The organism is Candidimonas nitroreducens, from assembly GCF_002209565.1.
In the GTDB taxonomy this organism is placed as follows: domain Bacteria; phylum Pseudomonadota; class Gammaproteobacteria; order Burkholderiales; family Burkholderiaceae_B; genus Candidimonas; species Candidimonas nitroreducens.
Genome location: NZ_NJIH01000009.1, coordinates 287739 through 344141, shown reverse-complemented (window position 1 = coordinate 344141; position 56403 = coordinate 287739). Strand labels below are relative to the sequence as shown.

At 63.6% G+C, this 56403-nt stretch carries 53 protein-coding genes and 1 pseudogene (2 of these 54 running past the window's edge); 26 read left to right on the top strand and 28 right to left on the bottom strand.

Annotation, left to right across the window (positions count from 1 at the left end; all coding sequences use genetic code 11):
* A protein-coding gene (locus CEY11_RS17285) for a Bug family tripartite tricarboxylate transporter substrate binding protein (protein ID WP_088604643.1) crosses the window boundary here: on the top strand, window positions 1–967 show its 3' portion. Its footprint begins 14 nt before the window's first position; 967 of the gene's 981 nt are visible here — the last part of the coding sequence; its start codon lies beyond the left edge, outside the window; its stop codon occupies window positions 965–967.
* A 68-nt stretch (window positions 968–1035) separates the two neighbouring features.
* On the opposite strand, the gene CEY11_RS17280 is transcribed toward CEY11_RS17285, so the two are convergent.
* Window positions 1036–2442 (bottom strand): FAD-binding oxidoreductase, encoded by a 1407-nt coding sequence (locus tag CEY11_RS17280; protein WP_088604642.1) that lies wholly within the window; start codon window positions 2440–2442, stop codon window positions 1036–1038.
* A gap of 278 nt (window positions 2443–2720) precedes the next feature.
* Entirely contained in the window at window positions 2721–3476 is a 756-nt protein-coding gene (locus CEY11_RS17275) for a FadR/GntR family transcriptional regulator (protein WP_088604641.1), read from the bottom strand.
* A gap of 332 nt (window positions 3477–3808) precedes the next feature.
* On the opposite strand from CEY11_RS17275, the gene CEY11_RS25405 reads away from it, so the two are divergent.
* From CEY11_RS25405 to CEY11_RS17260, 4 genes are all read left to right on the top strand, one after another.
* A complete protein-coding gene (locus CEY11_RS25405) occupies window positions 3809–3967 on the top strand; it encodes a hypothetical protein (protein ID WP_158215355.1) in 159 nt (52 codons plus the stop codon).
* A 168-nt stretch (window positions 3968–4135) separates the two neighbouring features.
* Window positions 4136–5386 carry an HlyD family secretion protein gene (locus CEY11_RS17270; protein WP_088604640.1) on the top strand — a complete coding sequence of 417 codons (1251 nt, stop codon included), beginning with the start codon at window positions 4136–4138 and terminating at the stop codon, window positions 5384–5386.
* A 2-nt stretch (window positions 5387–5388) separates the two neighbouring features.
* Window positions 5389–7614 (top strand): peptidase domain-containing ABC transporter, encoded by a 2226-nt coding sequence (locus CEY11_RS17265; RefSeq protein ID WP_233154935.1) that lies wholly within the window; start codon window positions 5389–5391, stop codon window positions 7612–7614.
* Window positions 7611–9041: a TolC family protein gene (locus tag CEY11_RS17260; RefSeq protein WP_088604638.1), complete on the top strand. Its 1431-nt coding sequence runs from the start codon at window positions 7611–7613 to the stop codon at window positions 9039–9041. Before CEY11_RS17265 ends, CEY11_RS17260 begins: the two co-directional genes overlap by 4 nt.
* A gap of 8 nt (window positions 9042–9049) precedes the next feature.
* On the opposite strand, the gene CEY11_RS17255 is transcribed toward CEY11_RS17260, so the two are convergent.
* Complete coding sequence (locus CEY11_RS17255; protein WP_088604689.1) at window positions 9050–10213, bottom strand: M20 family metallopeptidase; 1164 nt, start codon at window positions 10211–10213, stop codon at window positions 9050–9052.
* 60 nt (window positions 10214–10273) lie between these two features.
* On the bottom strand, window positions 10274–11233 hold the full coding sequence (locus tag CEY11_RS17250; RefSeq protein WP_088604637.1) for a M14 family metallopeptidase: 960 nt from the start codon (window positions 11231–11233) through the stop codon (window positions 10274–10276).
* Between the two features lie 244 nt (window positions 11234–11477).
* Here CEY11_RS17250 and CEY11_RS17245 point away from each other — a divergent pair, with 244 nt between their 5' ends.
* From CEY11_RS17245 to CEY11_RS17230, 4 genes are all read left to right on the top strand, one after another.
* Window positions 11478–12374: a LysR family transcriptional regulator gene (locus CEY11_RS17245; RefSeq protein WP_158215354.1), complete on the top strand. Its 897-nt coding sequence runs from the start codon at window positions 11478–11480 to the stop codon at window positions 12372–12374.
* A 173-nt stretch (window positions 12375–12547) separates the two neighbouring features.
* Window positions 12548–13858: a 3-isopropylmalate dehydratase large subunit gene (locus CEY11_RS17240; protein WP_088604635.1), complete on the top strand. Its 1311-nt coding sequence runs from the start codon at window positions 12548–12550 to the stop codon at window positions 13856–13858.
* On the top strand, window positions 13851–14393 hold the full coding sequence (locus tag CEY11_RS17235) for a 3-isopropylmalate dehydratase small subunit (protein ID WP_088604634.1): 543 nt from the start codon (window positions 13851–13853) through the stop codon (window positions 14391–14393). The genes CEY11_RS17240 and CEY11_RS17235 overlap by 8 nt, the downstream gene beginning before the upstream one ends.
* Window positions 14394–14420: 27 nt before the next feature.
* Window positions 14421–15500, top strand: a complete 1080-nt coding sequence (locus CEY11_RS17230; RefSeq protein ID WP_088604633.1) for a Bug family tripartite tricarboxylate transporter substrate binding protein — start codon at window positions 14421–14423, stop codon at window positions 15498–15500.
* Window positions 15501–15549: 49 nt separating this feature from the next.
* Here the strand turns inward: CEY11_RS17230 and CEY11_RS17225 are convergent, their stop codons facing one another.
* Together CEY11_RS17225 and CEY11_RS17220 are read right to left on the bottom strand one after the other, a co-directional pair.
* Entirely contained in the window at window positions 15550–16071 is a 522-nt protein-coding gene (locus CEY11_RS17225) for a DUF2306 domain-containing protein (RefSeq protein WP_088604632.1), read from the bottom strand.
* 123 nt (window positions 16072–16194) lie between these two features.
* A complete protein-coding gene (locus CEY11_RS17220; protein WP_233154934.1) occupies window positions 16195–16686 on the bottom strand; it encodes a DUF3293 domain-containing protein in 492 nt (163 codons plus the stop codon).
* Between CEY11_RS17220 and CEY11_RS17215 the strand changes: the two genes are divergently transcribed.
* The 3 genes from CEY11_RS17215 to CEY11_RS17205 all read left to right on the top strand — a co-directional run bounded on the left by CEY11_RS17215 (window position 16687) and on the right by CEY11_RS17205 (window position 19631).
* A complete protein-coding gene (locus tag CEY11_RS17215; protein WP_088604631.1) occupies window positions 16687–17217 on the top strand; it encodes a C40 family peptidase in 531 nt (176 codons plus the stop codon).
* Between the two features lie 94 nt (window positions 17218–17311).
* A complete protein-coding gene (locus CEY11_RS17210; protein WP_088604630.1) occupies window positions 17312–18556 on the top strand; it encodes an ABC transporter substrate-binding protein in 1245 nt (414 codons plus the stop codon).
* Window positions 18557–18683: 127 nt separating this feature from the next.
* Window positions 18684–19631 (top strand): alpha/beta hydrolase family protein, encoded by a 948-nt coding sequence (locus tag CEY11_RS17205; protein WP_088604629.1) that lies wholly within the window; start codon window positions 18684–18686, stop codon window positions 19629–19631.
* Window positions 19632–19649: 18 nt separating this feature from the next.
* Here the strand turns inward: CEY11_RS17205 and CEY11_RS17200 are convergent, their stop codons facing one another.
* The 10 genes from CEY11_RS17200 to CEY11_RS17155 all read right to left on the bottom strand — a co-directional run bounded on the left by CEY11_RS17200 (window position 19650) and on the right by CEY11_RS17155 (window position 27997).
* A complete protein-coding gene (locus tag CEY11_RS17200; protein WP_088604628.1) occupies window positions 19650–20051 on the bottom strand; it encodes a type II toxin-antitoxin system MqsA family antitoxin in 402 nt (133 codons plus the stop codon).
* A gap of 2 nt (window positions 20052–20053) precedes the next feature.
* Window positions 20054–20350, bottom strand: a complete 297-nt coding sequence (locus CEY11_RS17195; protein WP_088604627.1) for a type II toxin-antitoxin system MqsR family toxin — start codon at window positions 20348–20350, stop codon at window positions 20054–20056.
* 326 nt (window positions 20351–20676) lie between these two features.
* Complete coding sequence (locus tag CEY11_RS17190; protein ID WP_088604626.1) at window positions 20677–21546, bottom strand: isocitrate lyase/PEP mutase family protein; 870 nt, start codon at window positions 21544–21546, stop codon at window positions 20677–20679.
* A 25-nt stretch (window positions 21547–21571) separates the two neighbouring features.
* Entirely contained in the window at window positions 21572–22915 is a 1344-nt protein-coding gene (locus CEY11_RS17185; RefSeq protein WP_233154933.1) for an MFS transporter, read from the bottom strand.
* Between the two features lie 79 nt (window positions 22916–22994).
* On the bottom strand, window positions 22995–23735 hold the full coding sequence (locus CEY11_RS17180; RefSeq protein ID WP_088604624.1) for a GntR family transcriptional regulator: 741 nt from the start codon (window positions 23733–23735) through the stop codon (window positions 22995–22997).
* Window positions 23736–23920: 185 nt separating this feature from the next.
* A complete protein-coding gene (locus CEY11_RS17175) occupies window positions 23921–24895 on the bottom strand; it encodes a Bug family tripartite tricarboxylate transporter substrate binding protein (protein ID WP_088604623.1) in 975 nt (324 codons plus the stop codon).
* A 44-nt stretch (window positions 24896–24939) separates the two neighbouring features.
* Entirely contained in the window at window positions 24940–25740 is an 801-nt protein-coding gene (locus tag CEY11_RS17170; protein WP_088604687.1) for an SDR family NAD(P)-dependent oxidoreductase, read from the bottom strand.
* A gap of 32 nt (window positions 25741–25772) precedes the next feature.
* Window positions 25773–26372 carry a carboxymuconolactone decarboxylase family protein gene (locus CEY11_RS17165; protein WP_198958927.1) on the bottom strand — a complete coding sequence of 200 codons (600 nt, stop codon included), beginning with the start codon at window positions 26370–26372 and terminating at the stop codon, window positions 25773–25775.
* 15 nt (window positions 26373–26387) lie between these two features.
* The gene (locus CEY11_RS25575; RefSeq protein WP_198958926.1) at window positions 26388–26984 is read right to left on the bottom strand and encodes a DUF4286 family protein; all 597 of its coding nucleotides are present in this window, start codon (window positions 26982–26984) and stop codon (window positions 26388–26390) included.
* Window positions 26985–27118: 134 nt separating this feature from the next.
* Window positions 27119–27997: an amidohydrolase family protein gene (locus CEY11_RS17155; RefSeq protein ID WP_088604622.1), complete on the bottom strand. Its 879-nt coding sequence runs from the start codon at window positions 27995–27997 to the stop codon at window positions 27119–27121.
* Window positions 27998–28101: 104 nt separating this feature from the next.
* On the opposite strand from CEY11_RS17155, the gene CEY11_RS17150 reads away from it, so the two are divergent.
* Window positions 28102–29001 (top strand): LysR family transcriptional regulator, encoded by a 900-nt coding sequence (locus CEY11_RS17150; protein WP_088604621.1) that lies wholly within the window; start codon window positions 28102–28104, stop codon window positions 28999–29001.
* Between the two features lie 11 nt (window positions 29002–29012).
* Window positions 29013–29326, top strand: a pseudogene (locus CEY11_RS17145) (helix-turn-helix domain-containing protein).
* 18 nt (window positions 29327–29344) lie between these two features.
* Here the strand turns inward: CEY11_RS17145 and CEY11_RS17140 are convergent.
* Window positions 29345–29755, bottom strand: coding sequence for a hemerythrin domain-containing protein (locus tag CEY11_RS17140; RefSeq protein WP_088604620.1), 411 nt, complete (start codon window positions 29753–29755; stop codon window positions 29345–29347).
* A 458-nt stretch (window positions 29756–30213) separates the two neighbouring features.
* Between CEY11_RS17140 and CEY11_RS17135 the strand changes: the two genes are divergently transcribed.
* From CEY11_RS17135 to CEY11_RS17110, 6 genes are all read left to right on the top strand, one after another.
* A complete protein-coding gene (locus CEY11_RS17135) occupies window positions 30214–30792 on the top strand; it encodes a DJ-1/PfpI family protein (RefSeq protein WP_088604685.1) in 579 nt (192 codons plus the stop codon).
* A gap of 17 nt (window positions 30793–30809) precedes the next feature.
* Window positions 30810–31208, top strand: a complete 399-nt coding sequence (locus CEY11_RS17130) for a VOC family protein (protein WP_088604619.1) — start codon at window positions 30810–30812, stop codon at window positions 31206–31208.
* Window positions 31209–31301: 93 nt separating this feature from the next.
* Window positions 31302–31916 carry a twin-arginine translocation signal domain-containing protein gene (locus tag CEY11_RS17125; RefSeq protein ID WP_088604618.1) on the top strand — a complete coding sequence of 205 codons (615 nt, stop codon included), beginning with the start codon at window positions 31302–31304 and terminating at the stop codon, window positions 31914–31916.
* Between the two features lie 18 nt (window positions 31917–31934).
* On the top strand, window positions 31935–33539 hold the full coding sequence (locus tag CEY11_RS17120; protein WP_088604617.1) for a GMC family oxidoreductase: 1605 nt from the start codon (window positions 31935–31937) through the stop codon (window positions 33537–33539).
* 130 nt (window positions 33540–33669) lie between these two features.
* Window positions 33670–34002, top strand: coding sequence for a ribbon-helix-helix domain-containing protein (locus tag CEY11_RS17115; protein WP_088604616.1), 333 nt, complete (start codon window positions 33670–33672; stop codon window positions 34000–34002).
* Between the two features lie 396 nt (window positions 34003–34398).
* On the top strand, window positions 34399–35283 hold the full coding sequence (locus CEY11_RS17110) for a LysR family transcriptional regulator (protein WP_088604615.1): 885 nt from the start codon (window positions 34399–34401) through the stop codon (window positions 35281–35283).
* A gap of 8 nt (window positions 35284–35291) precedes the next feature.
* Here CEY11_RS17110 and CEY11_RS17105 read toward each other — a convergent pair whose 3' ends face one another.
* From CEY11_RS17105 to CEY11_RS17085, 5 genes are all read right to left on the bottom strand, one after another.
* The gene (locus tag CEY11_RS17105; RefSeq protein WP_088604614.1) at window positions 35292–36278 is read right to left on the bottom strand and encodes a Bug family tripartite tricarboxylate transporter substrate binding protein; all 987 of its coding nucleotides are present in this window, start codon (window positions 36276–36278) and stop codon (window positions 35292–35294) included.
* A complete protein-coding gene (locus tag CEY11_RS17100; protein WP_158215353.1) occupies window positions 36251–36934 on the bottom strand; it encodes a cyclase family protein in 684 nt (227 codons plus the stop codon). The genes CEY11_RS17105 and CEY11_RS17100 overlap by 28 nt, the downstream gene beginning before the upstream one ends.
* A gap of 101 nt (window positions 36935–37035) precedes the next feature.
* Window positions 37036–38442, bottom strand: coding sequence for an MmgE/PrpD family protein (locus CEY11_RS17095; protein WP_158215352.1), 1407 nt, complete (start codon window positions 38440–38442; stop codon window positions 37036–37038).
* A 10-nt stretch (window positions 38443–38452) separates the two neighbouring features.
* Window positions 38453–39409, bottom strand: coding sequence for an NAD(P)-dependent oxidoreductase (locus CEY11_RS17090; RefSeq protein WP_088604611.1), 957 nt, complete (start codon window positions 39407–39409; stop codon window positions 38453–38455).
* A 570-nt stretch (window positions 39410–39979) separates the two neighbouring features.
* Window positions 39980–41575, bottom strand: coding sequence for a glycerol-3-phosphate dehydrogenase/oxidase (locus CEY11_RS17085; protein WP_088604610.1), 1596 nt, complete (start codon window positions 41573–41575; stop codon window positions 39980–39982).
* A gap of 251 nt (window positions 41576–41826) precedes the next feature.
* Between CEY11_RS17085 and glpK the strand changes: the two genes are divergently transcribed.
* Entirely contained in the window at window positions 41827–43320 is a 1494-nt protein-coding gene (gene glpK, locus CEY11_RS17080) for a glycerol kinase GlpK (protein WP_088604609.1), read from the top strand.
* A 26-nt stretch (window positions 43321–43346) separates the two neighbouring features.
* Here glpK and CEY11_RS17075 read toward each other — a convergent pair whose 3' ends face one another.
* From CEY11_RS17075 to CEY11_RS17065, 3 genes are read right to left on the bottom strand one after another with little or no spacing between them, the layout of a single operon-like run.
* Window positions 43347–44699, bottom strand: coding sequence for an MmgE/PrpD family protein (locus CEY11_RS17075; protein ID WP_158215351.1), 1353 nt, complete (start codon window positions 44697–44699; stop codon window positions 43347–43349).
* Window positions 44700–44725: 26 nt separating this feature from the next.
* The gene (locus CEY11_RS17070) at window positions 44726–45595 is read right to left on the bottom strand and encodes a TauD/TfdA dioxygenase family protein (RefSeq protein WP_088604607.1); all 870 of its coding nucleotides are present in this window, start codon (window positions 45593–45595) and stop codon (window positions 44726–44728) included.
* A 49-nt stretch (window positions 45596–45644) separates the two neighbouring features.
* A complete protein-coding gene (locus CEY11_RS17065; RefSeq protein WP_158215350.1) occupies window positions 45645–46637 on the bottom strand; it encodes a Bug family tripartite tricarboxylate transporter substrate binding protein in 993 nt (330 codons plus the stop codon).
* A gap of 208 nt (window positions 46638–46845) precedes the next feature.
* Here CEY11_RS17065 and CEY11_RS17060 point away from each other — a divergent pair, with 208 nt between their 5' ends.
* From CEY11_RS17060 to CEY11_RS17045, 4 genes are all read left to right on the top strand, one after another.
* Window positions 46846–47766: a LysR substrate-binding domain-containing protein gene (locus CEY11_RS17060; RefSeq protein ID WP_088604605.1), complete on the top strand. Its 921-nt coding sequence runs from the start codon at window positions 46846–46848 to the stop codon at window positions 47764–47766.
* 106 nt (window positions 47767–47872) lie between these two features.
* Complete coding sequence (locus CEY11_RS17055) at window positions 47873–49030, top strand: methyltransferase (protein ID WP_088604604.1); 1158 nt, start codon at window positions 47873–47875, stop codon at window positions 49028–49030.
* A 180-nt stretch (window positions 49031–49210) separates the two neighbouring features.
* On the top strand, window positions 49211–49678 hold the full coding sequence (locus tag CEY11_RS17050; RefSeq protein ID WP_088604603.1) for a TM2 domain-containing protein: 468 nt from the start codon (window positions 49211–49213) through the stop codon (window positions 49676–49678).
* The gene (locus CEY11_RS17045; RefSeq protein WP_088604602.1) at window positions 49650–50453 is read left to right on the top strand and encodes a lipoyl protein ligase domain-containing protein; all 804 of its coding nucleotides are present in this window, start codon (window positions 49650–49652) and stop codon (window positions 50451–50453) included. The genes CEY11_RS17050 and CEY11_RS17045 overlap by 29 nt, the downstream gene beginning before the upstream one ends.
* 229 nt (window positions 50454–50682) lie before the next feature.
* Here CEY11_RS17045 and kdgD read toward each other — a convergent pair whose 3' ends face one another.
* From kdgD to garD, 3 genes are all read right to left on the bottom strand, one after another.
* A complete protein-coding gene (gene kdgD, locus CEY11_RS17040) occupies window positions 50683–51597 on the bottom strand; it encodes a 5-dehydro-4-deoxyglucarate dehydratase (protein WP_088604601.1) in 915 nt (304 codons plus the stop codon).
* 584 nt (window positions 51598–52181) lie between these two features.
* On the bottom strand, window positions 52182–52931 hold the full coding sequence (locus CEY11_RS17035) for a FadR/GntR family transcriptional regulator (protein WP_088604600.1): 750 nt from the start codon (window positions 52929–52931) through the stop codon (window positions 52182–52184).
* Window positions 52932–53241: 310 nt separating this feature from the next.
* Window positions 53242–54804 carry a galactarate dehydratase gene (garD, locus tag CEY11_RS17030; protein WP_088604599.1) on the bottom strand — a complete coding sequence of 521 codons (1563 nt, stop codon included), beginning with the start codon at window positions 54802–54804 and terminating at the stop codon, window positions 53242–53244.
* 286 nt (window positions 54805–55090) lie between these two features.
* Here garD and CEY11_RS17025 point away from each other — a divergent pair, with 286 nt between their 5' ends.
* Window positions 55091–56403: the start of an ATP-binding cassette domain-containing protein gene (locus tag CEY11_RS17025; protein WP_158215349.1), read on the top strand. Its footprint extends 1513 nt past the window's final position; 1313 of the gene's 2826 nt are visible here — the first part of the coding sequence; it begins with the start codon at window positions 55091–55093; its stop codon lies off the right edge, out of view.

Genomic DNA, 56403 nt, shown 5'->3' with positions numbered 1-56403 from the left:
TTTGCTGAATTTGATCCTGGCTACCGCCTGCGCCTGTCTGGCGGGCGCGGCATCGCCGGCTGCCGCACAATACCCAGACAGAGCTATAAAAATGATCGTCGCCTTCCCCCCTGGTGGAGGCACTGACATGCTAGCTCGCCTAGTAGGAGCCGAACTCGGCCGTGAACTAGGCCAAAGCATAGTCATACTCAACCGAGGTGGTGCGGCCGGCTCCATCGGTACGCTCGCCGCCGCACGAGCCGACCCCGACGGCTACACCATATTGCTGGCAACATCGAACGTCACCATCACTCCGGCCGTGGACAAAAGCGCCAAATTTTCAGCCCTGCGCGATTTCAAACCTGTGACCCTGCTTACCGAGTCGCCATTTGCGCTAGTTGTTTCACCAGCGCTAAAAATCAAGACGCTACCGGCACTCGTGGCATATTCCGCCAAGCATAAGGGCAGCATCAACTTCGCCTCAACAGGCGTAGGCTCTCTGCAGCAACTCACCACAGAACTGTTCAAACAGCAAAACGGCCTGGATTGGATGCACGTGCCCTATCAGGGAGGCGGCCCTGCGCTAAACGGGCTGCTCGAGGGACAGGTGCAGGTCATGTTCAGCAACGTGCTGCCGGTACTGCCATTCCTGCAAACGGGCAGGCTGCTGGCACTGGCTCAAACTACCAGCAAACGCCTCCCTATCCTGCCCAACGTTCCCACCATGGCAGAAGCGGGCTACGGCAACTTCACTGCAAATTTTTGGTCCGGAATTCTCGTACCCAAAAAAACTCCGGACACGGTTGTGTCGGTACTTGATGCGGCCCTACGCAAGGTGATGCAAAAGCCGGAAATCCAGCAGCGTCTTATATCAGAAGGCACAATGATCAATGTTCTGGACAGCCAAAGCTTCAAGACATACATAATGAACGACCAGACGCATTGGAAAGATGTGGCCAAAGCTACCCATATCTCCATAAGCCACTAAGCGTAACGGCCCCAAACACCAGCCGGATATTGGCTACAGGCGAAGCCCGGCAAGACACCGGCGCCGGCCTACAACACCTTGCCGGGGTTCATGATGTTGCCGGGATCGAACAGCTGCTTGATGCCGCGCATCAGCTCCAGGGCCACAGGATCCTTGCAGCGCAGGAAGGCCCCGCGCTTGAGCTGGCCTATGCCGTGTTCGGCGCTGATGCTGCCGCCGTAGGCCATGACCTCGTCGAACACCACGTCGGCTACGGCATGCTCGTGTTCGGCGGCCCAGCTTTTGTCGGCGCCGGCGGGGCGCGACAGGTTGTAGTGCAGATTGCCGTCGCCGAAATGGCCGAAGATGTACGGCCTGCAGCCCGGTTCGGCCTGCTGCACGCGCTGCGCGGCACTTTCCATGAATTCGGGGATGCGTTCGATCGGCAGCGAGATGTCGTGCTTCAAGTGCGGGCCGTCGGCGCGCTGCGCCTCGGAAATGTCTTCGCGCAGGCGCCACAAGCTTTGCAGTTGCGCGAGCGAGGACGAAACCACCGCGTCCAGGCACAGCTCCTGTTCGAGGGCCTGTTCCATGCACTTTTCCAACAGGGCCTGCAGGCCCTCGGCGTCGGCGGTATCGGCCAGCTCTACCAGCACATAGGCCGGATGGCGCTGGCCAAAAGGCACTTGCACGCCTTCGGCATGCGCCAGCACCAGGTCGAGGCAGGCATCGGTGAAGAACTCGAAGGCCTGCAGGCGCGGGCCGCACACGCCGAACAGCAAGCGAAAGAATTCCAGCGCCTGCTGCGCCGATTCCACCGCGGCCAGAACCACGGCGCGCTCGTGCATCTGCGGCTGCAGGCGCAGCGCCACGCCGGTAATGATGCCGAGCGTGCCCTCGGCGCCGATGAACAGCTGCTTCAGGTCATAGCCGGTATTGTCCTTGCGCAGCGTGTGCAGGCCGTTGAATACTTCGCCGCTGGGCAGCACCGCCTCGATGCCCAGCACCAGCTCGCGCGCCATGCCGTAGCGCAGCACATTGACGCCGCCCGCATTGGTGGAAAGATTGCCGCCGATCTGCGAGGAATCTTCGGCGGCCAGGCTCAGGGGCAGCATGCGCCCCGCTTCCGCGGCAGCACGGCGCAAATCGCCCAATATGCAGCCGGCGTCGGCCACCAGGGTATTGGCGATGGTGTCCAGGGCGCGGATGCTGTTCATGCGATCGAGGCTGATGACGACGTTGCGCGGACTGCCGTCGGGCGTGGCCGCGCCGCACAGGCCGGTATTGCCGCCGCGCGGCACCACCGGCATGCCATGGGCCTGGCACAAGCGCAGCGCCTGCGCCACTTGTGCGGTGTTGCGCGGCCGCAGCACGGCCTGGGCCTGCCCCTTGTAGATGCCACGCCAGTCGCTTAGCCAGGGTTCAATATCTTGCGCGGCGCTGTAGACCACGTCCTGGCCCAGCTCATCGTGCAATTGCCGCAGAAATGTGTCCATGAAAGAAATCCCGTTCAAACAATAGAAAAAAGAAAAAGTATGGGCGTGCGACCGGCAAGGCTACAGACCTGCAAAGTAAAGATCGGCCAGTGTCGCGTCTCGGAAGTTCGCGCCCATAATGAAATCGACGGATTCGTGCGCAGGACAAGGCGCAAACCACAGCGATAGTCCTGACTATCGCGAGGCTGAGCCCGGCGCGGCCTGCAAGGCTTGCAACGCCACCATGCGCGCGAAGACACGATTTCATGGCTGCGAACTTCCGGGCACGGCACTGGCCATCAGTGCTCCGATGCATCGAGGCCCAGCCGCCGGCTGGCCTTGAGCATGTGCGTGCGCGCCGCGGCACGGGCTGCGGGCGGATCGCGCCGGCGGATGGCGGCCAGGATGGCGACGTGTTCTTTGTGCACCTGCCGTGCCAGGCTGTTCGGCATGGCCGCACTTGCGGCGGTCTGGCCGTGGTCGTGGTCGTGGACGCGGTCGATGGCCGCCGTGTGGCGGCGCGCTGCCTGTACGCTGCCGCGCCACTGCTCGTTCAGGTATTGCAGCAATTGCGCGTACTGCGGGTTGTGCGTGGCCTTGGCGATGGCCTTGTGAAAAGCCAGATCCCATTGCAGCGCCCTGCCCGGCGCCTGCAGGTTTTTTTCCAGGCGCGCCAATATGGCCTCCATGGCGGCGACCTCGGCCGCCGTGGCGTGCTGGGCCGCCAGGCAAGCGGCACCGGACTCGATTTCGCAGCGCAGTTCGTAGATGTGGCGCAGCGCGAGCTTGCCGGCATCGGCCGGCAAGGCCAGCTGGAAACCGGGATCGGCCACCGCAGCCAGCACCACGCAGCCCGAGCCCTGGCGGCTTTCGATCAGGCCCTTGGCGCGCAGGCTTTCGGTGGCTTCGCGGATGACCGCGGCACTGACCGAGAATTCCTGAGCCAGCAGGCGCCCCGAAGGCAGCTTGCTGCCCACCGGGTAGGTGCCCTTGCCGATGCGCTGGATCAGCGTGTCGGCGACGCGGCTGGTAAGTGTCGGGCGGCTTATCTGCATGCCGCAATCATATCAGGTTATCTGATAGGTTTTGCGGCTCCCCGCTCTATGAGAATATGCCGAACGAAACGCGACGGCCTCTTCGGCGCCGGCCGCGGGCGCGGCCGAGCCGCGATGGCTACACAAAGGATCTCGAAAAAAAAAGAAGCGAACTCTTACAAAGAAAACCTCTTACCACTTGTATCATTCCCAGCGATTCAGAAGATCGAAGCGGCTTGGCCGCCGTTTAAGGTTCGATCCCGCATCTGGCGCCACAAACTCCAGGCGCGGGCCGGAGGCCAAAGCTGGTGAGGCCTTTATCGCCAGCGCCCACAACAAGGAAAATACACTCCATGGAAAATCAACAACAAGACCTGCAAGAACTGACCGCGGACGAGATAAACATGGTCAGCGGCGGCCTGGCCGCGCCCTGGGACTACCAAGGTGAATTCAGCTATTGCTATCTGTACAGCGGCAATCCGGGCTCCTACCTGCAGTGCCGCTTTGGCTGATAGGCGCCTGCGGCGCGGGGCGCCCGCGCCGCGCTTATAAGCCAGCCACCGGCCGCGCCGACAAGCGGCGGCCGGTTCGCCACCAGCCCGAAGGCCCAGCGCCGCAAGCGCCCTTCATGACGGCGCGGGCATGAAACAAACCAGCACAGAACAACAAAACAAGCGCGCGTGTCTCTATTCCGCAAAGAAGCCCTGCAAGCCCGCCAGACACCCTGGCTCGGCGAAATCGTACTGGTGCGCCCTATTTCTTTCGGCATCGCCGCCTGCGCGGCCGCCGCATGCGCGCTGGCGGTCTGCCTGTTCCTGGCACTGGGCACCTATACCAAGCGCGTGACGGTCAACGGCCGGCTCGCCCCAGACACCGGCCTGATCAAGCTGTACGCACCGCATACGGGCATCGTGGTCGAGCGCCGCGTGCACAAGGGCCAGACGGTTCGGGCCGGCGACTTACTCTACACAATATCTACCGACACACAGAACCCGCTGGGCTCGACACAGGAAGCAATCAGCGCCCAGGTAGGCCGGCGCGAAGCCAGCCTGCGGGCGGAACAGCAAAGAAGCCAGCTGATCGAACAAAGCGAGCGCGCCGGCATAGCGCAAAAGATCGCGTCGCTGCAGGCGCAGATTGCCGCCCTGGACACCCAGGTCTCGGGCCAGCGCGACCGCCTCGCCCTGTCGCGGCGCGCCGTCGCGCGCTACCGCAAGCTGGTGGCGCAAGGCTACGTATCGCAAGAGCAGCTCGAAGGCCGGCAGGAAGAGGCACTCGACCAGAGCAATCAGCTGCAGTCTTTGCGGCGCAACCGCATCGAGCTGAACCAGCAGCTGGCCACGCAGCGCTCCGACCTGGCCCAGCTCGACCTGAAGCAGCGCAATAAGTCCGCCCAGTTCGAACGCGACCTGAGCAACGCCGCCGAAGCCCTGACGCAAAGCGAGGCCAAGCGGCGCCTGATGGTCACCGCGCCGGTGGCCGGCACCGTGACCACGGCCCTGGCCCAGCCGGGCCAGACCATAAGCAGCGAGCGCCCGCTGGCCACCCTGACCCCGGCCGGTGCCAGGCTGGTGGCCGAACTTTATGCCCCCAGCCGCGCCATCGGCTTCGTACGGCCGGGCACGGCGGTGCTCATCCGCTACCAGGCCTACCCCTACCAAACCTATGGCCAGCAGCCCGGGACGGTGCTCTCGGTGGCACAGGCCGGGCTGGCGCCCAGCCAGTTCGGCGACGACGCCGTGCGCAAGGACGCCGACGGCGAACCGCTATACCTGATCCGCGTGCGGCTGGACTCGCAGGACACCGCCGCGCGCGGGCAGCATCTGGCGCTGCTGCCCGGCATGACGCTGGAGGCCGACATCATGCTGCAGAAGCGGCGCCTGTATCAATGGGCGCTGGAACCCTTGTATGGATTGTGGGGCAGGTTTTGAACATGCTCGAACGACTGCCGCGACTCTCTTTGGGTTCGGGAACCCGGCTGCCCATGCTGCTGCAGACCGAGGCGACCGAATGCGGGCTGGCCTGCATCGGCATGATCGCCGGCTTCCACGGCCGGCACGTCGGCCTGGCGGCACTGCGCACGCGCTTTCCGGTATCGCTGAAAGGCGCGACCCTGGCCGGCCTGCTGCACATCGCCGCACAGCTCAAACTGGCCGCGCGCCCGCTGAAGCTCGACCTGGACAATTTGCCGAAGCTGCGGCTGCCCTGCATTTTGCATTGGAATTTCAATCACTTCGTCGTGCTGCGCGAGGTCAATCGGCAATACGCCGTGATCCACGACCCGGCGACGGGCATCCGCAAATGCGGACTGGACGAGCTGTCCCGCTCGTTCACCGGCGTGGCGCTCGAACTCTGGCCGGACACCGGCTTCGAGCGCGAGCCCGCTCGCCCGGCGCTGCGGCTGCGCCAGTTGCTGGGCCCGGTCACAGGCCTGAAGCGCTCGTTTGGCCAAGTGCTGCTGCTGGCTCTGGCGCTGGAAGTCTTCACGGTCGTCAACCCCTTTTTCCTGCAGTGGGTGATCGACCAGGTGCTGGTATCGGCCGACCGCAGCCTGCTGGCCACCCTGGCCCTGGGCTTCGGTCTGCTGCTGCTGATGCAGCAGGCCACCAGCGCCGCGCGCGGCTGGATGCTGATGTATGTCGGCACTACGCTGAACGTGCAGTGGCGCGCCAATGTATTCACCCACCTGCTGCGGCTGCCGGTGAGCTACTTCGAGAAGCGCCACCTGGGCGACGTGGTGTCGCGCTTCGGTTCCATCGACACCATACAGCAGACGCTTACCACCTCTTTCGTCGAAGCGCTGCTCGACGGCGTGATGTCGGTGGTGACGCTGCTGCTGATGTTCCTGTACAGCCCGGCGCTGGCCGCGATCGCCGTGGCCGCCATGGCGCTGTATGCGCTAAGCCGCTGGCTATGGTATGCGCCGCTGCGCCGCGCCACCGAAGAGCGCATCGTGCACGCCGCCAAGCAGCAGACGCACCTGCTGGAAACCCTGCGCGGGGTCAGGACGATCAAGCTGTTCGAGCGCCAGCAGGAACGCCGTTCGGCATGGCTGGCGCTGCTGGTCGAGCAGATCAACGCCGACCTGACGACGCAGAAGCTGACCTTGCTTTACAAGACGCTGAACGGCCTGCTGTTCGGCATCGAGAACATTCTGGTCATCTGGCTGGGCGCGCAACTGGTGCTGGACGGGGCCTTCACCGTGGGCGCGTTGATCGCTTTCTATGCCTACAAGGGCCAGTTCGACAGCCGCGTCGGATCGCTGCTCGATAAGCTGGTGGACGTGCGCATGCTGCAGCTGCAGGGCGAGCGCCTGGCGGACATCGTGTTCCATGCGCCCGAACCCGACGCGCAAGCGGCGGCACTGGACGCCGAGATCGGGCCGCAGCCGGCGATCGAAGTGCGCGGCCTGCGCTTTCGCTACGGCGACCAGGAGCCCTATGTGCTGGACGGCATAGATCTGCGTATCGAGCCCGGCGAATCGGTCGCCATAACCGGGCCCTCGGGCAGCGGCAAATCGACGTTGATCGCCGTGCTGCTCGGCTTGCTGCAGCCCGAGTCGGGCGAAATCCTGGTGGACGGCAAACCGCTGCGCCGGCTCGGCGCCGCGGCAATGCGCCGGCTGGCCGGCACGGTGCTGCAGGACGATGTGCTGTTCGCAGGATCCATGGCCGAGAACATCTGCTGCTTCGACGTGCAGCCCGATCACGAGCGCATCCGCCGCTGTGCGGCGCTGGCCGCCATACACGAGGACATCGCCGCCATGCCGATGGGCTACGACACGCTGGTGGGCGACATGGGTACCGTGCTGTCGGGCGGCCAGAAGCAGCGCGTACTCTTGGCACGCGCCCTTTACAAGCAGCCGCGCGTGCTGTTCCTGGACGAGGCCACCAGCCATCTGGACATCCAGCGCGAACAGCAGGTCAACGCCGCCGTGCTGCAACTGCGCATGACACGCGTGATCGTGGCGCATCGTCCGGAAACCATAGCCAGCGCCGAACGCCGCATCGTGCTTGCGGGCGGACGCATCGTGCACGACAGCGGGCGGCATGCGGCGCCTTCCTCGCCGTCCATGCCATCCATGCCATCCGCAGCGTCTGCACCTTCTGCGCCACCCGCCGCGCCGGGAACCGCAGCCGTGGAGGCGAGCACGCCATGATCCGGGCCGCCCTGCTCTGCCTGGCCTCGGCATTGATCGCCGGCGCACCGGCCCGGGCCGCGACCGCCGGCCTGGCAACACCGCCCGACACACTGGCGGCCGGCGGGCTGCGCGGATCCGGCGACGGCCCGCAAGGCGCCGCGACCTGCGCCTTTGCCACCCCCGGCAAGGCCCCGCTCAGCCTGCTGGACGCCGTGCAGCGCGCTCTGTGCCACGACCCGCGCACGCGCAAGGCCTGGGCCTATATCGCGGCCCAGCGCGGCGCGCTGGGCGTCAGCCGCGCTGCTTATCTGCCGACGCTGAGTGCCAGCGGCAGCATCGCGCGCATCCACCAGCATGTCAGCTACACCGACCTGCCCGGCTACGAGTCGACGCTGGACACGCGCAGCACCCAGGTGGGCCTGACTCTGGACTGGGTGTTGTACGACTTCGGCCTGCGCGCCGCGCACCTAGAGCAATCGCGCCAACTGCTAAACGCCGCGAACGCCTCGCGCGACGCCACCCTGCAGAGCGTCTTCCTGGACACCGTGCATGCTTACTATGACGCGCAGACCGACCTGACGCTGCGCGACGCCGCCCGCGAAACCGAACGCATCGCCCACGAAAGCTTCGACATCGCCCAAGCTAAGTTCGCCGCCGGCGCGGCAACCCTGGCCGACAAGCTGCAGGCGCAGACCGCCTATTCACAGGCCACGCTCAAGCGCATCCAGGCCGAGAGCCGGCTGCGCAGCGCCATCGGCACGCTGGCGCTGGCCCTGGGCCTGGATCCTGCCACGCCCGTGCGCCTGCCCGCGGCCGTGGATCATGGCAAACACCGCAGCGACTACCGCAGCGCAGTCGACAGCCTGGTGCGACAGGCCCTGGCGCACAACCCCGAGATCGCCCAGGCCGAAGCCCAGTTGAAGGCGGCGCGGGCCGAAGCCGACGTGGCACGCAGCCAGGATCGCCCGCGGCTCTCGCTGACCGCATCGCTCGATCGCAGCGACACCCCCATCGACGAAGTCACCACCCGGCAGATCATCAACAACCGCAGCGTCGGCCTGCAACTCACGATTCCGATCTTCGACGGCTTCAGCCGCCGCCATCAGGTCTACGAGGCCGATGCCCAGGTGCGGGTCAAGCAGGCCGAACTCGACGACGCCAGGAAATCGGTAGCGCAACAGGTCTGGAAAAGCGACGAGGCCTTCACTTCCGGCCTGCAGGCCGTGGCCACCGCTGAATCGCTGCTGGCCAGCGCCCGGCAATCGGTACGCGTTGCCCTGGGCCGCTACAAGGCGGGCGTGGGCAGCCTGCTGGAACTGCTGCGCGCCCAAAGCGACCTGGCCGATGCGCAGCAACAGCGCATCCAGGCCCTGGCCGGCTGGAAGACGGCCCGCTTCGAGCTGGCCGCAAGTCTGGGAAAGCTGGGGCTGCAGGACGCGCAGTAGCCCGCAGATCACTCCATCTGCCGCAATAGCAGCGACCAGAAATCGCGGCGCTGCGACAAGGTGGAAACCAGCACGTATTCCTGCAGGGTATGCGCGCCGTCGCCGTCGGCACCCAGGCCGTCGAGCGTGGGCACGCCCATGGCCGAGGTAAAGTTGGCGTCGCTGCCGCCGCCCGTCATGGGCGCGTCTTCCAGCGCGAAGCCGGCCTGCTGCGCATAGCTTTGCACCTGCGCCAGCAAAGCGGCCGAGGCCGGGGTTTTTTCCATGGGCGGCCGGTTCAGCTCTACGTCTATGTCGAGCTCGACATCGGGGCCGATGGCGCACAGGCTGCGCATGCGGCGCAACACGGTCTCGGCGGCACCCATGGTCGGCACGCGGAAATCCACCACGCAGCGGCATTGCGCCGGCACGGTGTTGGTAACAGTGCCGCCGGCGATCGTGCCGACGCTGACCGTGATGCCACTGGGATAATCGGTCATGGCTTCCAGCGCCAGCACCTGGTGCGCCATCTCGCGGATGGCGCTGCGGCCTTTCTCGTGCTGCATGCCGGCATGCGCGGGCCGCCCTTTCACCCCCAGGCGCAGCATGCCCGTGCCCTTGCGGGCGGTGACGCACTTGCCGCCGTTGGGGCGCGCCGGCTCGCACACCAAGGCATATTTGGCGCGCGCCGCATAGCGCTCTATGGAAGGCCGCGAGGCGTGGCTGCCGGTCTCTTCGTCGGGCACCATGAGAAAATCCACGGGCAGGCGCGTAGTACCGGCCTGCGCCAGGCCGCCCAGGGCTGCCAGCGCAAGATAGATGCCGGCCTTCATGTCGTAGACGCCCGGCCCATACAGGCGGTCGTCTTCGATGCGGCATGGGTTTTCCTGCAGCGTGCCGATGGGATGCACGGTATCCAGATGGCCCAGAATCAATATGCCCGGCCGGCCGTCATCGGGCGCGCGGTTGCCCACGTACAGCAGCGGCCCGACCTCTTCGCCCAGCGGCGTGACTTCGGTACGCAACCCGGCGGCAGCAGCCTGCGCCCGCACCCGCTCTGCCATGGCGGCCACCCCCGCCGGCGAATTCGAGGGGGATTCGCAGCGGATCCATTCCTGGATGCCGGCGACCAGTTGCTCGGTGTCGGCTGCGCCGCGGGCCGGCGATGCCGAGGAGCGTGGAAGCGAATTCATGTCGGATGTCTTGGTCATGTGGTCACGTGGTCATGGCAAAAAATATACAGGCGGCGATGCTCAAGCGACGATCTGCGCCAGCCGCAGCACGGTCACGCCGGGCCGCAAGTTGGCCGCCGGCATGATCAGCACACAGTCGTCATAAGGCGCCACCACGGACTGTTCGTCCTCCCAGCCTATGAGCGTGCCGGCCGGCAGGATCTCCAGGCCTTTCCAGGGCTGGGCATAGCGGAACCTGCCGCTGGGGGTGGCCACGGCCTCGGTGACCTTGAACGCGCGCTGGCGCGGGGCGTCGGGCGCGAACCAGCCGGGCGGCACGTCGGCGCGATCGACGCTGCCGGCCTCGACCAGGAAGCGCGCCATCTGGTCGATGGCCACGTCGCGCGTCTCGGGCGCGCCATGGAAACCGCACTCGATCAGCAAAGAGCGCGTGCCGTTTTCGCCCGGCTCGCCGTGACGGCCGTAGTCGCGCATGCGTACCCCAGCAGCGTGGCCCGCATCGGCAATGATGGTGGCGGGCGTACCCAGCTTCAGCGCCAGGTCGATATTGCGCTGCTGCACGCCCGACATCTGCAAGGGCACTTCGGACAAGGACATGGAATGGAAGTCCATGAGCCAGTCGGCGCGCTCTACCCAGGGCCGGATTTCAACGGCGCGGCGGCGCTCGCTGCTGCCCGGATCGGACAGCTTGTCGGGGCTCCAGACCCGGTTGAAATCTTCGTCGACGAAACGCGAAGGCAGGTAGTCCTGGCGGTCGAAGCGATCGAATGCCGCCAGATTGCAAAAGGCCAGGGTCAGCGTGCCGCGGCGCGGCTGCAGGCCGCTGCCCAAAAAGGTCTTGAGCGCCCAGGCGCCGCACAGCTCGTTGCCATGCACCAGCGCGGTAAGCATGACCGGCCTGCCGGGCTCGCCCGAATCGAAATGCCAGACACCGGCGGTATCGGTATTGCCGCGCCGCTCGGCGGACAAATCCGGACAGGCGAGTTCGAACGGACGCGGCGTGGTCTCGGTAGAGTTCATCAGCAGGCCCCTGGTGAGCTGATTCCAATTCTAAATTAGTCGCGAAAGCGCAAGCGAAGCACCGATGGCACAAGCAGTACGGCAAGCGAAGCTGGACACGGCCGCAGTTTGCACCTTATAAACACATCAATAGAAAATTGTAAGCAGTAAGCGCACATTATATAAATGCAGGCATGATTTTCGATCTGGGTCGAAGCTTTTGATGGTTTTTGGGTTCGACCAAGTCAGGCTTCCAGAGCATGTCATGAATTTAAACATCAGACAGTTAGAGGCATTCGTGTGCCTGGTGCGCATGGGCAGCTTTTCCAAAGCAGCCAGCCAGCTCAATATCAGCCAGGCGGGATTAAGCATCCTGATCAAAAAACTGGAGGAAAAGCTGGGTGTCAAGCTGGCCGAACGGACACCCCGGAACTTGAATATCACGGCCAACGGCCTTCTGCTATTACCCATCGCGGAACGGATTCTTAACGACTCCAAAACCATCCTTTCCATAGGTAAAGGCGGACTGACCGACTACCCTTCCAGCGTAAGCCTGGCTTTGACGCCAACTCTGGCCACCACGCTGCTGCCCGACGTGCTGAAATCGTTCCATAATCTTTATCCCAGGGTGACTGCCGTATTCCGCGAGTGCACCAACGAAAGGCTGGTTGCGGAAATGCACTCGAACGAGGTGGAATTCGGCCTGGGATTCGGCATGGAATCCAGTAAGGGACTGGATTGCCGCTCGATCGCCGAGGACGAGCTGGTGATGATTTGCGCGGCAGACCACGCCCTTGCCCATAAAAACAGGGTGTCGTGGGCCGACGTCATACACTGCCCAGTCATCATGTCCGCTGGAAGCCTGACACGTGCCACGGTAAATGACACGCTGCTGGAGATCGACCGGGCGCTTACTCCGATCTACGCGCCCAGCAGCTTGCTGACCGCGATCGAACTGGCCAGAAAAGGCCTTGGTATAGCCATTGTATCTTCCAGTGTCCGCCCCGCCCTCGCCGGCACACAGATGGTTCTGAGAACCGTCCACGATCCCATCATCAAAAGAGACATGAAAGTCATCACGCGTTCAGGATTTACGCTTTCCGAGCCGTCGCAGGCGTTTATACGAATCTTTGTCGAAGCGCTGAACTCAGTAGAGTGGTGAGCCAGGCCTCGACGAAGCAAGAACCCGGTTTCAATAGCGCCACGAATCTGCCGGGAAGGCCAATACTGCATAACGAACGCTTATTGTTCCATAACGTTGTATTGATTCACTAATAAAAACCCACGGCATAAACTTTGCCACTCATCCGTCAACCGATAGAGTGGAGATGCGACATGGGGTTTACGGCTGTCGAAAAGGTGCTGGGCCGAGCCAGCGGGCGCCCCGGCGTTCGTGCGGGTGACGTCGTGTATCCCAACCCCGACCGGGTAGTGATTCACGATGTGGTAGTGCGCGAAAATAAAGAAAAACTTGACCAGATCGGGATCACGCGCCTGACCGCCGCCAAAAAAGTGATGATGGTGACCGACCACGACGTCGTGTACGGCAATCAGCGGGCCGCCGATCGTGGCGCGTTCAACCGCAAGGCGGCCGCCCAGTGGGGCGTGGGCAAGTTTTACGACGCCGGCCAGGGCGGGCACGGCCATATCTTTCCCATAGAGCAAGGCCTATTACTACCCGGCATGTTCTATTTCGACAATGATTTCCATGCGGCCAACTCGGGGGCAGTCGGAGCATTCGGTCTGAGGGCCGGCGCGGAAATCTCTCGCGTGCTGGCGACCGGCACGACATGGGTCGAGGTGCCGAAAACGGTGCTGCTTGAAATCAGTGGCCAATTGAAATCGGGTGTGCAGGCCCGAGACGTAGGCTTCTACCTGGCCCGTTGTATCAAGAGTGGTGTGATTCCGATGGATCTGGACTATCGGGTGCTCGAATACGCGGGCGAGCTGGATCAGTTCGGGCTTGGCGCCAGAGTGGCTCTGTGCAGCACCCCGGTGGAGCTTCGGGCCGCGGGGATCTTCATTCCGCCGGGCGAAGAGGTACTGGCCTACTGCAGGCGCCATGCGAAGATGGACTTCACACCCGTGTTCAGCGATGCCGATGCGGACTACGAGGCACGCTACCAGATGGACGTTTCCGCCATCGAGCCGCAAGTGGCACTGCCGGGCGCGGTTAGCAATTCGGTCGACGTCAGCGAAGTGGTGGGCACACCCGTGGATCATGCGTTTATCGGATCTTGCGGCTCGGGCATGTACGAAGACCTGTTATGCGCGGCGAGCTTGATCAAAGGGCGGCACGTCGCACCGGGCGTACGCCTGTTCATCGTACCCGGCTCGGAACGGTCAACCCAGCGCATGGCGGAAGATGGATTGGCAAAGATCTTTCTCGATGCCGGCGCGATGATCCTGCCGGCGGGCTGCGGCCCCTGCAACGACGCGGTAGTCGGCCCAGTTGCCGCGGGCGAAGTATCGATCTCCACGGCCACGAATAACAATGTGGGCCGTTTCGGTTCCAGGAAGGCGAAGCTCTTCCTGGGCAGCCCGATGACAGTGGCGGCTTCAGCCGTGCTGGGAAAAATCGCGGACTCGCGCGAGTTGTCATTCGATACGGCATTGCAAAAGCAGATGGAGACGGCTTATGTCTGAGTTCATCTGGTCGCTTCGCGGGCGCTGCTACAAGCTGGGAGACAACATACCTCATCCAGGCGGCGTCATTCCCGCATCCCTCGTCACGGCCCGGGAAACCGATCCAAAGGTACTCATCCCCCGTCTTTTCGAGGAAACCGACCCCGGCTTTTCCACCCGCTGCAAACCCGGCGACCTGATCGTTACCGGCCGGAATTTCGGAATGGGGTCGAAGGCGCCCGGTTACATTGCCATGCAGGCTCTCGGCCTGGGACTGCTTTGCGAATCCATGTCGGTACAGGCTTATCGCGAAGCAATCAGCACAGGCTTGCGCGTGCTTTCGCCCTGTGACGGCATTTCATTGTTGTGCGAAAACGGCGACGATATCGAAGCCAACTTCCAGACAGGGGTTTTTATAAATCACACTCGCGGCATCGAGCACAGCTTTCCTCCTGTTCGCGAGGGGCTGCAGGATCTGCTCGCCAAAGGCGGCACCATCGCCTGGCTCGAACACTGGTGGCGCACTACCGGCTCCATGGCCAAGCTTGAAAACTAGCTCGGCGGCGGAACAAAAAGAATCCACATGATCAACGGCGTCAATAAAGGAGACAACGCAGAAAGGCCGCCCGGGCGCACAAGCCCGGCCGGCCGGGAAGCGTTCGCAAAACATATGTCGATCGGCAAGCTTCGTTATTCATTCATAGCAACGCTATTCATGGCCGCGGTATTTGCGGACACCGCCAGTATGGCCGCAGACAACACGGCACAGTATCCCTCCCGGCCGATCACTTTCGTCGTGCCCACCTCGCCAGGCGGGCCGACGGATCTGGCGGCCCGCCTGGTGGCGAAACACCTTTCCACCGCCTGGAAGGTTCCCGTGGTCGTGGAAAACCGTTCCGGCGCGGGCGGTGCGATTGGCTGGGGGCATGTCATCCATTCCAAGCCCGATGGCTACACGGTTTTGATTGCACCAAGCGCCCTGGGCGTGCGTTCCGGGCTGGATCACAAACTGCCGTTCAATGCCGTGCACGATTTGGCGGGGGTTGGACTACTGGGCCTCATGCCCAGCTATTTGCTGCTGCCCTCCAAGTTGGGGATCACATCGATTGCCCAATTGACGGCATATGCCAAAGCGCAGAAGGGTGGCGTAAATTACGGCTCGCCGGGTGTCGGAAGCACCAGCAACCTGCACTCCGCCATATTTGCCCACAATCACGGTTTCAAGGCGACCAACATCGCCTACCGCGGCACGTCGGAAGCTCTCAACGACGTCGTCGCAGGACGCCTTACATTCGCGATCTTAACGAACACCAGCGTGCTGCATCTTGCGCACGAAGGCAAGATCCGGGTTCTGGCCGCGACCTCGGAAAGAGGGGTGAGCCTCGCCAAAGGCCTGGTACCCAACCCCATCGCCGTGCTCACCGGCGATATTGGCGATGACTGGGAGGCGGCATTCGTCCCTGCGGGCACGCCCGACGAAATCCGCAGCAAGCTGAGCAAAGAAATTGCCAAGATCATCGCAACCCCCGAGGCTCGCGAAAGCTTTGCCGTGGTGGGAGCACAGGCCAAGTCGAGCACACCGGAAGAACTCGACACCATGTTCAGGAAGTATGTCGCACAAGCGCATTCGATGGGCGACGCTATAGGCATAACCCTGAATTAAAGCGGGCTCTCGCCCGGCACGACACCGACGCCGGGCAGCAGGCCCGGCGTCATTGGGCGGCGACGCCCGTGCGCGTCTTGCGCCACTTGGCGGCGAAATGCCGCCCGCCCAGCACCACGATCACCCCGCCGACGATCCATACCCACATGGGCACGGCGCCGGCCGCCTCGGGCGACGGGCCGAACACCACGTCGTGCATGATGCGCCCGGGCAGGAAGGTGAAGAAAGTGGCCAGCAGCAGCGCGTTGTAGAAAGTGGCCTTCATAAGTTCGGCATGCAGCTGCACCTTGCGCCGCCGGATGGCGACGTAGGCGCGCACCAGCAGCACCAGCGTGACGGCCGACAGGATGTGGATGGGGCTCCATTGCCCCCAGGTGCGCAACTCGTGGATGAAAAACGACGACAGCACGGTGACCAGCATGGCCACCGCCCAGACGCGCCCCGACCAGCGATGGCTGGGGCTGCCTTTTCTGCGCGCCAGCACCACAATGCCTAGAGCCAAGGCGAATATGGCTGCCCAGGCATGTACCTGGATGACCACGGAGGCGGAATCGAGAGGGGCAAGGCTCATGACAGGCTCCTTGTCAGGCTCTTCCACAACGGACGAGGCATGAGCCTTATTCTGCGCGCTATCGACACGATGTCAACCTCGTCCGCCACGTGCATGGCCCGTGCCCTCGACGGCACTGCTCTTTCAGCGCAGCAACACCAGCCGCGCAACGGTATCAGCGCCACAGCAGACCACGGCGTTCTGCTGCCAGCGGCGGCCCAGCGTGGCTGCCTCTTGCTGTGTCAGGCCCAGCACCAGAAAGCTCGCCTCGGCAGGCCAGCCGCCGCGGGGATGCCGCCCTTCTCCGGCGAAATACGCCAGGGCCCGGGCATCCAGCTCGCCGCGCAGGCGCTCCTGGGCTCGTGCGTTGGCGGCATCATCCAGCAGGCGGCCCTGGGGATTGCAGGCCGTGACGAAGGCCGCGCTGTCCACGCCGCGGCTCTGGTACAGGGTGCCCAGCGCAGCACTGGGCCTGTCGATGCGCAATGTGAAGCCGTGCTCCAGCCCAGTCACGACGTAATGCGTCTCCCGGTAGGCCCGCAGCGTATCAGCAGGAATCGAAGTATCGGTCACGGGATCGTTGTCGGCGCCCAGGCGGCTATTGTCTATAAGGCGCAACGCTACCATAATTCGCATATGGAGCACCCGCCGCGCGCAACGCGCGCCAGACTCTGCCGACTACTTACCGCAGGCCTCGTTGCGGCGCTGCTGGCGGGCTGCGCCGGCGAATCGGGGCCCAGGCGCGGCAGCAGCCTGGCCGCGTACCGCCACATCAGCATCGACGCCAGCAAGCGCCAGGACGTAGTCCTGACGGCCATGGGCCTGATCGGCACGCGCTACCGCTACGGCGGCGCCAGCCCCGACACCGGGTTCGACTGCAGCGGGCTGATCGGCTACGTCTTCGAGACCGCCACGCGCAATGCGCTGCCGCACAACACCAAAGAAATAGCCGAAATCAGCCGCCCGGTGCCGCGCGGCGAGCTCAGCGTGGGCGACTTCGTGTTCTTCAATACCCTGCACAGTTCTTATTCGCACATGGGCATCTACGTGGGCAACGGCCAGTTCGTCAATGCGCCGTCCTCGGGCGGACAGGTACGCATCAATTCCCTGCACAGCCCTTATTTCGCGCGCCGCTACGAAGGCGCGCGCACGCTGTTCCGGGAATGAACGCAAGGGGCGGGGCCGCCGACCCCATCCACCGGCAACGGGCCGAAATTACTAATTACTCTACTCACAAAGTTCATCCAGGAGGAGACCCGCCATGAAACTGAGTTCCTACGCCGCCGCGCTGTCGGCCGGCGCCTTGTTGTGCCTGTCCGCGCCCGGCCTGGCGCAGACGCCCGCCGCCAAGCCGGCCCAGAACGCCCCGCCCATCAAGATAGGCGTGCTCACCGACCTGTCGGGCGTGGTGGCCGACGCCACCGGCAAGGGCTCGGTGGAGGCCGCCCGCATCGCCGCGGAAGAAGCCGGCGGCAGCGTATTGGGGCGGCACATCGAAGTCATCGCCGCCGATCACCAGCACAAGCCCGACATCGGCGCGTCCATCGCCCGCAAATGGTACGACGTCGACGGCGTGGACGTGATCGTGGATCTGCCGAATTCCTCGGTGGCCCTGGCGGTGCAGAACATCGCGCGCGCCAAGAAGAAGATCGTCATGTTCTCCAGCGCCGGCACGACGGCGCTGAGCCAGGCGCAGTGCTCGCCCTACGGCGTGCAATGGACTTACACCACTTATGCGCTGGCGCGCGGCACCGCCAGCGCCGTGGTCAAGACCGGCCAGAAGAGCTGGTTCATACTGGCCAGCGACTATGCCTTCGGCAAGCAGCTGGCCAAGGACACGTCCGACGTGGTCAAGGCCAATGGCGGCAAGGTGCTGGGCACGATCTACCACCCGCTGAACGCCTCGGACTTTTCCTCCTTCCTGCTGCAGGCGCAAGGCTCGAAGGCGCAGATCATCGCGCTGGCCAACGCCGGCGGAGACACCATCAATGCCATCAAGCAGGCCGCCGAATTCGGCATCGGCAAGGGTGGCCAGAAGCTTGCCGCCATGCTGCTGATGATCACCGACGTGCACAGCCTGGGCCTGAAAACCGCACAGGGCACCTACCTGACCACGCCGTCGTATTGGGACGCCAACGACGGCACGCGCGCTTTCACCAAGAAATTCGAGGCGCGCGTGGGCAAGCCCCCGACCTTCCTGCAGGCCGGCGTGTACGGATCGGTGCGGCACTATCTGCAGGCGGTCAAGGCCGCGGGCAGCGACGACGCCGACAAGGTGATGGCCGAGATGCGCAAGCTGCCCATCGACGATCCGTTCAGCAGCCATGCCCACCTGCGCCCGGACGGCCTGGTGGTGCGCGACATGCTGCTGGCCCAGGTCAAGACGCCCGAGCAATCCACCAGGCCCTGGGACTACTACCATATCGTCGCCACCATCCCCGGCAAGGATCTGGTATGGCCGCTGGCCGACAGCACCTGCCCGCTGGTCAAGCACGACGGCAAGTAAGGGCATGCGGGGCCGCCATGGCCGGCACGCCTGGCCGCGTGCCGCCCCGAACGCGGGAATGCCCGTGCATGCACGGGCACATGCCTGATACCATGCACGCGCACGCCTTCATACCAATGAGCGAACGATGAACCCGAAAACCCACGGCGTCGCCCGCTTCGGCAGCTTCTACGCCGGCGGCAGGCAGATCCGCATCAGCGGCCAGCCGGTGCGCACCATATCCTTCACGCAGACCGCGCCGTACGAATACGACCCCAACGGCCTGTTCCATATCGAGCAGGCCTATGTGCAGTACTTCATACCGGCCGAGCCGCGCTGCGCGCTGCCGCTGGCCATGCTGCATGGCGGCGGCATGTGCGGCACCATGTGGGAACACACGCCCGACGGCCGCGACGGCTGGGCCCAGGCCTTCGTCGCGCAAGGCTTCCCGGTCTATATCATCGACAACGTCGAGCGCGGCCGGGCCGGCTGGGCGCCCTTCCCCGGCGTCTGGCCCGACGCCCCGATCGTACGCAGCGCCGAAGAGGCCTGGAGCCTGTTCCGCTTCGGCGCGGCGGGCGACTTCCAGGCGCGCCGGCCCTTCGAAGGCCAGCGCTTTCCGGCCGAACACCTGGACACCTTCATCCAGACCGCCGTGCCGCGCTGGCTGTCGAACAACGACACCGCGGCCGATACGCTGTGCGCGGCACTGGAGCGCATCGGCCCTTGCCTGCTGATGACGCACAGCCACGGCGGCGAGGTGGCGTTTCGCGCCGCGGCGCGCCGCCCCGACCTGGTGCGCGGCATGGTCGCGATCGAGCCCTCGGGTTTCTGCCGTCCGGGCGAAGTGCCGGCCCTGGGCGCCAGCGCCTGCCTGTTCGTCTACGGCGACTACCTGGACGCCACGCCCACCTGGCAGATGCTTACGCGCCGCGGCATCGAATTCCGCGACTCCCTGCTGCGCGCCGGCATCGAGGCCGACTGGTGGGAATTGCCGCGCATGGGCATCCGCGGCAATTCGCACATGCTGATGATGGACGACAACAGCGACGAACTCGCCCAGCGGGTCGGAGAGTGGCTGCTGCAGCGGTATTGAGCGGCCTGCGCCGCCATGTCAGGCTGCCCGAACCTCGCTCAACAGCTCGGGATGGCGATCCAGCAGCTTGAGCAACTGCAGCAGAGCCAGCGGCGGTTTGGTCTTGCCGGTTTCATAGCGCGAGAAGGCATTGACGCCGCCGCCGAAGATCTGCGCCGCCTCGCGCTGATCGAGCGCCAGCTTCTTGCGCACATGCGCGACAAAATCGGGATCGAAGATCGAGGCATTGACCTGGCGGTTGAAGGCCAGCATTGCCGCGCTGAGCCGCTTCGATTCGGCCGCCCCAAATACACCCTCCCCGCACGCTGGGCAGTACCGGCCCGCCACAGCGGGGATGACCGTCGTCTCGCCCTTGTAGACATACGGCAGATCGCGAACCTCCCGCACCAGCTCGGCAGCCCCGCAGGCTGGACATTTCATGGCTATAGATCCTTGAACGATACGATCAACACATCGTCGATGACGGTCAGCTTCAGATAAACGCTGCCGGCTATCGTCAGGGGGCGGTATACATCCTGCCAGATACGATGGTCGGCATGTGTCGTCATGCTCTTGTGAAAATCCCGAGAAGTCAGCGACATGACAATATCGACCATATTGCTGAAATCCAGCCCCAACGCTGCTCCGCCGCTCAAGGCCGAGAACGTAGCTTTAATTTTGCCGGCCTTGACCAAAGCCCTGACCACCGGCAACTTGCAGTGAGGCGTGTGCTTTTCCAAGATGAATTTAACCTATAAGGTTAATTTTGGCAAGTTGGTTAACCGTTACGCTTCGGCAACTCTGACCCGGCGCTTATGGCCAACAGGCCCCAACCCCAACCAGGGCATGGGATACGCAAGGCCGGGAGCCCTGCGTCGGAACACGAACAAGGCCATATAGATGCTGTCGTGAACATAGCGCATAAGCGGTGACGTCGTCCCATTGACCGGGACTTTCCCGCCCCACCCAATATAGGCGGCTGCACGAATGACAAGGGCCGGCGTACCTGTATGTACCCGGCCCCGTCTTGCCTCAAAAAAGACGAAAGAGGATTGCGAAGCGCTCTTTATTGCCCGCCGTCTTCCGCGTGCTGCGCGTCGAACTCCCAGACCCGTTGGAAGCCCATCAGCAGGCACAAGTCTTCAAATGAATACAGCTCCTTGCCTTCGAGCTCGCGGGTGCCGCGGCGCGCGAGGATGGGAGCGTAGGCCTTTTCCAGCGCCCGCACGGCGGCCAACAGACCGGCTACCGGATAGATGGCCAGCGAGAACCCGAGGGACTGCAATTCCTGCGGGGTGAGCTGCGGCGTGCGGCCGCCCTCGACGATATTGACCAGCAGCGGCAGGTCGAAAGACCTGCCTATGATTTCAAGCTCTTTTTCCGACTCGGGCGACTCGATGAACAGCACGTCGGCGCCCGCCTTGGCGTACTGCTCGGCGCGCCGCAGGGCTTCGTCCAGGCCCAGCGAGGTACGCGCGTCGGTGCGCGCCACGATCAGAAAGTCGGAACTGCTGCGGCTTTCGGCCGCGACCTTCAGCTTCCTGACCATGTCCTGCGCGGCAGTGACGCGCCGCCCGCGCGTGTGGCCGCACTTCTTGGGGAACTCCTGGTCTTCGAGCTGTATGCCCGCGGCGCCGGCCCGCTCGTAGCCCTGCACGGTGTGAGCCACGTTGAGCAGCCCGCCGTAGCCGGTGTCGCCGTCGCAAATAATGGGCGTGCCGCTGGCGCCGCAGAACGCCGATACGCGGTTGAGCATGTCGGTATAAGACGCCAGCCCGGCATCGGGCAGCCCCAGGTACGAGGCCACCGAGCCGAACCCGGTCATGTATAGGCAATCGAAGCCCATGCGGTCGGCCAGCTTCACCGAGATCAGGTCGTAGATGCCGGGGGCAACCAGTATTTCGTCGCCCGCGAGTTTCTGTTTCAGAGTGCTCATGCTTTCTTGCTCCTGCTTCCAAAAATTACAGCTTGTCGATTTCCTCCAGCGTCCGCTTGCGGGTCTCGATGCCCAGCAGCAGCATGATCACGACCAGGAACAGCAGCGCCCCTATGATCAGGGTCAACACGCCGTTGACTCCGCCCGTGGCGAACAGCGTGACGATGAGCTGCGGAGTGATGATGCCGGCCACGCGCCCGACCGTGTTGGCCACGCCGTTGCCGCGCAGGCGCACGTCGGTGGGAAACAGTTCGGGCACGTAAGTGGCCACGCCCAGCGCCACCAGCAGATAGGTCAGCGTGAACAGGATGAAGCCCAGCAGCGTCGCCATGTAGATCGAAGAAGACGACAGGTACAGCCATCCGGTGATCGCCGCCAGCAGGCAGACCAGGGCGATGCCGTACTTGCGCCCTATGCGGTCGGAAACCAGCGCTCCGATGAGCGCACCGGCCGGCCCGCCCAGCGACATCAGCGTGGCGTAGCCCAGCGACGAGGACACCCCCAGCCCCTGCTTGACCAGGAAGGTGGGCACCCAGACGATGAAGCCGTAGATGACGATATTGACCACGACGTGCACGCATATGCCCAGCACCGTGCGGCGCAGGTACGGCGGCTTGAACAGCGCCACGCTGCCGAGCCGGCTCTCCGGGGCGGCCGGCACCGGCTGCGGCGCGGGCAGCCGGGACGCGTCGAATTCACTTTCTATCCCGGCCATGACGCGTTCCGCCTCGGCGTCTCGCCCGCGCGACTTCAGCCAGCGCGGCGATTCAGGCATTTTGCGGCGCAGGTACCAGACGATCAGCGCGCCGACCCCAGCAATGGCGAACATCACGCGCCAGCTCAGGTGCGGAATGATCAGATAGCCCAGCAGCGTCGAGAAAAACAGCGCCGAATTGGTGATCAGCGACAAATAGGCGGACCATTTGCCGCGCACGCCCGGCGGTACGAACTCGCCCAGGCAGCCGTAGCCGATGACGATCTCGGCACCCAGGCCCAGGCCCATGAAGAAACGGCACACGATCAGCCAGTTCATCGAGGGCGCGAACGCCCCGGCCAGTGAGGCGATGCCGAATATGGCCAGATTGAACTGGTAGCTGAACTTGCGCCCCCTGGCGTCGCCCAGGTAGCCGGCGGCCAGGGCGCCGATCAGCATGCCGATAAAGGTCATGGACAGGAACGAAGCGTTCGACGCGATGTTCGACCAGCCGCTCTTGACCAGCGCCCCCAGCACGCCTCCGGCCAGATAAATGTCGAAAGAATCGAAGAACATCCCGGCGCCGATGAGCCAGATGATGCGTTTGTGGAACCCCCCTATCGGAAGCCGGTCGAGCCGCGCTCCGATGTCTGCCGTGCTTGCACCCGTTTGCATTGTCATCCTCCTGTGTATTTGCTGGTGTACGCCGGTTGCCTACCTGCCTGTTGCATTTCCGTATCGGCCAGGTGTTGTGTCAGCTACGCTTGCCCGTCGCCCCACGCCGGGGCTGCGCCGCTCGCGGCTTCTTCGGCGTCGGCGCGCTTTCCTTGTCCAGATTCCCCAGCATCGAACTCCTGCCATGCAGGATGTGGTTTTTCATGATGGCCTGCGCCAGTTCCGCATCGCCGGCCCGGATCGCCTCTATCATGTCGAAGTGCTGCGCGTTGCTGCGCAGGCGCTCTGGCTCGGTATAGCCGCGGAACGTCCACTTGATGAGCGGAATCTTTTTGATCGCATTCAGCGAGGCGCATAGCACCTGGTTGTCGGAACGCTCGGTCAACAGCATGTGGAAGCGGTCGTTGGCGACCTGGCGGCGCGTCACCGCCTCGGGCGCAGAGCCGCGGTTGCCGGCCATGTCTTCGGCCAGGCGGACAAGCTCATCCAGGTCTTGCGCCGTGATGCGCGGCACGGCCTGCCCCACCAGATAAGGCTCGATCAACACGCGAGCGTCGAAGATCTCGCGCACATGCCGCGCGCTCCAGGTGTTGACGCGCACGCCCTGGTTCTTCTTGATTTCCAGCCAGCCTTCGGCCGCCAGTATGCGCAGCGCCTCGCGCACCGGGGTACGGCTGACGCCGAGGCGCTCGGCTATGGTTTCCTCGCGGATGAAGCCGCCCGCCTGCAGGCGGCCTTCCTCGATTTCGCGTGTGATGAACTCGTAGGCGGCATGCACCGAACGGCTCATCAAATGCGCGGAGGCTTCTGAGTTTTGCATACAATCCTGGAAAAATTTTGCCTATTTAAGCAGAAATTTTCCAGGATTGCATACGATTTTTATCCGCCGGGTGCCCGGCGGATGGGGAAATGACGTGGCATGCAGGCGCGCGGGCAGCTTAGGACGCGGGCAAGGTGCCTTGAAATATGGCCCGTGCCGCCGCGCCGGCGTGCCGGGCCTTGGCCTTACTCGTTGACGGTGATGTGCTCGGCCTTGATGAGGTCGCCCCACTTCTTGGAGTCGTTGTCGATCAGCTGCTGGAACTGGGCCGGTGTGCCGGTGGAGATCTCTACGCCCGAGGTATCGGCATAATGGCGCGCAGCCTGGCTCTTCATGGCCGTGACCATGGCCTTATTCAGCGTGGCGATAGTGGCAGCGGACGTGCCGGCCGGCGCGAAGATGCCGTACCAGTTGCTGGCGTGCACGTGCTTGATGCCGAGTTCATCGAAGGTCGGCACCTCGGGCAGCCGAGGCGAACGCTTGTCGGCGGCGATGCCGATGGCGCGCAGCTTGTGGTCGTGAATGAAGGGCAGCAGGCCCGAGATGTCGCCGAAAAAGCCGCCCACCTGGCCAGCCACGGTATCGCGTATGGCGGGCGCCGCGCCTTTGTAGGGCACGTGCAAGATCTTCGCATCAGTGGCAATGCGCAGCAGCGAAATCGCCATGTGCGGCATGCTGCCTATGCCCGAGGAAGAAAGCGTCACGCCGTCGGGCTTGCTCTTGGCCATGGCAAGGAATTGCTCGACCGAATGAGCCTTGCTGGACTCCGGCACGACCAGCACCTCGGGCGTGGAGATCAGCAGGGATATCGGCAGGAAATCCTTGGCCGGATCGTAGCTCAGGTGCTTGTACAGCGTTGGGTTGATGGCGATGGCGCCGGCCGAACTGAGAAACAGCGTGCGGCCGTCGGGCGCAGCGCGCTTGGCGAAGTTGGCCGCGATGGCGCCGTTGCCGCCGGGCTTGTTCTCGACGATGACCGTGGCGCCGAGGCTGGGCTCGAGCTCCTTGGCAAGCACGCGCGCCAGCGTGTCGGCCGGGCCGCCCGGCGGGAACGCCACGACGATGGTGGTGGGCGGAGCCGCCTGGGCGGCCAGCGCGGCTGTGCCCAGGCACAGGCCCAGCGCGATCTTGCGCAGCAATGCGTTATACAGCTTGGTCATGATGTCTCCCTTCCCCGCTAGCGCCGGGGTCTGTCGGTTTGTATTCAGTCGCAGCGCGCGCTCATGCCGCCGTCGACTCTGAGCTCGGTTCCGGTGACGAACCTTGCTTCCTCCGAGGCCAGAAACAAGGCCGCATTGGCCGTGTCCATGCCATCGCCCATGAAAGGCAGCGGAATGCGCGACTGGCGCTGCGCCAGCAACTGCTCGACATTGCCGCCCGCCCGTTGCCCGGCCAGCCTGACCTCGACCATCGGCGTATGGAGCTGGCCCGGGATCACACAATTGCAGCGTATGCGCATGGGGGCGTATTCCACCGCCACCACGCGGGTGAACTGGATTACGCCGGCCTTGGCACTGGCATAGCCCACCTGCGCGGAGCCCGTCCAGCGTATGCCCGAGGTCGACGCGATGTTGACGATGGCGCCCCCGCCCTGCTCTTGCATGTGCGGCAGCACATGCTTGCACGCCAGGAAGACGCTCTTCAGGTTGTAGTCGAGCTGCGCGTCCCAATCGGCTTCGGAAAGCGCCACCGGCCCGCCCTTGCGCGAGCCGCCCACATTATTGACCAGCACGTCCACCCGGCCCCAGGCCTGGATGCAGGCCTGCACCATGCTCTGGATCGCCGCATCGGAGGTCACGTCGGCAATATGCGTGCGGATTTCACCGCCTAGCTCGCGCACGCGCCGCACTGTCTCTTCTAGCGCCTGCGGATTCAGATCCACGGCAAACACCCGCGCGCCTTCCTGGGCAAAACGGTACGCAATGGCGCGGCCATTGCCCCAGCCCGGCCCGACGCTGCCGGCCCCCGTCACAATCGCCACCTTGTCCTGCAATCGACCCGCCACGATATCTTCCCCCGTTTGGTTCTGCCGCGCCTTCAAGCCTGGGCCGCGCCGCCAAACACTGGCACGCGATCCGCGACCTGCGGCTCGACTTCGAAAACATTCAGCGTCATCGACACCAGCGTGTAATAGCCGGCCAAGCCGACCAGATCCACCACCGCGTCCCGGCCCAGTGTCTGCAGCGCACTTTCATATAAAGGCTGCGGCACCGAGCGCTGCTCTATCAAGGTATGCACGAACTCGTACACCATGCGCTCATCGGCCTGCCGCAGGGGCGGTACGTCGCCCGCAGCCAATGCGCCGACGGCCTCTTTACTGATTCCCGCCTGCAGCGCGATGGGCTCGTGAGCCCACCATTCGAACTCCGCGCGCCAGCACGCCGCCACAGTCAGGATAGCCAGTTCGGACAGGCGCGGCGGCAGGCTGGAGTCGTAGCGGCAATACCGGCCCAGGGCCTGGGCCTGCTCGGCCAACCCGGGACGATGCAGCCAGATGGCCAAGGGCCCGCGCACCTGGCCGCGCGGCCCCGATACGATGGCCTGATGCACACGGCGCTGGTGTTCGTTCATCTGCTCGGGCGCCGGCGGCTGCAGCCTGGGGTGGCGGCCGCGGCCGGTGTTGTCGGCTTCGGACATTGCGTCACCTTTGGGTTAGGGCCTGCGGAACATGGTTCGCCGGGTGTTGTAGAAATTCGGCCTGACCCGGCTGCTCCAGTCGGTGGCCCGTACCGCGACCCAGGGCTCGGAGCCAAAGGCCTCTCGCGACGCCAGATCATAGGCGGCGTAGTGGCGCGGCGCGGCCGTGCCCAGGTAGCGCCGCGCCCACGCGGTGCCGGGCACGGCCGCCAGGCCGGGCATGTGTTCCGTGTTGTACCAGGCGTTGAAATCGTCTTCGGCTTGCGGGCGCACGTCAGTTTCTACAATGTAGTGCCATTCGGCGCAATTGCCAGCGGAATGGCCGGGCAGATCCAGCGTGCACTGCAGGCCGACCAATTCGGGCTGGGGGCACAGACCCACGCAGGCACGCAGCACGGCGTCGCGCTGCGCCGCGGTATCGGGGTTCGCCGATTCCCGGCCGGCGTCTGCGGCCAGGCCCAGGTAGGCATAGGTCAGCTCGGCTCCATCGGCGTGCAGCACGTCCAGCGTGCCTAGCTGTTCGGGGCTCAGCACCGCGCCCAGCGCAAGGCGCAAGGCCTGCGGCGCGTGCCGCCCCGCCAGTTTGATCAGAGTGTCGGGCATGATGCTCATGGTCTTGTCGCCGCCAGTATTGTGTCCGTGTGTCCGTGCCAGTACGCGTACCCGCGGCCATGACTGCACACGTTCGATTTATATATGTGCTTCATATATGTCTTGCGCGCGATTCTTCCCGTTTCGCGTGCTTCTCATTGTTCAGGATCGTCGAAGCCATACAGCCCTTGGGGATTGCGCACCAGGATGCGTTCCAAGATGCCCTCGTCCGGACAGAGTTCGAGCAAGGTATTGATCGACTCGCCGTCGTCCGGCATGTCGCCGTGCACCCGCGGATGCGGCCAGTCGGTACCCCACAGCAGCTGCCCCGGCATGTGCTCGATTAGCGCGGCGATATAAGGCCGGCCATCGGCGAACGGCCGCTTGCCGCTGCTGGAAACGCGGTCTATGCCCGAAATCTTCACCCAGGCGCCGGGCCGGCCCTTCAAGGCCAGCAAGGCCTGGAAATTGGGGTTGTCCAGGCCTTTGTCGGCCGCCACCCGCGCCATGTGGTCGACCACGATCGGCACGCCCAGTTGCAGGAACCAGGGCAGCACACCCGCCAGGGAATCTTCGTCGCCGTGCAGGCACAGATGCCAGCCGTGCGGCGCGATCAGGCTTGCGACGCGCTCGACTTCGGCGCGCGGCGTGCCGTCCAGATGCGACATGTAATGGAAACGCGCGCCGCGTATGCCACCCTGGTGCAGGCGGGCGACCTCGTCGTCTTGTACCCCCGGCGGCAACAACGCCACCCCGCGGGTCTGGCCGCGGCTGGAAGCGATGGCCGCCAGCACCGCCGACATGTCATAGCCATGGCAGGCAGCCTGCACCAGCACGGTGCGCTGCAGGCCCAGCTTGGCGTGCATAGCCAGCAGTTTTTCGTAAGGCGCATCGGGCGGCGTATAGGGCCGCGGCTCGGCATACGGGAATACTGCGGCGGGGCCGAAAATGTGGCAATGCGCATCGCAGGATCGCGCCGGCAGCGCGCGCAGCGGCGCCTGAATATCGGTGCGTGGAGGAGCGTAATCGGCCATGACGAATCCCTAGTCGTAACGGCGTCATGATGCCCTGCCGGCGCCCGGCGCGGCAAGCAGGCGGAGAGGATTTCTGATATGCAGAAAACGTATATCATCTCGGTATGGACTTGAAACAGATCGACTATTTCATCGTCGTATGCGAACAGCGGAGCTTTTCGCGGGCCGTCGACATCCTCGAAGTGTCGCAGCCTTCGGTCAGCCGCCGGGTGCAGGCGCTGGAACAAGAATTGGGCCAGCACCTGCTGCGCCGCACGGGGCGCGGGGTCGAACCCACCGAGGCCGGGCTGCGCTTCCTGAACCACGCCCGCGCGCTGCAGCGGCTGGCCGCGCACGCCAGGCAGGATCTGCGCAATTTTCGTTCGCCCGACCGCGGCAAGCTGCGGCTGGGCCTGCCCCCGCGCGTGGCACGGCGCCTGACACCCTTGATCGTGCAGGCCTTTCGCGCCCAGGCGCCCGGCTCTTCGATCAGCATCGCCGAAGGCCTGAGCGCCGACATGCGCGGCTGGCTCATCAAGGGCCGCATCGATCTGGCACTGCTGTACGACCCGCTGCCGGCGGCCACCCTATCGTGCGAGACCCTGTACCGCGAAGACATGGTCGTCGCCTACGCCCGCACGCTGCGCCCGGCCCCGCCGCGGCGCATCGCGGCGCGCGACCTGGGGCGCTATCCGCTGGTGCTGCCCAGCCGGCCCAATTCCATACGCATGCTGGTCGAAGACGCCTGCACGGATCTGGACGTGGCACTGCAAATCGTCGCCGAAGTCGATGTGGTGCAGACGGCAGTGCAAACCGTCGCCTACGACCGTATATGCACCATCATTCCGCGCTCCGCGCTGCACGACATCCCGCAGCACCGCGCCCTGGCCTGCTCCACCATCCACGACCCCGCCATCCGCAACAACCTGGTGCTGGCCACGCCCATCCACGGCCAGGAACGCCAACTCACCGAAACCGCGGCGCATATCCTGCGTGGGATAGACATGGCCAAGTGCATGGTGTAGGGCGCAGCATTCTGGTCGGCCAGCCTCGCGGTACCGATAATGTCTTGCGGGATCTGGGTTTTTACGATGCCGAAGAGCTATCCGCGAAGGCCGCGCTTGCACTCAAGCTCAACCAACTGATCGATCAGCGCGGCCTCAGCCAAGCGGAAACGGCAGCAATCACCGGCATAGCCAACCCAAGGTCTCCCAGGTGCGCCGCTACAAACTGCAGAATATTTCTCTGGAGCGCCTGATGCAGGCGCTGGTGTCGCTCGACCAACAAGTGAAAATCGTCGTGCAGCCGGCGCGCCGCACAAAAACGCCGGGCATCACTGTGGCCGCCTGATCCGGCGCACGCTCCGCCCTACATCGCCTCGATCGCCGGGTAGAACTCGCGGTTTTCTTTTTGCATGCGCTGGTACACGGCCTTGAGCACGGTGTTGGCCTGCGCGCGGAACTGCTCGGGGTCGCGCGCCACCTGGGCGGCGGTGTTCCAGCGGCGCGAGAAATCGATGTAGGCCGCGGCGATCTTCTGCATTTCTTCCTGGTAGGCCCGGCCCATTTCGGCCAAGGCGCGGTCGGCCTGCTTCTGCACCGCGGGGTACAGCATGCGGTCTTCCACCGCCAGGTGCACCTTGATGATCGAACTCATCGACACCACCAGCCCGGCGATGTCGGCCGCGTGCTCGACGATGCCGGCACGCGCGTGCTCGCGCAGCCTGGCGATGCTGTCCAGGATCTCGACGTGCTGCAGTTTGAATCTGGCTATATCCATGGCCTCTTCCGGAATACTCGCAGGCGCGTGGGTCACGCGCCTTGGAATAAGCCCCTTCCGGAACGTGAGGGGAACCGGAAGGGGGTGCTGCGTACGAAGCCAAACAGGGCGGACCTGGCTCCGCCTTTGACTTAACGGCCGGGCGGCAGGAATCTTTAAAGCAGATTTGGCGCAAGCAGTGCCTAGTGAAAGCCCTAGGAACCGCTTTAACCCGTTATTACCAGCCCGGCGAGTCAGCTACTTAAACTTGTGGAAACGTCGTGATGAAAGCGGCCACGGCATTGCGCGCCGCAGCATGACGCCGACGAATGACGGCCCGGACATCCCTGTTGCCCAAAGGCTGTCGCTGCAATGTCCTTTACCCCGCAGCGGCGGCGAATGCGCATCGGCGCCGCTCACGCCGCCGGCCGCCTAGCGATGCAACGACCGGCAATCAATTATCGAACGGAGAAATGAACATGTCCAAGAAGATCCTGGTACTGGCGGGCGACTATGTGGAAGACTACGAACTGATGGTGCCGGTTCAAGCGCTGGGCGCGCTCGGCTATGTCGTCCACGTGGCCACCCCCGACAAGAAGTCCGGCGACCAGATCCGCACGGCAATTCACGATTTCGAGGGCGATCAAACTTACAGCGAGAAACGCGGACACAATTTCACCCTGAACGCGAGCTTCTCGGATGTCGACGCGGCCGCCTACGACGCCCTGCTGCTGCCAGGCGGACGGGCCCCCGAATACCTGCGGCTCAACGCCAGAGTACTCGAAGTCATCCGCGACTTCGCCCACGCCGGCAAGCCGATCGCCTCCGTCTGCCACGGCGCACAGTTATTGAGCGCCGCCGGTGTCATTGCCGGCAAACGGATCTCGGCGTATCCCGCATGCGCACCCGAAGTCAGGCTTGCCCAGGCCGAATACGTCGAACTCGCATGGACCGAAGCAATAGTCGACGGCCAGTTCGTGACCGCTCCGGCATGGACGGCCCATTGCGAGTGGCTGAACAAGTTCATCGCGCTGCTCGGCGCGCGCATCTCCCTCTGACCCGTAGGGGCACAGGCATGGCGAAACTCATACACACGATGATCCGCGTGCGGGATCTCGAGCGCTCGTTGGCCTTCTATGAGCAGGCATTCGGCATGGCCATCAGCCACCGGCTCGACTTCGACGACTTTTCCCTGGTTTATCTGCGCAACGCCGAAAGTGAAGCGGAAATCGAGCTGACCTGGAACAAGGGGCGCGAAGAACCTTATACACATGGCGACGGCTACGGCCACGTCGCCTTTGTGGTCGACGACGCCCGGCGCGCAAGAAACCACCTGATCGAGCTGGGCTCGAGCCCGAACGAATTGCGCGAATTCCACGCCGCGGACGGCCAGCTGCTGGCGCGATATTTCTTCATCCAAGACCCGGACGGCTACAAAGTCGAGGTACTAGAACGTCATGGGCACTACCAATAGCGAGCCCTCGCAGGCAAGGGCAGCAATCGCGATGGCACTGCGTACAGGAGCGCCATTCAGGGTTTTGTAAAACAGGCTTATCCAGGAGGCGACATGAAGCAAGCAACGACAATTCCATTGGCCGTCGAATCGGCCACGCGCGCGGCGCACGCGCCGTCCATCAAATTGACGCGGCGCGAGCTGCTGAAGGGTACGGGCGTGCTGCTCGGCACCCTGGCCGTCTCGTCGCCGCTAGCCCTATTGGCTCCGAGCCGCGCATGGGCGCTGGAAATGACGGGATTGACCACGCGCCAGGGCACGGTCTTGCTGGCGCTGACCCGGCGCATCTATCCGCACCCGTCTCTGGACGACGCGGTCTATGCCCTGGTGGTCAAAGATCTCGACAAGAAGGCGGCCGCGGACAAAAACCTGCGAACCCTGCTCGCCGACGGCGTCAAGAAACTCGACGCGCAGGCGCACGGCGATTGGGCCAAGCTGCCGACCGCGCAGCAAGACAGCGACGTGGCGGCTCTGGCCGGATCCCCATTCTTCGAACAGGTACGCTCCACTGCGGTCGTGGCCTTGTACAGCAATCCCCTGGCCTATGCCCATTTCGGCTATGGCGCGAGCGAGGGCGACGGCGGATACCTCCACAAGGGTTTCGACGATCTGACCTGGCTGCCCGAGCCCCCGGCGGCCGCCAGCGGCCCGATACCGACCGACAACTGATTCCGAAGGAGACTATCCATGACACAAGCACAAACCCAATTGGAAGCCCAGCATGGCGTCAAATTCGCACTCGACGATGACCACGTCGTGGTGATCATTGGTTCGGGCGCCGGCGGCGGCACCCTGGCCAACGAACTGGCACAGAAAGGCGTCGACGTCGTCGTTCTGGAAGCAGGCAGCTTGCATACGCGCAAGGATTTTCTTACCGATGAATGGGGCTCGTTTCAGCAACTGGCCTGGCTGGACAAGCGCACGGCCTCCGGCTCGTGGCGTGTGGCCAAGGATTTCCCCAATCTGCCGGCATGGATCTGTAAGACCGTCGGGGGTACCTCCGTGCACTGGGCCGGGGCCAGCCTACGCATACAGCCGCATGAACTCAAGGCGCGCAGCACCTACGGCCAGCTCGCCGGCGCGACGCTGCTGGACTGGCCGCTGACGCGCGAGGAACTCGACCCCTATTACGACCGTGCCGAAAAGAAAATGGGAGTCACGCGCACCAACGGCTGGCCGGGGCTGCCCGGCAACAATAATTTCAAAGTGATGTACGCGGGCGCCACCAAGCTGGGCTACAAGAAATGCAATACCGGGCGCATGGCAATCAACAGCGTGGCGCACGACGGGCGCACACATTGTTTCCAGCGCGGCTTCTGTTTCCAGGGATGCCGCTTCGGGGCCAAGTGGTCGACACTCTACACCGAGCTGCCGAGCGCCGTCGCCACCGGCCATGCGGAACTGCGCACCGAAGCCCATGTGGCCCGCATCGAGCACGACGCCCAAGGCCGGGTGCACGCCGTCCTCTATTACGACGCCGACGGGAAATTGCAGCGCCAGAAGGCGCGCATCGTCGCCGTGGCGGGTAATTCCCTCGAAACCCCGCGGCTGCTGCTGAACTCTCATTCGGCCAAGTTTCCCAAAGGGCTGGCGAATTCTTCCGACCAGGTGGGCCGCAACTACATGCGCCACACGACCGGTTCGGTCTACGCGACATTCGAGCACAAGGTCGATATGTTCAAGGGCACGACAATGGCCGGAATCGTCGAGGACGAGGCGCGCCACGACCCGTCCCGCGGTTTTGTCGGGGGCTATCACCTGGAGACCATCTCTTTGGGCTTGCCGTTTTACGCGGCCTTCCTGAATCCGGGCGCATGGGGCGCGCAGTTCACGGCGGCCCTCGATCAGTACACGAATACGGCCGGGCTGTGGATCGTGGGCGAAGACATGCCGCGCGCGAACAACCGCATTACACTCAATCAGACAGTGAAAGACCAGCACGGCCTGCCGGTCGCCGACGTGTATTTCGACGACCACCCGAACGACGAGGCGATGCGCGAGCACGGCTTCAAGCAAAGCGAGGCGCTCTACAAGGCGGCGGGCGCCAAGCAGGTTTATCGCGTACCGCCCTACCCGTCCACGCACAACCTCGGCACCTCGCGCATGAGCGCACGCCCGGAAGACGGCGTGGTCAACAAGCACGGCCAGGCGCACGATATTCCGAACCTGTTCGTATCGGACGGCAGCCAGTTCACCACAGGGGCCGCGGAAAACCCCACGCTCACGATCGTGACGCTGGCGATCCGCCAGGCGGAATACATCGCCGGGCAGATGCAGCAACGGGCCATCTGAACTCAAACCGCCCGCAGGCTGGGGCAAGGATGCGGGCGGCGCGCGCCGGCGGCAATTTCGAGCGACAATGCAAGTGCCGCGGTCGTCCGCATCCACCTTCCGGTGCATAGGGAACCAAAGGAGCGCCATCATGTGTCAGGTATTAATCAATACAGATCCGATGCTCTACGAGTCGCGCACGCGGTCATTGCGCCTACGCGGAGTCGTAACAACGGTACGCATGGAAAACCTGTTCTGGGACGTCCTGCACGAGATCGCTCAGCGGGAAAAAATGACGACCAGCCAGTTCATAGTCAAACTCTATGACGAACTGCTGGATCTGCGCGGCGAGCCTCCGGCCAACTTCACCTCGTTCCTGAGGGTCTGCTGCCTGCGCTACCTGTCTCGCGATATCGAGCTCGAGGACAGCGCGGGCCACGACATGCACCGGGGCTTCCATCCGAAAGTCGTGCACGGCGTCTGACATCTACGCGCCCCGAGACAGCCGGGGCTGCGGCCGACCACAAGCCTGGACTGAGCCCCCCTTACCGGCAACAGCACCGTCTGTACCAGGAACAGGCTGCTTTCTTCTTTGCAACCAGGCGGAAAGCAACGGCGGGTTCGGCCCTACGACCTGAGTGCCCCAGACCGGGTCGTGCACCACCAGATACAGACGCTGGAACTCATCAACGAGCTCAAATTTTCACGGCACCGCTGAATTTGCATGAGCATCCGCCATACTGGTATCTTTGACACACTGCTGCCGAATTGAACCCCACAGCCACGTCCAAGCAGCACGGCGTAGTCTCAAAACCGCTATTCCTTACGTCTGCGTTGCAGGCATACAAGGCCATCACATCGGCGCAATACGCCAGCCTATATGCTTCCCGATCTCACATCCTTAGAGCTGTTTCGGCGTGCCTACGAGCTGGGAAGTCTCTCAAAGGCAGCCAAAGAATTGCACCTGACGCTTTCGGCCGCGAGCCGACGGATAGCCATTCTCGAGCAGCGCATGAACGTGCAACTGCTACGCAGGACTTCAACCGGAGTGCTTCCAACCGCCGCCGGCACGGCGCTTGCTTTTCATGCGAAGCAGCTACTTTTGCAGGCCGAAAAGCTGCATGTGGAAATTGGCGACTATGCCGACGGATCGAGGGGTGTCGTCCGCATGTGCGCCACAGCATCTGCGCTCAGCGGCCCTCTTCCCCAAGACCTCGCGGCATTCACAGAGAGCAATCCGCGCCTGAAGATCGAACTGCTGGAGCGCCGGACGGCGGAAGGTATTGCGGCGGTTCGCGATGGCCGCAGCGACATCGCCATCGTGCATGCCAGCGACCCTTTGCTGGCCGAGCTGAGATTCGAACACTACCGGGCGGAGAATCTGGTGGCCGTGGTTCCGCGGGAACATCCGCTCAACAACCGCTCGATTGCGTTTCACAGACTGCTGGATTATGATTTCGTGGGTCTTGAAGGGAACACGCCTCTTATGGCGCTACTCCAGGATGCGTCACGCGCGGCCGGCAAGACTTTACGCCTGACAGTGCAGGTCTGGAGCTTCGACGTGGTTTGCCGCATGATCAAGGCGAACATGGGCATCGGCGTGCTTCCCAACCAGGCGGCGAAGACCTACTGCAATGGCCTGAAACTTCGAACCATCGCCCTCTCGGATAAATGGGCCTCCCGGTACTCTTATATCTGTACCCCGAACACCAAGCTCAGCGTCGCGGCACAGAGGATGGTCGAACATCTACGATCTACGCGCTAAAACCCGTCTCAACCGCCTAAGCGGATATGCGCACTCTTGATGACTTTTCCCCATTTTTCGCGATCCGCCCTCAGGAAGCGCCCGAATTCGGCGGGAGTGTCTCCGGCAGGTTCCGCCCCCTGCTTGGCCAGGCGCCTGCGCATTTCCGGCGTGCGCAGCGCCTGCACGATCTGTTTGTTCAATTTATTGATGATCGGATCCGGGGTTCCGGCGGGGGCCAGGACTCCATGCCAGCCAATTGCCTCGTATCCGGGCAGGCCCGCTTCGGCAAGGGTAGGCACATCCGGGGCGATGCCGGCCCGCTTCGCACTCGTGACCGCAATTGCCCTCAACATGCCCGACTTTACGAACGGCATCACGCTCACCATGTCGCCGAACACCATCGATACCTGACCTCCAATGGTGGCCGTGATGGCCGGCGCCCCGGCGTTATACGGCACATGCAAAAGAGAGACATGCGCCATCATTTCGAACAGCTCGCCAGCCAGATGATTGGCGCTGCCCGTGCCAGCCGAAGCAAAGCTCAATTGGTTCGGCCGCGATCGCGCAAGGGCAATCAACTCCTTCAGACTCGTAGCGGCGATCGATGGATTCACCACCAGGACATAGGGATAGACGGTTGTCAGTGTAATCGGAGCAAAATCCTTGTCGGGGTCATAGGACAAATTCTTGTACAGCCACGGATTGATCGACATCGGGCCGGTCTGGCCCAGCACGATCGTATAGCCGTCCGGCGCGGATTGCGCCGCCAACTGCATGCCGATAATACCGGCGGCGCCGGTTCTGTTGTCGATCACAATCTGATCACTACTTTCCTCTCCGAGCGCTTTGGCTATGGCTCTCGCAACGATGTCCGCCCCTCCGCCCGCGGAAAAGGGAACAATGAACCGGATGGGCTTGGCAGGATAGTTCTCTGCGGCCTGGGCTATCGGGCATAGCACGACAGCCGGCCAGGCGGAAAAGGCCTTCAGCAGGGATCGTCTGGATTTCTGCATGATTTTTCCTTGTCGTATTGAGTCAGCCTGCGGGCCATGACACGCGCCGGCGAGCCATCCGAATTCTCGATATTCAGCGCTGCAAAGATGAATTCGGCGCGACAGCCCGCTAACGAATGCAGGTTGGCCGCGTGCTCACAAACCAGCACCCCGTGCCGCAGCAGCACGTGGTGCACAGGCCAATCGAAACCAGGCTGACGCCGATTGACGGCCAGGTCTGGCGAGGTGAAATCGACCGCCAGCAATTTCACGCGCTTGTCCACCAGCCATTCGGCCGCCGCCGTGCTGAGGCAAGGATGGCGGTGATAGCGGGCCTCGGAAAAATATGCCGACCACCCGGTGCAAAGAGCAACAATGTCGCCAGCGCGAACGTCCGGGCTGGCACGTTCCAAATCAGCCACGTCGATCAGGCCATAGTCCAGCTTGTCTATACGCCAGACCACGCCCGAACCATGCAGCCTTTCCAGAGGAATCTCGTGAAATGCCGGGCCGTCGCTGTAAAAATGCCTGGGAGCATCGACATGCGTCCCGAGATGAACCACCATCTGCATCTCGGTGACATTCATCGGATCAGACGGCTGCATCATGATTTGCCGAAATCTCGGCTTTGGAAAGAACGAGACCGTCGGCAGGTTGTTGCCCAGCGGATGGGTCAAGTCGATCCAGGCTCCTTCGTCCACGGCTCGATCAGGTGCAGGCTCGGGCAGATCGAGCCAGCCTTTCCAACCTGCGCCCCGCCGAACATTTGAATCGCACATCAGCAGCAGAGCGCGATGAGATCGCGCATATCCGAAAGCTGTTCCAGATTGTCGATTCGGTCGACAATCTGCTCGACGCGCGGATTGTCAAGCATCAATCTCGCGTTGCTGCGGAATTTTTCCTTGATGTCGTCTGCGCTCATCGGGTTCGACGCGCTGCCGCGGTTGCGTGGCTCGACATGCTCCAGGCGCCGGCCGTCAACGGTTTCCACAATGACCCAGCCCTTGAAGTGCGCACGCCCAGGGGCATCCGGATCGAGCCGGTAGTCGATCTTCTTGGCCAGTTCCAGAATCCGGGGATTTCCCAGGCTTTCTTCGGCATAGCCCTGCCCGTCCAGCCGGCCGAAATACAATGCCTCGGCAATCGAATACTGAAGGCTGACGCGCCCATGCCAATCGCTGGCCGGGCGCACCTTTTCTTCTACGGGCTCGCAAACGATCGGGATCATGTGCGCGGCGATCGGGCACATGACCGATTTTACGTCCGAGGCCCCGATACCATGCTTATGCATGAGGGCGAAAATCGCATCAAGAAAGGGATGGATGAAGTGGGCCGTGGGATAAGGTTTGAACGAAATGTCTCGGCTCTCCCATCTACTGCCGAGGCAACCGACCATGCGCTCGAAATCGAACACCTGGTTCGGATCCTGGACATGCGACCGCAGCAGTCCGAAGCGGCCCTCCAGCACCGTGGCCGGCCCGGTAAACCCGGCCATAGCCAAGTTCGCCGCTATCAATGCGTTGTGAGCGGCCAAGCCGGGATGAAGAAACTTCGACCAGGTTCCGTCGGACCAGCACTCCATGATGCCCGCGGCTTGGCTACCCGCGATACCGATGCACCACTGCGCCTGCTGCAGGCTGAGGCCGAGTAAACGGCTGGCCAGATAGCTGGCACTGATAGTCCCGATCACGCCCGTGGCGTGGTAGCCGGCGGCATGCATCTTGCCAGGCGCAATCACACCAACACGACAGGCGATTTCGTTCGCCCCGGCAATCGCCGCAATCGCGTCCCGCCCGTTCAACGCATTCGATTCACTCAGCGCCAGCGTGGTCGTTATGACCGAATTCGCGATGTGCGCAATGGCTTCGTTGTGCGTGTCGTCGAACTCCGTGGAATGCGCCATCGTTCCGTTGGCGATAGCGGCAAGCAAGGCGGTCGTCCGGTCGCCATAGCCAAGGATGCGGCATTCTTCACCCTTGCCAAGGGCATGCACGGCCCGGCGGACGACCTGGCCCGATTCGCGCGTGGCGCCCATCAACGCAAGCCCTATGACATCCAGCAGATGCAGCTTGGTGCGCGCAACGATATCGTCGGGCAGGTCGGTGTACTTCAGGCCCAGGTACCAGTCCGCCGCCTTGGCGCTGCAGCTTTGCGCCTGCGCGGCAGGCCCTTGTTCGTTTGCCATGCCATGTTCCCTAACTTGTTTTGGCGACAGCATGCGCATCGGCCACGGAGGCATCCGCTACGGTGACCCCGGCGTGCTGTTCAAGCAGCTGTATGAAAGTTGTCGAGTCCTGGCTGCCTCCGATCTCGTCGACAACCTGCTGCCAGACCTGCCGCACTGTCCTGCCAACCTGGATCGGAACCCCCAAGGCCTCTGCCTCTTCGACAGCCAAGGCCACGTCCTTGAGCATCAGCGACGATGAAAAGCCCAGGTTGAATGATCTCGGCAGTATGGCGTTCGGGAATTTGACCGCAGTCGCACTGTTCCTGCCGCTGCCCGCGTTCAGCACGTCGATCATCATTCTCGGGCTCAGGCCGGCCTTCACGCCCATGACAATGGCTTCCGAAGTCGCCGCAAGCGCGGCTGCGGAAAGCAGATTGTTCGCAAGCTTCATCACTTGCCCCATGCCAGGCTCGTTCCCGACGTGGAACACCTGCCCGATCGGACTAAGCAATGGCTCCAGGTTCGAGAACGTTTCGGCGGCGCATGAAACCATCACCGCCAGCTTTCCGGCTCTTGCGCCGGCTACCCCGCCACTGACCGGCGCATCGGCCCAGGCCACGCCGCGTTCCGCCAGCAGAGCCGCCGCCTCGGCGGCGGCTCGAGGCCCCGTAGTGGAAAGATCGACGAGAACCCGGAGCGCGCGGCCATTGATCACGCCATCCGGCCCGCCGACGACCTGGCGCAGCACGCCTGGCGTCGGCAAAGACACCAATACCGTGTCGGCACGCGTGGCGACGTCCACGGGCGAACCTTCGGCGATCGCCCCTCGGCCGACTATCGCATCGACGCTGGCCTTGTTGATATCAAAGACGTGAAGCCGGTGGCCGGCATCCAATAGCCGGCATGCCATCGGCATGCCGATATTGCCAATTCCGATGAAGCCGATTGTGCGGCCTTCCGACCGGACTCCATGCTCGTTGCGCATATGCGTTCCGCCTCGACTCGTGTCGACGCGAACCAGTATAAGAAGCACCTGCGGTTTACGGAATTGTTATGTTTTCCACCCCCCCTTCGCAAAACTCGAATACGCGGCCGGCCGGCGGATCAGCCACAACGCGAGACCGGGTGCGGCGGCCGCCTTCGACCGCTATATCGCCGCGAGTACTGCGTACCCCATCGACACCGTAAGCACCCCTGTCAAATAGACAGTGGCTGATAGAGATTCGGAGCAAGGGCTAGCCGAGGCATAAACCGCAGCGGCAGGAGCCGGGTTTCAGCCAATAACAAAGCCCTGCACTGCCGAGGCGGCAGCCACTGCCCGGCACCGATGCAAGAACTGAAACACCGGGCTGCCGGCCGCGGCAACGTGCGGCGCAACATGGTATGCATGAGACACCTGAGGGGTTCAAGCCGGATCGCGATCAAACACGCACAGCCAACGCAAGCCTCCCGTGCCGCTATGGCCGCAGCCGGCTCCGGAAGGCCGGCTCAAGCAGGCTGATTCAAAAAAGCGAACCAGCAAGGCAGCCCAGGAAAGCAAGCCCGGAAAGGCGTTTCAGGAAGGCAGATTCAGGTAATGGCGCGTCAGATCCAGGAATTGGCCGAGCCGCGGATCGAGCCCGGTTTCCTGTTGTACGACCTCGGCCACCCGAGGCGCCGCCTGGGCCGCCAGTCGGGCATCCAGGAACAGTAGGCGGAAGCGCCGCGCCAGCATATCTTCGACGCAGCGGGCGTATTCGTAGCGCACGGCAAAGCGCACCATGGCAACGCTCAGGCCGGGCACGATCTCGACATCGCCGCCTTCCAGCGCCTGTACGTAGGCCGCTTCAGAGCCATAGGCATCCAGGCCCGGCGGCTGGCTGATGCGGCTGCGGCGCCCGGCCCCCGCGGCGCCGACCAGCTTGAAGTCGGCCGTGCGGCTAGGCGGCAAAGACTCGAACAACCCAGTTTGCACGCATTTGTCCAATACGTCTTCGGCCATGGCCCGATAGGTGGTCCATTTGCCGCCCGTCACCGTGATCAGGCCGCTGGGGCTGGCCAGCACGGTATGCTCGCGGCTGATTTTCTTGGTGCTTTCGCCGTCTTCGTCGTCGGGCGGCCGCACCAGCGGACGCAGCCCCACCCAGATGCTCTTGACGTCGGCGCGCGTGGGCGCACGCTGCAGATAATGGCCGGCCTCGCTGAGGATGAAATCCACTTCGCGGGCATAGGCGTCGGGTTCCAGCGCCAGGTCGTGACGCGGCGTGTCGGTGGTGCCCAACACCAGCTTGCCCAGCCAGGGCACCGCAAACAGCACGCGGCCGTCGCGGGTCTTGGGCACCAGCAGTGCATGCTCGCCCGGCAGGAAGCTGCGATCCACGACCAGATGCACGCCCTGGCTGGGCGCGACCATGGGCTTGACGGTGCGCCCCAGGGCCGCGCCGTCCTGGCGGCGGATCTCGTCGACCCAGACCCCGGCCGCGTTGACCAGCGCGCGCGCCCGCACCGAGTATTCCGAGCCGAACTCGGCGTCTTGGCAGCGCAGCCCCACAATGCGGCCGTTGTCGTGCAGCAGGCCGGTGACGGCGCAATAATTGACGACCAGCGCGCCCTGCGCGGCCGCCGTGCGCGCCAGCGCCAGGGCCAGGCGCGCATCGTCGAACTGCCCGTCCCAGTATTTGACGCCGCCGCACAGGCCGCGCGTGCGCACGCCGGGCAGGCAGCGGCTGGTGCCCGCGGCCCCCAGGAATTCGGTGGCACCCAGCCCCGCCTTGCCCGCCAGCATGTCGTAGATCTTCAGGCCTATGCCATAGAACGGCGTTTCCCAGACCTTGTAGCTGGGCATCACGAAAGGCAAGGGCTGCGCCAGGTGCGGCGCGTTGTGCAGCAAGGTAGTGCGTTCGTGCAGGGCCTCGCGCACCAGCGACACATTGCCCTGGGCCAGGTAGCGAACCCCACCGTGCACCAGCTTGGTGGCCCGCGACGAGGTGCCCTTGGCGAAGTCGTGCGCTTCCAGCAACACCACCGACAGCCCGCGCAGCGCGGCGTCAAGAGCCACGCCCAGGCCCGTCGCGCCGCCGCCGATGACGGCCAGGTCGTATACGCGCGGCTGGGCCAGCGCCTCGAGCAGGCGGGGCCGGTCGGTAAGCAGGGGCTGGGCGGATGTAGGCATGGCTCAGGCGCAGAAAATTCGTTCAACGAACCGGCCGAGACGAGGTCGGCCACCCAGGAATGCGGATACTGCCTTCGGACGGCAAGCCTCGGCGGCGGGCCGGGCGGATTTTCACAAGCCGCCGGAGCCCGGCCACTTGGCCTGCGCCAGGGATCCTAGTGTAAGGCAAGGGCTTCAAGTATGCTAAACACCCTGCACGGCCCAACCGCCACTGCCGGATCACCCTGCCCCACAAGGAACCCCGTACCGCCATGACATACCTACTTGCGCTCGATCAGGGAACATCAAGCTCGCGCAGCATCGTCTTCGACGCCGAGGCCCGCATCGTGGCAATGGCGCAGCAGGAATTCACGCAGATCTATCCCGAGCCCGGCTGGGTCGAACACAATCCGCTGGAAATCTGGCAGACCCAGCTCGACACCGCCAGGCAGGCGCTGGCCCAGGCCCGCCTCAAGGCCAGCGACATCCGCGCCATCGGCATCACCAACCAGCGCGAAACCACCGTGGTCTGGAACCGCAAGACCGGGCAGCCAGTCTACAACGCCATCGTCTGGCAGGATCACCGCACCGAGCCCGCCTGCCGCAAATTGCGCGAACAAGGCCTCGAGCCCAAGATACAGGCCAGCACAGGCCTGCGCATCGACGCCTATTTCTCGGCCACCAAGCTGGGCTGGATACTCGACAACGTACCCTCGGCCCGGGCCCTGGCGCGCAAGGGCGAGCTGGCCTTCGGCACCATCGACAGCTGGCTGATCTGGCAACTGACGCGCGGCCAGGTGCACGCCACCGACGTCAGCAATGCCTCGCGCACCATGCTGTTCGACGTGCACCGCAACGAATGGGACGCCGAGCTGATGCGCGCCATGAACATCGAGCCCGCGCTGATGCCGCGGGTTCTGCCCTCGGCGGCCGAATACGGCACCACGCACCCCGAGCTGCTGGGCCACGCCATTCCCATCTGCGGCGTGGCGGGCGACCAGCAAAGCGCCTTGTTCGGCCAGGCCTGCTTCAACGAGGGCATGGCCAAGAATACCTACGGCACCGGCTGCTTCATGCTGATGCACAACGGCGGCAAATTCCACATCTCGGACAACGGCCTGATCACCACCAGCGCAGCCCAGGCCAGCGCACAGCCCGAATACGCCATCGAAGGCAGCGTCTTCGTCGGCGGCGCGGTGGTGCAGTGGCTGCGCGACGGCCTGCACGCTTTCCAACGCAGCCGCGACATCGAGGCGCTGGCCGGCAGCGTGCCGGACACGGGCGGCGTGACCGTGGTACCGGCGTTCACCGGCCTGGGGGCGCCCTACTGGCAGCCCGAGGCGCGCGGCACCATCACCGGCCTGACGCGCGGCAGCACCATGGCGCACATCGCCCGCGCCGCGCTCGACAGCATCGCCTACCAAAGCGCCGCGCTGCTGCAGGCCATGAGCCGCGACGCGGTGGCCGCCGGCGCCGCGCCGCTGGCCGAGCTGCGCGTGGACGGCGGCGCTTGCGCCAACGACCTGTTGATGCAGTTCCAGGCCGATTTGCTGGGCATACCGGTGCTGCGCCCCGCCGTGATCGAGACCACGGCCCTGGGCGCCGCGTACCTGGCGGGCCTGGCCTGCGGCGTCTATCGCAACCTGGATGACTTGGCACAGTTGTGGCGCATGGAGCGTCGCTTCACCCCGCAGATGGATCGCGCACGCGCGGCCGAGCTGATGCAAGGATGGGAACTCGCGGTTAGGAAAGCTTGCGCTACTTGAGCCTCGGCCAACAGCGCCACGCGAGGTCACCCTTGTAACAGTTCTCGCAATTCCTGGACACTCTTCATCTTTTCAAGCGAGCCGATCAATGTGATCAGCGTTTCCGTCCTCGACGGCCCAAGTATGGGGCCTATCAGCGAGGCTGCCTTCTCGTTTACCTGGGCCGCGTCCATGGGGTTTTCTTTGGTTCCAGGCGCGTGACGCACAAATTGATTCACGCTACGCCCATCCTTCAGGAAGATTTCGACATGGCCGCTACGCGGCGCCTCCGGGATCATCAACGCAGGATCGGCAAGCAACTCGATCTTGCCCATGATTTGTTTGACGAGCGGATCTTTCATGCGATCATGAGAATGGCTGCTTTCAAAGGTGACCGCGCCGTCGATCAGCGCTACCGCAATCACATACTGACAGTTCACATCCGGCATGGCTCGATTGTTGACGATGCGAGCCCCGTCCGCCGGCAGGCGCACTTTAATGCTCTCTACCATATCCGGGGTGAGGCGATGTGTTCTCAGCAGATCCAGAAAGGCGGATAAGGGTGCCTGAATGGGATAACCGACCGAGAAGGGCTTGATCGAAGTTTCCGTCACCAAGTAGCGTTCCCCCAGCTGTTTGATCATTTCCGATGGAACAGGGTTGCTGGATAAGGCTATCAGGGCGTTGTGTTCACCATCCAGGACATCCCACACGCCTGTAAAGCCCAATTCGGCCATAATGGCTGCAGTGACTCCATTTCTTGCGCCCATGCCGGCGAAATCGAATGCCTTCTCGACGTGGTCGGCATCCCGAACCCAACTCCAGATTCCCGACACCTGCTGTGAAGCGTAGGACAGCGCGTAACGCATTCCCGCCTCGTCCAGCTTCGCTAGATATGCCGCGGCCCCTACTGCCCCCATGGTCGAACTGGTACCCTCCGCACTGCGGTGGCTGCCCCGTACAAGGTCAGGCCCCAGCGCCAGCAGAAAGCGGCAGCAAAGATCGTAGCCAAGTGCCACCGCCACGATCATGTCCGACCCGGAGCTGTTTTTGCGCTGCGCCATCGCCAAAGCGGCCGGTACCACGTGGCTTCCCGGATGCGCCTTGGTCGTCGGTTCGAAATCATCAGTTTCGTCGGCGTGCGCAAACATGCCGTTAACGAGTGCGGCATTGGACGCAGATGTCATGAGGTCTGTAGCGACGATCGACGATTCTTGCGTACCGCCCTGGGCCCTGGCATATCGGATGGCCTCAACGCCCGCTTTCAGGCGAGAACCCGAGATCATGGCTGCGAGTGTGTCGAGCACCCTGAATTTCGTATGTTGAACAACGTGCTCCGGAAGGTGCTCGAAACGCGCATTTGCCATGTAGGCCGCCAGCACGCCTGTGATGTTTTCCATATTTTTCCCTGTGGTATCGCCAGTTGTCAGAACGGGGCCTCGCCTTCGACCGTGACGCGGTGCAACAGCCGGCGTTGGGGTAGCTTGTAGTCGCAAATGGCCAGATGCAAAGATGCCGCGTTGTCCCACATGACGACATCCCCGAGCTGCCATTTATGTTCATAGATATATTTGGGCTGGATACAGTGCTCGGTGAGGTCGTGAATCAAGGGTAACGCCTCTTCTTTGTCCATTCCCTCGATTCCCGTGCATTCACCCTCAAAAACATATAAAGCCTTGCGCCCTGTGCGAGGATGTGTCCGGACGATCGGGTGCGCAATGTCCGGCGTTTCATGCAGTACCGTCGCCGTGATTTTGTTGCGCTGGCTGCCTTCCGGGCGCTTGCGATATGCATAAGAATGAATCGCCTTCAGCCCGTGCAGTTTTTGCTTGGTTGAATCAGACAGGTCTTCATATGCCTTGGCCGTGCCTGCAAACAGAGTATTGCCCAGTGCGTTCCCGTCGTTGTCGTGAGGAATTTCCAGCGCGTACAAGACAGAGCCCCGGCTGGGACGCTTGCGATAGGACGTATCCGTATGCCAGGTCTGCCCCGCATCAGACAGACCGATGTCCTCGCCATTGTCGTTTTTTATATTTGAAACCAGCAGAATTTCCGGGTGATCAGCCAACAACGCTTTCTTGACGACGTGGATTTCCAGCGGGCCGAAACGGCGCCCAAAGGCAATATGCTGTTCGGGGGTCAGATTCTGGCCGCGAAACACTAGAACAGTATGGCGGTCATACGCTGCTTCGATTTGCTGAAACGTCTCGGGATCCAGCTCCCGGGATAAATCGACACCTTCTACGTAGGCACCGATAGGCGCCTCGGTCGGGGTGATTTTCAACTGCTGATTCATAAGATGGCCTCTATAGACTAGTTGAATAGAAGGTGCAAGCCGGCAAGCTTCAGAGTTTGGGGATCCCGATTTTTTGAGTGGCGAGGATATGACGCCAGCGCGTTATCTCGTTGTCGACGTATGCCTGGAATTTCTGGGGAGTCGAGTCGGTGATTACGTTCAATCCGATTTCTTGCATCCGGCGTTGCAGCGCTGCTGAATGGACGGCTTTTTCATGCGCAGCTTTCAGCCGGTCTAAAACATTCTGCGGAATTCCTGCCGGTGCCATCAGGCCATACCACTGCGAAACGTTGTGGCCCGGGTAGAGCTTGCCCAGGTTCGGCAGGCTCGGATCGGAGGGGAACGGTTGGTCTCCCGTCACCGCCAAAGCATGGTATTTGTCAGATTTCCCCCGGGACACAACTCCGCCGGCGCTGTCGAATGCGAATGCAACCTCGCCGCTCATGAGCGCGGTGAGTGCCGGGCCGTTTCCACGGTAAGGAACATGGAGCATCTTGATGCCGGACATATTGGACAGCAACGCACCGGCCAGATGCGGGCCGCTCAATTGGCCCGAAGAAGCATAGGCGATGGGCTTTGTCTGCGCCTTGGCGTAATCGAGGAAACCCTTGAGAGAGTTCACATGCAATTTCGCCGAGACCAGCAAGACATAATCGGCCTGGGCAATAAGCCCAATCGGTGCGAAATCCTTTTGCTCGTTATAAGGCAATTGATTGCCATAGGCCGCTGGCAGAATGACATTTGGAGCGACACTGCCGAATAGCAGGGTGTAGCCGTTCGGGCTTGAATGCGCTGCATGATTTGTCCCGATCTGCCCACTGGCGCCGCCCTGGTTCTGAATGACTATCGTCTGCCCCAATGCTTTTTCCAACGCGTCGGCATATATGCGAGCCGCGGGATCGATTCCGCCGCCTGGCGGGTACGGCACGATCAAGGTTATCGGCCGGCTTGGGTAGGCGGGTTGAGCCGTGGAAGAAATGGGCAAGGTAAAAATGGCGGCGATTGCACAGAATAAGCTGATTGAATATAAAAACCTGAACATTCTTGTCTCCTGGGTCTTCGATGTAGGTATGTGTGGGAAACCCCTGCTCCCCCTGGCGGGCATGGGGCGACTTGTCTGGACATCGACGCTTGTGCCGCCTTTTTCCTGGCGGGCGTGGCATGAATATTATGGTTGGCTAGATATAATTACAAAGAATATATATTTAGAGCTCCCTAACCAATGGTTAGGGTAAAGGAGGATACGGCGCATGAAGCTCCAGCAATTGCGATACTTCTGCCAAGTCGTCAAAAACGACTTCAACATTACGCATGCAGCCGCTGCGCTGTACACGTCGCAACCCGGAGTCAGCAAGCAACTGAAGTTGCTGGAGCAACAATTGGGCATCGGCATTTTCATGCGCAGTGGCCAGAAAATTCTCGGACTGACCGAAGCGGGAAAAGAGGTTTTCGAAATCGCCCGCCAGATCTTGATGTCTGCGACCCAGCTCCAGGAAGTTGCACAACGCTTCTCGGACAGGGACAGCGGACAACTGATCGTCGCCACCACGCATCTGCATGCGAGGTACTCGCTGCTGCCAGTCATCGAGAAATTTTCAAAGCGCTACCCGCACGTGCAACTGGCATTGATCCAGTCGTCGCCGGATGAAATAGATGCGCTGCTGGTGGATGGCAAAGCGGATATCGGCATCAGCACCAACTTCGGTACAGAGCATTCGGAACTGGTTCGCCTGCAAACGAAAACGCTTTATCGTTGCCTGATTACGCCCAAATCGCACCCACTTTTGCGTAAGCGCAAGCCTTCTTTGCACGACATCGCGCAATACCCGCTCATTGTTTATGATTCGCGCTTGAATTCCGGCCGGTGCGTGTTGGAGGCTTTCGAGGAAAAAGGCATCAAGCCGAATATCGTTCTGACCGCCGTGGACGCCGATGTCATCAAGGCCTATGTAACGGCAGGGCTGGGCGTCGCGATCCTGCAGGAGTTAGCTTATGAAAAGGACAGGGATATCGGCCTTTATTCCGTGCCAGTCCGTCATCTATTTCCTCCCATGGAAACGAACGTATGCCTCAACAGAGCCAAATACCTGCGCCAATTCGCTTTCGACTTCATCACTCTGTTCGAGCCTCGCTGGCAACGTGAGTCTGTACGCAATGCGCTAAATCGTTAATGGATTCCGCGGCGCGGCCCGTGCGGCCATCTGCGCTGGGAAACAATGGGACAATAGGCCTTTCCCTTGCCTTGCGACCGCCTCCCTGTCCCGCGCAACCACCGCCATGAACACCGCCGCTGCACCGTCCGACACCCACCACGCCTCCTGGATCGAAAACGGCCAGGCGCGCCGCGCCCTGTGGCGCGCGCCGGGCGGCGGTACGGCGCCGCGGCGCATCGAGGTGGTGGACGACACCCTGAATGCGGATGCGGCATTCCGGCTGGCCAATGCCGGCGCCTGCATGCTGTGGCGCGGCGACTTTCACAATGCCGTGCAGCTGTTGCAGGCTCTGGCCCGGCGCGTGGACGCGCGCCGCGGGCGTAAACGGCATGGAGCCGAGCCCGTCGCCCAGGCCGAGGCCTTCAACCTCTACCGCATGGCGCAGTCGCAACGTGCCCGCCTGCTGAACAGCGTGCTGATCGAACTGGACGCGGGCTTCGGCATCGGCCTGCGGCGCGCGCCCGACGTGCGGCAGGCCTGCACCGAGGCGCTGGCGGCGGCCGGCGAGCCCATGCTGCTGCCGCTGCGCGCCTTGCAGGGGATCGTCGGCGCGCACGAATGGCGCCGCAAAGGTGTGGCGGTAGAAGGCCTGGAACACCCCATCCACGTGCACTACGGCGTGTTCTCGCCGCTGCGCGGCGAGTATCTGGATCTGCTGCGGCAGGCGCCCCTGCCGGCCACCGACCTGGCCTTCGACATAGGCACCGGCAGCGGCGTAATCGCGGCGCTGCTGGCGGCGCGCGGGGTGCGGCGCATCGTCGCCACCGATCTGGATCCGCGCGCCCTGGCCTGCGCGCGCGAAAATTTCCAGCGCCAGGGGCTGACTGGGCGCATCGAACTGCAGGACACGGATCTTTTTCCCGAGGGCCTCAGCCCGCTGATCGTCTGCAATCCGCCATGGCTGCCCGCGCGCCCCACCCTGCCGCAGGAACAGGCCATCTACGACCCCGACAGCCGCATGCTGCTGGGCTTCCTGGACGGGCTGCGCGGCCACTTGCGTGCCGGCGGCGAGGGCTGGCTGATCCTATCTGATCTGGCCGAGCACCTGGGGCTGCGCGCCCCGGGCTTCCTGGCCGGCGCCATTGCCGCGGCCGGCCTGCAGGTACTGGGGCGGCTCGACATCCGCCCGCGCCACCGCAAGGCTGCCGACCCCGATGACCCGCTCTACGCAGCGCGGCGCGCCGAAGTGACCAGCTTGTGGCGGCTCGTGCCGCTGCAGTAATGCGGCCACATGCTCTTGCGGCCGCCCAACGAGCCGCCCAACGGTGTAGCTATCGGTAAAGCATGTTGCGGCAATGCAAGTTCCGCTGGAACCTGTGTCCGCCTTGCAGCACAAGCCGCTGCCGCACCGCGCGCCAGCGGGTAAACTAGGGCCGTTTCCATGCGCTTGAAGGCACAGCCCATGCTGCAGAAAATCATACTGGCCTGCGTCGTATTCATCGTCATCCTGGTTGCGCTGACTTTCGGCGAAAGCCTGCTGCACCAGGTATTCGCCTGGGTCTCGTACTTGACAGGGCTGGTGATCCAGAATTTCTCGGATGTCTACACGGTGGTGCTGGCGTACGTGCATGCGCACCCGACCAAGGTGCTGCTGGCGCTGGTGCTGACGATTCCGGTCTGCCTGTGGATCATCCGCAACAAGGGCGCCGAGCTCGACCGCAAGGCCAGCCCGCGCAAGATCGCCATCGTGCTGGCGATCTTCCTGGGCTGGCTGGGCGGGCACCGTTTCTATCTGGGCCAGATCGGCTGGGGCATCGTGTACCTGATCCTGTTCTATGTCTTCACCCCGCTGGTGGTGATCCTGAGCCTGATCGACGCCATCCGCTACGCTTTCATGAGCGATGAAGAATTCGTTCCCGGGCGCGTCTAGCGCGCCGGACGCAGCGCCGGCGCGCACGCGCACGTTCAGGCTGCTGGAGCGCGACCCGCGCAGGACACTGGCTGCCACACATGACGAAGACCTGATGAGCCTGGCGGCGCGCAGCGGCCCGGTGGCTTGCGTGTGGGAGGCCGCACAGGGGCTGGTGGTGCCGCGCACCTACCGCCGCCACGAAAATTTCGAAACCGTATGCACGCGCCTTGCACGGCGCGGCTGGCCCGTGACCGTGCGCATGTCGGGCGGCGGCGTGGTGCCGCAAGGGCCGGGCATACTGAATCTGAGCCTGGCCTACGCCTGTACAGCACCGCCGCTGCGCGCTTCGGATGCCGCCTACGAACTGCTGTGCGCGGTGCTGTGCAAGGCCTTGCTGGTCTTTGGTATCGAAGCGCGGCCGCAGGCGGTGCAAGGCTCCTTCTGTGATGGCCGCTACAACCTGGCCTGCGGCCCGCGCGCCGCGCCGCGCAAGGTGGCCGGCACCGCACAGCTTTGGCGGCGGGTGCGCACAAACGACGCCAGCGTACAGGTGGTACTGGCGCACGCCCTGCTGCTGGCCACCGCAGATACCACCGTCTTGACGCGCAAGGCCAATGTGCTGGAACGCGCCCTGGGCAGCGGCAAGCGCTACGACCCGCGCTGCGTGGCGCCGCTGTATGGCTTTCTGCCCTCGGCTGCGGGCATCGCCCCTGCGGACTTCCTGCGTGAGCTGGGTACTGCGCTGCGGCGCGCGGCCGCGGCGACCGGGGTGCCGGAGGCCGCCAGCAATTAGCCATCCAGTTCTGAATAAGCTGGCCGCTTCTTCCGCTGGCCAGCCCTGTTCCCTATTATTGCTTCTTTCTTTTATTTGTTTTACCAGCTGGCTTTTATCGGCCTTACGCTGTCGGCCGGCGCTGCGCTGACAGGCAGCGTCTTGCCGCAGGCGCACTCTGTACTACCGGCCTGCCGACGCTGACAGGCCCCGCGCCGCGGAGCCTGCAATTTCCAGGCGGCGCAGATCTTTATTTCTGCGAGCCGGCCTTCTCGATCAGCACGGCCAGATCCGCGCAATCTTGCGGCGTCAGGTCGGTAAGCGGCGCACGCACCGGCCCGGCATCGCGGCCCACCAGGCGCGCACCCGCCTTGATGATGCTGACCGCGTAGCCCTTGCAACGATTGCGGATGCGGGCATAAGGGATGAAGAATTCATCCATGATGCGGCCCTGCGTAGCGGTGTCGCCGGCGACGATGGCCTGGTAGAACTGCAAAGCGGTGCGTGGTATGAAATTGAAGACGGCCGACGAATAGACCGGCACGCCCAGCGCACGGTAGGCGGCGGCATAGAACTCGGCGGTGGGCAGCCCGCCCAGATAGGCGAAGCGATCGCCCAGCCGGCGCCGGATCGTGACCATGAGCTCGATATTGCCCAGGCCGTCCTTGAAGCCGACCAGGTTCGGGCAGCGCTGCGCCAGGTCTTCCAGATGATCGGCATCCAGCTGACACTGCGCCCGGTTGTAGACGATGACGCCCAGCGACACCGACTTGCAGACTTGTTCAACATGGCGCACGATGCCGTCCTGGCTGGCTTCGGTCAGGTAGTGCGGCATCAGCAGCACGCCCTGTGCGCCCTGCTTCTCGGCCTGCTGCGCGTAGGCGATGGCATTGCGCGTGGCGCCGCCCGCCCCGGCGATGATGGGCACTTTGCCACTGCAGGCCTGCACGCCCACCCGAACCACGTCGGCGTATTCGTCCAGCCCCAAAGAAAAGAACTCGCCGGTGCCGCCAGCCACGAACAAGGCGCTGGCCCCGTACGGCGCCAGCCATTCGAGGCGGCTGGCATAGGTGTCCGGGCGGAAATCGCCGTTCTGGTCGAAATCGGTAACCGGGAAAGAAAGCAGGCCGTCGGAGACGATGCGCTTCAGTTCAGAGGGGCTCATGGAAAAGATGTCCTTACGCAGATTTGCATGACTAGCAATTCAATATGTCATCGTATAACATATAAGCTAGCCATTGCAAGGCAAATCAACAACAAGCTTCGCCAATTATCTATATAAATTAATGGGGATTTCGATGAAAAGGATATTCTCCAACACACCAGAGCCACAATATACGACGACATATAACTAAGCCGGCCGAAGAAGCCTCTGTCGGCGCAGCCGCATGGCCATCAAGCCGCAAGCCGCAAGCCGCAAGACGAAAGACGAAAGATAAAAGGAACGAGCGAAATCGCGCACCGTTGCGCGCTGGCGTGGCCTAGGGCCTGTTCACCCTAAAAGGGGAGCCGCACTGGTGGGCAAATGGGCGCCAGGCTAGGCGCGGGCGAGGCCGCGTGGTCGCCCCACGCAACGAACCCGCAACGACGCATGGCGCCCATTTGCCCGCCAGCCCGCAGGGTGGCCACAAAAAAGCCCGCCCCTCGGCGTTGCTCATGCTCGCCGTGGAACCACCACGGCTGCGCTTCGCGCCTTGATGGACAAGCTTTTTTGTGGCCATGCGGCTCCCCTTTTAGGGTGAACAGGCCCTAGGCCCGCGCCGCCCCGTGCGTCATACGCTCGTAGGCCTTGCGCAGGCGTTCGCGGCTATTGCTCAGGTGCGTGCGCATGGCGGCGCGCGCGGCCTCGGGGTCGCCGCGCTCTATGGCAAAGTAGATATCTTCGTGTTCCTGGCTGAGGCGGCGCAGATAGTTCTGCTGGTCGTCCAGCGCCAAGTGCGCGGTGTCGATGCGAGTGCGAGGAATGAGGTTCTTGCCCAGTTGGCCGAGAATGTCCTGGAAATACTGGTTGCCCGTGGCCTGCGCAATGCGCAAATGAAAGGCCTGGTCGGCCGGCACCGAGCCGCCGCTGGACGCCCCCAGCTGGCCGCGGAATTCATCGAGCAGCGTACGCAGGCTTTGCAGATCGTCGTCGCTGCGCCGCACCGCCGCCAGCGCCGCCGCCTCGGTCTCGAGGCTGATGCGCAGCTCCAGCACCGCCATGGTGTCGAGCATGGTGAAGATCTGGTTGGCGGCCAGCTTGACGGTATGCCCGGCGTCGGACTCCATGACGAAGGTGCCGATGCCGTGGCGGGTCTCGACCAGGCCGGCGGCCTGCAGACGCGAGATCGCCTCGCGCACCACCGTACGGCTGACGGACTGCTCGTGCATGATGGCCGATTCGGTGGGCAGCTTGGAGCCCGGCCGATAGCGCCCTTGGCGGATCTGTTCGGACAAGGCCTCGACCACGTCATCGGTCAGGCTGCGCGAGCGTCTGCGTTCCGGGGCACTAGAAGTCATAGTCCTGCCGTATTGATTATGTTTATTCATATCCGAGCCAGCGCGTCCGATTATAGCCAGCGCAATTTTCCTTCCCCATCCTCATATACCCTGCTCCGGGGCGTGAAACCTGGAGACGAATCCGGGCATGAACCCCCGAAACGAACGTTGAACATTCGCCCTGGGCATGAGCCTTGAATATGGGCCTTGAACATGAGTCTTGGACATGAGCCCTGAACATGAGTCTTGGATATGAGTCTTGGACATAAGCGTCGGCTATGAGCCTCGGACAAGGACTCTATATATATGAGGCCATCGGGCCACGCCCACATCAGGTAACTGGCGCCGGATTGAACAGCGCCAGCGAGTTGTGCAGCTTCCATTGCTCGGCCCAGGTCTTCTTGCGGCCGCTGGCCACTTCCAGGATGTAGCGGAACAGCTCCCAGCCCACGTCCTCGATGCTGGCGCGGCCGCTGGCAATACCGCCGGCATTGATGTCCATCAGGTCGTGCCAGCGGCGCGCCAGGTCGTCGCGCGTGGCGACTTTGACCACCGGCACCGCGGCCAGGCCGTACGGCGTGCCGCGGCCCGTGGTGAACACATGCACATTCATGCCGGCGGCCAGCTGCAGCGTGCCGCAGATGAAATCGCTGGCCGGCGTAGCCGCGTACACCAGCCCCTTGCGGCGCAGCTTTTCGCCCGGGGCCAGCACGTCGACGATGGGGCTGGAGCCCGACTTGACGATCGAGCCCATGGCCTTCTCGACAATATTCGACAGACCGCCCTTCTTGTTGCCGGGCGAGGTATTGGCGCTGCGGTCGGCGCCGCCGCGCTTCAGGTACTGGTCGTATGCATCCATCTCGCGCACCAGCGCCTGCGCCACCTCGGGCGTGGCGGCCCGGGCGGTGAGCTGGCCGATGCCGTCGCGCACCTCGGTGATTTCGGAGAACATGACCGTAGCGCCGGCCCGCACCAGCAGGTCGCTGGCATGGCCCACCGCGGGGTTGGCGGTAATGCCGGAAAAAGCGTCGCTGCCGCCGCACTGCACCCCGACTACCAGTTCCGAGGCCGGGCAGCTTACGCGGCGGCGCCGATCCAGCTCGACCAGCCGCACGCGCGCCGACTGCATGATCGAGTCCACCATGGACTGGAAGCCCACGTGCTCGTCGTCCTGCAGCCGCACCAGGCCACGCGCGCCCTGCCCGCCGCTTGCCAGTGCCTCGGCCTGCGCCGGGAACAGGCGCGCCGGCTGCAGCTTCTCGCAGCCCAGGCTCACCAGCAGCACTTGGCCGCCGAAGTTCGGATTGCGGCTGATGTTGCGCAGCGTGCGTATCGGCACCTGCGCGCCGGGCGCGTCGATGGCCACGCCGCAGCCATAGGCGTGCTCCAGCGCCACCACGTCGTCGACGTGCGGATACAGCGGCAGCAATTCCTGGCGGATGCGCGCCACGGCATGTTCCACCACCCCGGCTACGCACTGCACCGTAGTGCTGATGGCCAGGATGTTGCGCGTACCCACCGAGCCGTCGGGATTGCGATAGCCCATGAAGGTATAGCCCTGCAGCGGCTCGGCCGGCGGCACCTGCCGCGTGGCCATGGGCAAGTCATCCAGCGCCGGCGAATCCGGCATGCGCAAGCGCGCCTCGCTGACCCAGCCGCCGCGCGGCACGGCCTGCAGCGCGTAGCCGATCACCGTGCCGTAGCGCAGCACCGGCGCGCCTTCGGCCAAGTCTTCCAGGGCAAGCTTGTGCCCCTGCGGCACGCCCTCGACCAGCGCCAGGCCGTCGGCAAAAACCGCGCCGGCCGGCAGGCCGCCGTCGTTGACCACGATCGCCACATTGTCCCGCGGATGTATGCGTATATAGAGCGGCGCGTCGCCGCCTTGCCTGTCCATGAGTACTCCCGAATGGAATGCGGTTTGGGCCGGATTACGGCACCAAGCTCGGCCGGCGCCCATTTAATCAAGACGTCTGATGTCTGTCAATTGACCACGATACTACTGTAAAGCCACTGCAACAATTGCCACCCATAATCCCGCGAGCTGACGGGCCTGGACGCCCGGCAAGACACACTACCCCGCAGCAATGCCGCCGGCACAAGGCGCCGCCGTAGGCCACCCGGACGACGCGTCGTCCCGCGCGCGAAGGCGCAGACCGACGAACCTTGGACATAGATCCCTGATGGAAAATTCAAAACGGCGAGCCCGGGCATGGCCGCGCGGCAAGCGGGCCGCGCCGGATCTGGCATGGCTGGAGCTTGCCGCGCGGCAAGCCCTGGAAACAAGGGACAACGTTGCCGCGATTCCCGAAAGCGGCTGCGCGAACGCCCTCTTCCCGGCGCGGCACACTGATACGCCCGCGCACGGCGACCGGCAACTGGCCGTCGTGCAGGACGTGCTCGCCCGGCTTGCGGGCTGTTCCGGCGACAATGGCCTAGTGGCCCACGGCCTGCTGCAACACCTGCTGGCGCGGCGTGGCGGCGAGGCCGCTCGCATCGGGCGCAGCGAGGCCTACGGCCTGGAAGGGCTGAACCAGCGCCTGTCGGCGGGCATGGGCGAGACCGGGGATGCCATGCGCGCCGGCGACTTCATCGGATTCATGCTGAACCGGTACGGCCCGGCACGGCTGCTCGGCCTGGCGCGCGAGCTGGCTGCCGGCCTGCCGCTGGACGCCGCGAGCCGTATGGCTACCGGACACCCTGCCGCCATGCTGGAACTGCAATGGGCGCATTCGCTGCCGCGCGACTCCCTGTCTCACGGCATGCGGGCCTTCGGGCGCTGGATCCTGGCCATGCTGCGCCCTTACTGGGCGCTCTGCCTGCTGCTGGCCGGTGGCCTGCTGATACAGGCCTTCTATGCGATGCTGATGCCGATCTGGCTGCACCGCCTGTTCGACCACGGCATCACGCCGCACCGCACCGACGTCGTGGAACAGACGCTAGCCCTGCTGGCGGGTGGCTTCCTGGTATCGGCCTGCGCCGGCATCGCGGTCGACCTCGGCGTCTCGACGCTCGGCCCCCGGGCGCTGAACGACGTGCGCGAGCGCGCCTTCGACCGCCTGCTCGCGCTGTCCTTCAGGCACCTGGGCCGCTACAAGAGCACTACGCTGGTGTCGCGGCTGACCTCCGACATGCATGCCATCGAGAGCGCAACGATCAGCATCATCCCGTCCATGGCGCTGAAACTGGTGATGGCGCTGGGCGCACTGGCTGCGGCCGTCGCGCTCGACTGGCACATGGCGCTGGCCACGGTGCTGCTGTTCGGCGCCTCGATGTGGGCGCCGCGCCGCCTGACGCAATATGCGGTGCTCGCAACGCATGCGCGCAAGTCCACCGAGAGCAGGCTCACCGCGTTCATCAAGGAAACCATACAGATGCTGCCGGTGATCCGCGCGCTGGATATCAGCGGACATCGGCGCGAACAGCACCGGACGCATCTGCAGGCGCTGCGTACCGCAGCGCGCCGCCATCACCTGCTGGGCGAACTCACGGGCCG

Bases quoted from the DNA above. Each gene is read 5' to 3' on its own strand.
- CEY11_RS17280 (WP_088604642.1), bottom strand. From the start codon at position 2,442: ATGGACACATTTCTGCGGCAATTGCACGATGAGCTGGGCCAGGACGTG.
- CEY11_RS17275 (WP_088604641.1), bottom strand. From the start codon at position 3,476: ATGCAGATAAGCCGCCCGACACTTACCAGCCGCGTCGCCGACACGCTG.
- CEY11_RS25405 (WP_158215355.1), top strand. From the start codon at position 3,809: ATGGAAAATCAACAACAAGACCTGCAAGAACTGACCGCGGACGAGATA.
- CEY11_RS17265 (WP_233154935.1), top strand. From the start codon at position 5,389: ATGCTCGAACGACTGCCGCGACTCTCTTTGGGTTCGGGAACCCGGCTG.
- CEY11_RS17260 (WP_088604638.1), top strand. From the start codon at position 7,611: ATGATCCGGGCCGCCCTGCTCTGCCTGGCCTCGGCATTGATCGCCGGC.
- CEY11_RS17255 (WP_088604689.1), bottom strand. From the start codon at position 10,213: ATGAATTCGCTTCCACGCTCCTCGGCATCGCCGGCCCGCGGCGCAGCC.
- CEY11_RS17250 (WP_088604637.1), bottom strand. From the start codon at position 11,233: ATGAACTCTACCGAGACCACGCCGCGTCCGTTCGAACTCGCCTGTCCG.
- CEY11_RS17245 (WP_158215354.1), top strand. From the start codon at position 11,478: ATGAATTTAAACATCAGACAGTTAGAGGCATTCGTGTGCCTGGTGCGC.
- CEY11_RS17240 (WP_088604635.1), top strand. From the start codon at position 12,548: ATGGGGTTTACGGCTGTCGAAAAGGTGCTGGGCCGAGCCAGCGGGCGC.
- CEY11_RS17235 (WP_088604634.1), top strand. From the start codon at position 13,851: ATGTCTGAGTTCATCTGGTCGCTTCGCGGGCGCTGCTACAAGCTGGGA.
- CEY11_RS17230 (WP_088604633.1), top strand. From the start codon at position 14,421: ATGATCAACGGCGTCAATAAAGGAGACAACGCAGAAAGGCCGCCCGGG.
- CEY11_RS17225 (WP_088604632.1), bottom strand. From the start codon at position 16,071: ATGAGCCTTGCCCCTCTCGATTCCGCCTCCGTGGTCATCCAGGTACAT.
- CEY11_RS17220 (WP_233154934.1), bottom strand. From the start codon at position 16,686: ATGCGAATTATGGTAGCGTTGCGCCTTATAGACAATAGCCGCCTGGGC.
- CEY11_RS17215 (WP_088604631.1), top strand. From the start codon at position 16,687: ATGGAGCACCCGCCGCGCGCAACGCGCGCCAGACTCTGCCGACTACTT.
- CEY11_RS17210 (WP_088604630.1), top strand. From the start codon at position 17,312: ATGAAACTGAGTTCCTACGCCGCCGCGCTGTCGGCCGGCGCCTTGTTG.
- CEY11_RS17205 (WP_088604629.1), top strand. From the start codon at position 18,684: ATGAACCCGAAAACCCACGGCGTCGCCCGCTTCGGCAGCTTCTACGCC.
- CEY11_RS17200 (WP_088604628.1), bottom strand. From the start codon at position 20,051: ATGAAATGTCCAGCCTGCGGGGCTGCCGAGCTGGTGCGGGAGGTTCGC.
- CEY11_RS17190 (WP_088604626.1), bottom strand. From the start codon at position 21,546: ATGAGCACTCTGAAACAGAAACTCGCGGGCGACGAAATACTGGTTGCC.
- CEY11_RS17185 (WP_233154933.1), bottom strand. From the start codon at position 22,915: ATGCAAACGGGTGCAAGCACGGCAGACATCGGAGCGCGGCTCGACCGG.
- CEY11_RS17180 (WP_088604624.1), bottom strand. From the start codon at position 23,735: ATGCAAAACTCAGAAGCCTCCGCGCATTTGATGAGCCGTTCGGTGCAT.
- CEY11_RS17175 (WP_088604623.1), bottom strand. From the start codon at position 24,895: ATGACCAAGCTGTATAACGCATTGCTGCGCAAGATCGCGCTGGGCCTG.
- CEY11_RS17165 (WP_198958927.1), bottom strand. From the start codon at position 26,372: ATGTCCGAAGCCGACAACACCGGCCGCGGCCGCCACCCCAGGCTGCAG.
- CEY11_RS25575 (WP_198958926.1), bottom strand. From the start codon at position 26,984: ATGAGCATCATGCCCGACACTCTGATCAAACTGGCGGGGCGGCACGCG.
- CEY11_RS17155 (WP_088604622.1), bottom strand. From the start codon at position 27,997: ATGGCCGATTACGCTCCTCCACGCACCGATATTCAGGCGCCGCTGCGC.
- CEY11_RS17150 (WP_088604621.1), top strand. From the start codon at position 28,102: ATGGACTTGAAACAGATCGACTATTTCATCGTCGTATGCGAACAGCGG.
- CEY11_RS17140 (WP_088604620.1), bottom strand. From the start codon at position 29,755: ATGGATATAGCCAGATTCAAACTGCAGCACGTCGAGATCCTGGACAGC.
- CEY11_RS17135 (WP_088604685.1), top strand. From the start codon at position 30,214: ATGTCCAAGAAGATCCTGGTACTGGCGGGCGACTATGTGGAAGACTAC.
- CEY11_RS17130 (WP_088604619.1), top strand. From the start codon at position 30,810: ATGGCGAAACTCATACACACGATGATCCGCGTGCGGGATCTCGAGCGC.
- CEY11_RS17125 (WP_088604618.1), top strand. From the start codon at position 31,302: ATGAAGCAAGCAACGACAATTCCATTGGCCGTCGAATCGGCCACGCGC.
- CEY11_RS17120 (WP_088604617.1), top strand. From the start codon at position 31,935: ATGACACAAGCACAAACCCAATTGGAAGCCCAGCATGGCGTCAAATTC.
- CEY11_RS17115 (WP_088604616.1), top strand. From the start codon at position 33,670: ATGTGTCAGGTATTAATCAATACAGATCCGATGCTCTACGAGTCGCGC.
- CEY11_RS17110 (WP_088604615.1), top strand. From the start codon at position 34,399: ATGCTTCCCGATCTCACATCCTTAGAGCTGTTTCGGCGTGCCTACGAG.
- CEY11_RS17105 (WP_088604614.1), bottom strand. From the start codon at position 36,278: ATGCAGAAATCCAGACGATCCCTGCTGAAGGCCTTTTCCGCCTGGCCG.
- CEY11_RS17095 (WP_158215352.1), bottom strand. From the start codon at position 38,442: ATGGCAAACGAACAAGGGCCTGCCGCGCAGGCGCAAAGCTGCAGCGCC.
- CEY11_RS17090 (WP_088604611.1), bottom strand. From the start codon at position 39,409: ATGCGCAACGAGCATGGAGTCCGGTCGGAAGGCCGCACAATCGGCTTC.
- CEY11_RS17085 (WP_088604610.1), bottom strand. From the start codon at position 41,575: ATGCCTACATCCGCCCAGCCCCTGCTTACCGACCGGCCCCGCCTGCTC.
- glpK (WP_088604609.1), top strand. From the start codon at position 41,827: ATGACATACCTACTTGCGCTCGATCAGGGAACATCAAGCTCGCGCAGC.
- CEY11_RS17075 (WP_158215351.1), bottom strand. From the start codon at position 44,699: ATGGAAAACATCACAGGCGTGCTGGCGGCCTACATGGCAAATGCGCGT.
- CEY11_RS17070 (WP_088604607.1), bottom strand. From the start codon at position 45,595: ATGAATCAGCAGTTGAAAATCACCCCGACCGAGGCGCCTATCGGTGCC.
- CEY11_RS17065 (WP_158215350.1), bottom strand. From the start codon at position 46,637: ATGTTCAGGTTTTTATATTCAATCAGCTTATTCTGTGCAATCGCCGCC.
- CEY11_RS17060 (WP_088604605.1), top strand. From the start codon at position 46,846: ATGAAGCTCCAGCAATTGCGATACTTCTGCCAAGTCGTCAAAAACGAC.
- CEY11_RS17055 (WP_088604604.1), top strand. From the start codon at position 47,873: ATGAACACCGCCGCTGCACCGTCCGACACCCACCACGCCTCCTGGATC.
- CEY11_RS17050 (WP_088604603.1), top strand. From the start codon at position 49,211: ATGCTGCAGAAAATCATACTGGCCTGCGTCGTATTCATCGTCATCCTG.
- CEY11_RS17045 (WP_088604602.1), top strand. From the start codon at position 49,650: ATGAAGAATTCGTTCCCGGGCGCGTCTAGCGCGCCGGACGCAGCGCCG.
- kdgD (WP_088604601.1), bottom strand. From the start codon at position 51,597: ATGAGCCCCTCTGAACTGAAGCGCATCGTCTCCGACGGCCTGCTTTCT.
- CEY11_RS17035 (WP_088604600.1), bottom strand. From the start codon at position 52,931: ATGACTTCTAGTGCCCCGGAACGCAGACGCTCGCGCAGCCTGACCGAT.
- garD (WP_088604599.1), bottom strand. From the start codon at position 54,804: ATGGACAGGCAAGGCGGCGACGCGCCGCTCTATATACGCATACATCCG.